General features: G+C 45.5%; 35 protein-coding genes and 1 other RNA gene (2 of these 36 cut by a window edge). 28 read left to right on the plus strand and 8 right to left on the minus strand.

What is annotated here, in order from left to right:
• From HXT25_RS03550 to HXT25_RS03560, 3 genes are all read left to right on the plus strand, one after another.
• Positions 1-533: the 3' portion of a carbohydrate ABC transporter permease gene (locus HXT25_RS03550; RefSeq protein ID WP_004112931.1), read on the plus strand. The gene continues 322 nt to the left of window position 1, outside the view; 533 of the gene's 855 nt are visible here — the last part of the coding sequence; its start codon lies off the left edge, out of view; it ends in the stop codon at positions 531-533.
• A complete protein-coding gene (locus tag HXT25_RS03555) occupies positions 530-1,363 on the plus strand; it encodes a carbohydrate ABC transporter permease (protein WP_421791110.1) in 834 nt (277 codons plus the stop codon). The genes HXT25_RS03550 and HXT25_RS03555 overlap by 4 nt, the downstream gene beginning before the upstream one ends.
• A gap of 147 nt (positions 1,364-1,510) precedes the next feature.
• Positions 1,511-2,125, plus strand: coding sequence for a DUF624 domain-containing protein (locus tag HXT25_RS03560; RefSeq protein WP_020760800.1), 615 nt, complete (start codon positions 1,511-1,513; stop codon positions 2,123-2,125).
• A 331-nt stretch (positions 2,126-2,456) separates the two neighbouring features.
• Here the strand turns inward: HXT25_RS03560 and malQ are convergent, their stop codons facing one another.
• The 6 genes from malQ to HXT25_RS03590 all read right to left on the minus strand — a co-directional run bounded on the left by malQ (position 2,457) and on the right by HXT25_RS03590 (position 14,026).
• Positions 2,457-4,709, minus strand: coding sequence for a 4-alpha-glucanotransferase (gene malQ / locus HXT25_RS03565; RefSeq protein WP_422118675.1), 2,253 nt, complete (start codon positions 4,707-4,709; stop codon positions 2,457-2,459).
• A gap of 244 nt (positions 4,710-4,953) precedes the next feature.
• Complete coding sequence (locus tag HXT25_RS03570; protein WP_004113783.1) at positions 4,954-7,767, minus strand: hypothetical protein; 2,814 nt, start codon at positions 7,765-7,767, stop codon at positions 4,954-4,956.
• A 445-nt stretch (positions 7,768-8,212) separates the two neighbouring features.
• Positions 8,213-10,204 (minus strand): type I pullulanase, encoded by a 1,992-nt coding sequence (gene pulA, locus HXT25_RS03575; protein WP_422118676.1) that lies wholly within the window; start codon positions 10,202-10,204, stop codon positions 8,213-8,215.
• Between the two features lie 113 nt (positions 10,205-10,317).
• Positions 10,318-11,238 carry a sugar ABC transporter permease gene (locus tag HXT25_RS03580; protein WP_116286192.1) on the minus strand — a complete coding sequence of 307 codons (921 nt, stop codon included), beginning with the start codon at positions 11,236-11,238 and terminating at the stop codon, positions 10,318-10,320.
• Complete coding sequence (locus HXT25_RS03585; protein ID WP_016636334.1) at positions 11,235-12,638, minus strand: carbohydrate ABC transporter permease; 1,404 nt, start codon at positions 12,636-12,638, stop codon at positions 11,235-11,237. The genes HXT25_RS03580 and HXT25_RS03585 overlap by 4 nt, the downstream gene beginning before the upstream one ends.
• Before the next feature lie 158 nt (positions 12,639-12,796).
• Positions 12,797-14,026, minus strand: coding sequence for an extracellular solute-binding protein (locus tag HXT25_RS03590; RefSeq protein WP_016636333.1), 1,230 nt, complete (start codon positions 14,024-14,026; stop codon positions 12,797-12,799).
• A gap of 597 nt (positions 14,027-14,623) precedes the next feature.
• Between HXT25_RS03590 and HXT25_RS03595 the strand changes: the two genes are divergently transcribed.
• Together HXT25_RS03595 and HXT25_RS03600 are read left to right on the plus strand one after the other, a co-directional pair.
• A complete protein-coding gene (locus HXT25_RS03595) occupies positions 14,624-16,333 on the plus strand; it encodes an alpha-amylase family glycosyl hydrolase (RefSeq protein ID WP_422118677.1) in 1,710 nt (569 codons plus the stop codon).
• A gap of 309 nt (positions 16,334-16,642) precedes the next feature.
• A complete protein-coding gene (locus HXT25_RS03600; protein ID WP_014554832.1) occupies positions 16,643-17,416 on the plus strand; it encodes a TraX family protein in 774 nt (257 codons plus the stop codon).
• Here the strand turns inward: HXT25_RS03600 and HXT25_RS03605 are convergent.
• Positions 17,400-18,416, minus strand: coding sequence for a LacI family DNA-binding transcriptional regulator (locus HXT25_RS03605; RefSeq protein WP_422118678.1), 1,017 nt, complete (start codon positions 18,414-18,416; stop codon positions 17,400-17,402). The genes HXT25_RS03600 and HXT25_RS03605 overlap by 17 nt on opposite strands.
• 258 nt (positions 18,417-18,674) lie before the next feature.
• Between HXT25_RS03605 and HXT25_RS03610 the strand changes: the two genes are divergently transcribed.
• From HXT25_RS03610 to HXT25_RS03675, 14 genes are all read left to right on the plus strand, one after another.
• Positions 18,675-20,063: an extracellular solute-binding protein gene (locus HXT25_RS03610; RefSeq protein WP_004118145.1), complete on the plus strand. Its 1,389-nt coding sequence runs from the start codon at positions 18,675-18,677 to the stop codon at positions 20,061-20,063.
• Positions 20,064-20,133: 70 nt separating this feature from the next.
• Positions 20,134-21,069 (plus strand): carbohydrate ABC transporter permease, encoded by a 936-nt coding sequence (locus tag HXT25_RS03615; RefSeq protein WP_014554831.1) that lies wholly within the window; start codon positions 20,134-20,136, stop codon positions 21,067-21,069.
• The gene (locus tag HXT25_RS03620; protein ID WP_004113800.1) at positions 21,066-21,899 is read left to right on the plus strand and encodes a carbohydrate ABC transporter permease; all 834 of its coding nucleotides are present in this window, start codon (positions 21,066-21,068) and stop codon (positions 21,897-21,899) included. The genes HXT25_RS03615 and HXT25_RS03620 overlap by 4 nt, the downstream gene beginning before the upstream one ends.
• Positions 21,900-21,914: 15 nt before the next feature.
• Positions 21,915-24,731: a TIM-barrel domain-containing protein gene (locus tag HXT25_RS03625; RefSeq protein WP_422118679.1), complete on the plus strand. Its 2,817-nt coding sequence runs from the start codon at positions 21,915-21,917 to the stop codon at positions 24,729-24,731.
• A 1,096-nt stretch (positions 24,732-25,827) separates the two neighbouring features.
• Positions 25,828-33,504 carry a peptidase gene (locus HXT25_RS03630; protein ID WP_422118680.1) on the plus strand — a complete coding sequence of 2,559 codons (7,677 nt, stop codon included), beginning with the start codon at positions 25,828-25,830 and terminating at the stop codon, positions 33,502-33,504.
• A 460-nt stretch (positions 33,505-33,964) separates the two neighbouring features.
• Positions 33,965-35,035 carry a glycine oxidase ThiO gene (gene thiO, locus HXT25_RS03635; RefSeq protein WP_004112841.1) on the plus strand — a complete coding sequence of 357 codons (1,071 nt, stop codon included), beginning with the start codon at positions 33,965-33,967 and terminating at the stop codon, positions 35,033-35,035.
• A gap of 70 nt (positions 35,036-35,105) precedes the next feature.
• A complete protein-coding gene (gene thiS / locus HXT25_RS03640) occupies positions 35,106-35,312 on the plus strand; it encodes a sulfur carrier protein ThiS (RefSeq protein WP_004112838.1) in 207 nt (68 codons plus the stop codon).
• Positions 35,313-35,398: 86 nt separating this feature from the next.
• Complete coding sequence (locus HXT25_RS03645) at positions 35,399-36,220, plus strand: thiazole synthase (RefSeq protein ID WP_422118681.1); 822 nt, start codon at positions 35,399-35,401, stop codon at positions 36,218-36,220.
• Positions 36,221-36,262: 42 nt separating this feature from the next.
• Positions 36,263-36,991: a HesA/MoeB/ThiF family protein gene (locus tag HXT25_RS03650; RefSeq protein ID WP_020760421.1), complete on the plus strand. Its 729-nt coding sequence runs from the start codon at positions 36,263-36,265 to the stop codon at positions 36,989-36,991.
• A 196-nt stretch (positions 36,992-37,187) separates the two neighbouring features.
• Entirely contained in the window at positions 37,188-39,089 is a 1,902-nt protein-coding gene (gene dnaK, locus HXT25_RS03655; RefSeq protein ID WP_119675597.1) for a molecular chaperone DnaK, read from the plus strand.
• Positions 39,089-39,859, plus strand: a complete 771-nt coding sequence (grpE, locus tag HXT25_RS03660) for a nucleotide exchange factor GrpE (RefSeq protein ID WP_415698217.1) — start codon at positions 39,089-39,091, stop codon at positions 39,857-39,859. Before dnaK ends, grpE begins: the two co-directional genes overlap by 1 nt.
• Before the next feature lie 209 nt (positions 39,860-40,068).
• Positions 40,069-41,112, plus strand: a complete 1,044-nt coding sequence (locus HXT25_RS03665) for a DnaJ C-terminal domain-containing protein (protein WP_422118682.1) — start codon at positions 40,069-40,071, stop codon at positions 41,110-41,112.
• A gap of 40 nt (positions 41,113-41,152) precedes the next feature.
• Positions 41,153-41,767 (plus strand): heat shock protein transcriptional repressor HspR, encoded by a 615-nt coding sequence (locus HXT25_RS03670; protein WP_004112824.1) that lies wholly within the window; start codon positions 41,153-41,155, stop codon positions 41,765-41,767.
• Between the two features lie 121 nt (positions 41,768-41,888).
• Complete coding sequence (locus tag HXT25_RS03675) at positions 41,889-42,602, plus strand: HAD family hydrolase (protein WP_004112821.1); 714 nt, start codon at positions 41,889-41,891, stop codon at positions 42,600-42,602.
• A gap of 632 nt (positions 42,603-43,234) precedes the next feature.
• Here the strand turns inward: HXT25_RS03675 and HXT25_RS03680 are convergent.
• Positions 43,235-45,595 (minus strand): transglycosylase domain-containing protein, encoded by a 2,361-nt coding sequence (locus HXT25_RS03680; RefSeq protein WP_422118683.1) that lies wholly within the window; start codon positions 45,593-45,595, stop codon positions 43,235-43,237.
• A gap of 134 nt (positions 45,596-45,729) precedes the next feature.
• On the opposite strand from HXT25_RS03680, the gene HXT25_RS03685 reads away from it, so the two are divergent.
• From HXT25_RS03685 to HXT25_RS03725, 9 genes are all read left to right on the plus strand, one after another.
• A complete protein-coding gene (locus HXT25_RS03685) occupies positions 45,730-46,872 on the plus strand; it encodes an inositol-3-phosphate synthase (RefSeq protein ID WP_048731013.1) in 1,143 nt (380 codons plus the stop codon).
• Between the two features lie 67 nt (positions 46,873-46,939).
• An RNA gene (ffs, locus tag HXT25_RS03690) (signal recognition particle sRNA small type) lies at positions 46,940-47,036 on the plus strand.
• 616 nt (positions 47,037-47,652) lie between these two features.
• On the plus strand, positions 47,653-48,774 hold the full coding sequence (locus HXT25_RS03695; protein WP_041160695.1) for a phosphoesterase: 1,122 nt from the start codon (positions 47,653-47,655) through the stop codon (positions 48,772-48,774).
• A gap of 170 nt (positions 48,775-48,944) precedes the next feature.
• On the plus strand, positions 48,945-51,815 hold the full coding sequence (gene topA, locus HXT25_RS03700) for a type I DNA topoisomerase (protein WP_422118684.1): 2,871 nt from the start codon (positions 48,945-48,947) through the stop codon (positions 51,813-51,815).
• Between the two features lie 21 nt (positions 51,816-51,836).
• Positions 51,837-52,547, plus strand: coding sequence for a dTMP kinase (gene tmk / locus HXT25_RS03705; RefSeq protein ID WP_116439724.1), 711 nt, complete (start codon positions 51,837-51,839; stop codon positions 52,545-52,547).
• Positions 52,548-52,573: 26 nt separating this feature from the next.
• A complete protein-coding gene (locus HXT25_RS03710) occupies positions 52,574-53,761 on the plus strand; it encodes a DNA polymerase III subunit delta' (RefSeq protein WP_422118685.1) in 1,188 nt (395 codons plus the stop codon).
• Between the two features lie 397 nt (positions 53,762-54,158).
• A complete protein-coding gene (locus tag HXT25_RS03715) occupies positions 54,159-54,710 on the plus strand; it encodes a YbhB/YbcL family Raf kinase inhibitor-like protein (RefSeq protein ID WP_020759648.1) in 552 nt (183 codons plus the stop codon).
• Between the two features lie 183 nt (positions 54,711-54,893).
• A complete protein-coding gene (locus tag HXT25_RS03720) occupies positions 54,894-56,501 on the plus strand; it encodes a C69 family dipeptidase (RefSeq protein WP_422118686.1) in 1,608 nt (535 codons plus the stop codon).
• A gap of 212 nt (positions 56,502-56,713) precedes the next feature.
• A protein-coding gene (locus HXT25_RS03725) for a formate--tetrahydrofolate ligase (protein ID WP_422118687.1) crosses the window boundary here: on the plus strand, positions 56,714-57,671 show its 5' portion. The gene runs 560 nt beyond the window's last position; the window shows 958 of its 1,518 coding nt (coding positions 1-958); its start codon is at positions 56,714-56,716; its stop codon lies beyond the right edge, outside the window.

Consider the following 57,671-nt stretch of genomic DNA (forward strand, 5'->3'; position numbering starts at 1 on the left):
TGTTCTTTATGCCAAATCTTATTGGTGGCATTGTTTTGGGCTATGTTTGGCAAGTAGTGCTTAATGGTATTTTAGGCTACTTTGGTCGTGCTATTACGTATTCTGCGACGTACGGATTCTGGGGCATGGTTCTTTTGATATGCTGGCAGCAAATCGGATATATGATGATTATTTACATTGCTGGTTTGCAGGCGCTTCCAGGAGATGTTATTGAGGCGGCAGCTGTTGATGGCGCAACACCAATGCAGACGTTGTTTAAGATTACGATTCCTCTTATGATGCCGTCCATTACAGTGTGCACATTCTTGACTGTTACAAACGGATTCAAGCTGTTCGATCAAAACTTGGCGTTGACTAATGGTGCTCCTTCCAGAAAGTCGGAGATGTTGGCATTGAACATTTTCAACACGTTCTACGGAAGAATCAATGGTGAAGGTGTTGGTCAGGCAAAGGCAGTCATATTCTTCATCATTGTGGCTGTAATTGCTTTGATTCAGAACAGGTTGACAACGTCTAAGGAGGTGGCAGCATGAACGAGAAGACTAAGCATCCTGTGCTTTGGACCACGCTTTTTGCTGTAGTGAGTTTGTTGTGGATTTTCCCAATTGCGTTAGTGTTTATGAACTCCTTTAAGTCAAAGGTGTATATTGCTAGCGAACCATTTTCACTTACTCCAAAGTCGTTTATTGGTTTTGATAATTACATTCTTGGCATTAATCGCACGAATTTGTTGATGAGCTTCTGGTGGACAATTGTTGTAACGATTGGCGCTGTGGTTCTGATTCTTTTGTGCACTTCGATGTGCGCATGGTGGATTGTGCGAGTAAACAATTGGGCTGCAAAACTGCTTTACGTATTGTTCTTGTTCAATATGATTGTGCCATTCCAGATGGTTATGTTCACTCTTTCCAACATCACTACAAAGCTTGGGTTGAACACCCCTTGGGGATTGTGGATTATCTACCTTGGTTTTGGCGCAGGTTTGGCTGTGTTTATTTTCACGGGCGTTGTGAAGGGTATTCCTCAGGAGTTGGAAGAGTCCGCAATGATTGATGGTGCTTCAGTGCCTCGCATATTCTTCCAGATTATTGTTCCAATTATGAGACCTGCAATTATATCCGTTTCTATCTTGCAAACAATGTGGATTTGGAACGACTTCCTTCTTCCTTACCTAACTTTGGATTTGAACAAGTATAAGACTGTTTCGATTGCAGTTCAATATTTGAAGGGTGGTTATGGTTCCGTTGAAATGGGTGCCATGATGGGCTGCTTGGTTCTTGCCATTCTTCCAATTATTATCTTCTACCTCATCTGCCAAAAGTATATTATCAAAGGCGTTATGGCTGGTGCGGTAAAAGGCTGAGGTCTTTTCTCCTTCGGACCTCGGTTGCATGATGATGGTGGTTGCAAAACTTTGCTTCCACCATCATTTGTGTTTAAGTGTATTTTTTAGTGTATTGTTATTTTAGATTTGTTTTAGATTGCGTTTAACTATGCGGGAGTGGTTGTAATGATTTCTTTTGGCAGCCCCGATTCAAAGTTTGCTCAAGGAATGGAATCGTTTGCAGATGCAGTATGGCTTACCATTTTAATGATTATTACTAGTATTCCGATTATAACGATTGGCGCCTCTATTACAGCTGCTCATGAAACTGCTAGAAGGATTGAACGCGGAGAAGCGCACACAACTTCAATCTATTTTAAATCTTTTAAAAATAATTTTGTTAAATCTACTATTATTTGGATAATTTTGCTTCCGATTCTTCTGGCAATTGTAGGGTCTTGGATTTTTCTGCAGCTTACGCCACTTTTAATAATAAAGTTTGCGATCAGTATTTTATGGGTTTTGGTTGCTCAATGGGTGTTTGCTCTTCAAGCAAGATTTGAAAATTCTGTTGGTAGAACTTTGATTAATTCGTTGATTTTTAGCGTATCTTACATTGCAACCACTTTTATGATGGTTTTGCTTGACTTTGTATTTTTTGCGCTTGTCTATTTATCTTTAAAGTATTTTTTGCAAGGATTACCGCTGTTGATTTTGCTTGGATGGGGGTCTTTGATTATGCTCCACACTCCGCTGCTTGAACGCGTGTTTGCAAAATACGTTAAAACAAGTGGTAAGTGATTTGTGAATTGACATTAGTAACCCGAGAATTAGATGTAACCAAGTAATCGGGTATTCGGATAACTAGGTAATCGCGGGTAACTAGGTAATCGTGTATTCTGCAGAATAATTAATGAGGCGAACACCATCATGGATGTTCGCCTCATTTGGGACATCATTACAAGGTGCTTTAAATGTGCAACTATGCGCAAATCCTAACACCATGTCGGGGAGGGAAACAAGTTACTCTTAACAGATAACCATGCCCTTTCATTATACTCTAAATAGCTTTATTTATAAAGGTTTTCACCCTTTCTTTTTTGTTATTTTTATTGTTATTTTGGCTTAAATTCTAATTATTTTTGCCGTTCATAACAGCTGCCATAGAAAGCACTCTAGGTGACTTAAACACTTCGTCGGTATGAACAACATTGCCATCTTTATCAGCAAGAGGAATACGCCAATTTGGATATTCTGTACTGGTTCCAGGCTGATTCTGCGAACGCTTTTCTCCAACTGCGTCAACAAGCGCCACTTGCAAAAGCAAAGATGGGGAAGTGCGCATAATCGCATGCATAGCCTCCACAATCTCTTGCACATGGTCTTCTACATGTTCGGCAGCATCCTTGCTAATCCATCCGCCTTCCAAAAGCATCTTCATCATGGCGTCTCGCTCGGCGCTAGCAGCCTTCTGGAAGCTTTCTACAGAATCGGTAAGCAAATGAAGCTCCTCGCGAAGCTTAACATGCTCAAAAGCAAGGTATCCAGCTGTAGGTGGCATGTCGTGAGTTGTAACAGATGCCAAAGCGTATTCGCGGTATGTAGAAGGGTTTGCAAATATAATCTGCTTTTTACCAGCCTTCTTAGCGGCTTTTTCTGCATCGTCGTTGTGAGTGAACCATTCAACAACAGTTCCAAGAATTCCATGCGAGGCAAGAACCTTAGAAACATATGCTGGAACAGTGCCCAAATCTTCGCCAATCACCAATCCGCCTGCGCGAGTTGCCTCAATGCTAAGCACAGCAAGCATAGCGTCCACGTTGTAGTACACGTAAGCACCGTTTTTAGCTCCTTGACCTTGCGGAATCCACCATAAGCGGAAAAGCCCGAGCACGTGGTCAATTCGAACCGCGCCAGCATGCAAGAACACGTTGTGAACCATGTCTCGGTATGCAATGTAACCAGTTTCGTCTAGATAATTAGGGTCAAATGGAGGCTGACCCCAATCCTGACCTTGCTGGTTGTAGAAGTCTGGAGGTGCACCAACGCTAACGCCGTTAGCAAATCGCTCTGGGCTCCACCACACATCTGCGCCATAACCGTGAACACCAACAGCCATGTCTTGCATAAGACCAATCGCCATTCCAGCGGCTTTAGCTTCGGCATGGGCAGCTGCAACCTGCTCGTCTGCAATCCACTGCAGCCAGCGGTGGAACTCCAACAAATCAGCGTGCTCGCGCTTAAGCGCGTCAATCTGAGGAGTGCCCTTGCCAGTGGTATCAAACCAAAGGTTATCTCCCCAAGGAGCGCCCCAAACCTCGAAGGCTACGCACCAAGTCGCAAAAGCGTCTAAGTCTTCTCCAGAACGCGCCTTAAAGTCTGCGAAATCCTGCTCACGCTCTTCGCTTCTAGGCTGCTCAAAAATCATCTTTAATGCTGGTAGCTTTGCGCTCCAAGCAGCGTTAATATCCATAGGATTTGGATCGTTGTTTTGCGCTTCAACCGACTCGTGCAGAGCTTCCACTTGTTCTCTCTGGCTATCGCTTAATTGCGTGTATTCTGGAATATCCTGTGGGCGAATATAAGTTACGTTTAAGAATCTGCGCGACTCAGGCAAATAAGGCGAAGGCTCTAAAGGCGCCACTGGTGCGCAGGCGTGAATTGGGTTTATAAGCATGAAGTCGGCTTTGCCAATGCTACCCGCGTCTTTAAGCAGCCTACGCAAGTCGCCATAATCGCCAACTCCCCAAGATTCATTTGATCGCACGGAGTAGAGCTGAGTCATGTAACCCCAGCGATGGCGTTCCTGAACGCTTTGCGGAAGAGGGATTCTTGCTGGAGCAGAAATCAGTGTAACCTGAGCATGCAAGGCGCATTCGTCATCTACAGTTGCTTTCAGAGTGTGGTAACCCATTGGCAAATCTTCTGGAAGTTCCAGCAATAAGTCGCCCTCTTTGCTTGTCTTAAAGTTATTAAGCGGCTTATCAGGCGTATCCTCGTATTCTGTCTCGTCTTCTAAAGTCAGTGTTACGTGGATTTTGCTTGGGTCGATTGCACTACCGCCAGTGTGCACAGGCACTATTGTTTTTGTGCCATTAAAGCATACAACTGTTGGTGGCAGAAGTTCGCTATCTCGCTTTTCTTGCACTCGTTTTAGTGAGTTTGCAATATTTTCCTCTGTATCTGCTTGCCAACCTAGTGCATCTAGCACGCCAACAAGAGCTTCATCGGTAATTTCCGTATAGTCGCCTAGTTGGTCGATGTAGAAAGTTGCAACTCCGCAGGCTTTTGCTAACTGAATTAGTGGACGATTGAGTCGTTCTGTGCTTTCTTCTACGGGCACAGGCGTGGCAGCCTTTGTTTTGGCGTTGTCTGTTGTGCTCATGATGCTCCTTTGTTAATCAGTGGCACATGTAATCTCATCGCATCGATGTTGGTTTGCAAACGATGTCGAAGAGTGCGATTTCTCAACACCTCACTGGATTGAGGCACGCTCTAGCTAACCATTATATTAAGTATTGATATCGTTTGCAATATTGGCGATTTTCGTGGCATTTAACAAAAACCGCAGAAGGTTAAATACCAACTGCGGTTTTTGTTATTTGTTATTTGCGCATATTTGCTGCTACTTACTTGCGGCGGATTCGCATAAAGTGCCATCCTGCGCCGATTGCTGCGATTCCAGCAGTGATGCTTCCTGCAACAGCTGCGATTAGCGTTGTGCTGTTGCCAGCGGCGTGCTCACCGTTGTTTGCGCCAGATGACTGAGCGCTCTTATCGCTGCTATTGTCTTCGCTCTTTGAGTCTTCGTTCTTGGACTCTTCGGATTCCTTCTGATTTTCATCTTTTGCAGAATCGTTAGATGTGTTCTTGGACTCTTCGCTCTTTGTTGTGTTTGCGGAGCTTGCTGTAGGAGCAGCAGATGCTGCAGCACGAGGCGTGCGTGCAGGAGTCTCTGCGGTTGCTGGCGACTTAGCAGTAGCATTTTCTACGAGTTCTTCTGCAGCTTTTGCGGTATGCGTGGACTCCGTTTGGTTCGCTGGAACAGCACTGTGCTTAGGTGCAGCCTGTGGCGCAGACTGTGATACAGAAGGAGCCGAAGCCTGTGGCGCACTTGGTGCAGCATTGTTCTGTGGCACAGTCTGCGGAGCGCTTGGAGCTGGAGCTGGCTGTTTTGCGCTTGGTGGCGCAGAAGGAGCCGGTTCCAGCACCTGTGGATTTGAAGCCGCTGGAGGTGCTGGTGGATTAAGCGGAGCTTGTGGCTGCACCTGTGGAGCCTCTTGTGGAGTCTCTTGTGGAGTGCTTGGAGCTGGAGCAGGAGCTGGAGCAGGAGCTGGTGTAGAAGGAGTTGGCTTCTGAACCTGTGGATTCAAAGATTCCTCAGCCTTAGATAGCATCTGATTAGATGAGTCAATCTTTGATATGCCAGAGTTCATTCTTTGAATTCGACCGCTTAAGCTTTGCTCAACTATACCAAACGCAGAATTTGATGCAGCAAATTTTGCAGTGTAGCTGTTTTTGACGCTAGGTGGAAGATCTTTGATTGTATCTTTAATCTTTTCCTTAATTTCTTCTGCTTGTTTCTTTATATCAGCTATTTTTTCGTTTGTTTTATTTACTTTAGATATAACTTCTTGTGCTTGTGCTTTAGCTTTATTGAGTCTATCTTTAGCAAGATTAACAGCCTTCTTTGCTTCTTCAAACTTAGTTTCAAATTCTTTTAGCTGATTTGATAGTCGCTCAGAATCTGCTTCTGCTGTTTTAATATTTTCTTCAGCATTATCTTTGTTTATTCTAGCGTTTTCAAGATTAGCAGTTTCTTCCTGAACTTTTTTCTCTGCTTCTTGTGCTTTGCCTATTTCTTCCTGCAACTTACTAGCAGATTTTTGAGCAGCATCAGTAAGCTCTTCTAACTTAGACTTAGCAGTGTTTAATGATTCTTCTGCTTCTTGCTTAGAACCTTCTAACTCTTCTATAGTCTTCTTATACTCAGCTATTTCGGATTCTTTATCTGAAACTTCTTTAGCTAATTTTTCAGCCTCAGCATTCTTTTCGTTAGCAGCTTTTCGAGCATCTTTTGCGTCATCAGAAACTTTTGTCAAAGAATTTTTCTCTGAGGTTAATTCTTTAATTGCAGAAGATAATTCGCTAATTTTTGCAGACTTGTCAGCTTCAGCAAGTTCTTTCTGAATCTTTTTGGCTTCTTCTGTAAGTTGTTCCGCGCGTTGCTGTTCTTGTGCAGCAGCCTTCTTTAGAACATCTGCTTCATCTTGTGCTTGATTTTTCTTTTCGGATAAATTATTTATTTTTTCTGCATTGTCAGTACTGCCGAGTCTTCCATTAGATTCGAGTTTGCGAATCTCTGCCTCATAATTATTTATTTCTGATTGCTTGCTTTCATATTCTTTTTGTTTTTGGGCAGCAGTCTTCTTTGCTTCCTCAGCATTACGATTTTTCTCTTCAAAATTCTTCTTTAGAGTATTAATTTTTTCAGAATTGTTTTTGTTTTCTTCTTCTGCTGTATTTAAATCTTTTTGTAATTGTTCAAGTTTTGGATTGAGACTGTTAATTTTAGAGTCAGCTTCATTTCCAGCTGATTCCTTTTGCTTTGCTTCTTTTTCAAGCTTTTCAGCTTCTGCCTTAGTGGATTCAGAGTTTTGCTTGGCTTCATTTAAGGCAGATTCAAGTTCAGACTTTTTAGACTGCTCTTGTTCTAGAGCCTTTGAAGTCTCATCGAAATCTTCTTCCTCGTCTTTAACGACTTCATCTTGTTTGTCTTTTTTCTCTGAATTTATTTTATTTACTTGTTCGGCATTTTGCTTAGCAGCATCAGCCTCTGCATTAATTCTTTTGGCGTCTTCTACGGCTTTAGTCTTAGATTCAATCTCTTTTTCGGCAATAGACTTCTTCTGTTTTGCTTCTTCTATATCTTTTTCAGCTTTTTTAATGCCTTCTTCAGCATTTTTCTTATTTTCTATAGTTTCAGTAACTTTTTTATTTGCAGCTTCTGCCTGAGCTTTAGCGTTTTCTATTTCTTGCTCTACTGCGTTAGTGTCATTATTTGTTTCACCAGAAGCTGTGCTTGCTTCAGATGTTTTTTTTGTAAGTTCTTTAACCTGTTCATCTGCTTGAGACTTAGCTTTCTGCTGAGCCTCAGTTAGCGAGTCGTCGCCAGCTTTTGGTGCGGACACAGGTTTGCCAGCGTCGCCAGTAACAGGCGAGTTAACGGTTTGTGGTTTAAAATCTTCTGGACCGTAAGACACAACATTGCTAACAGCATCAAAACCAGTGTCGGATATGGTCTTAACCTGTGCTGCTGGATGATTGGACGTATCTGTTGTAGTCGCGTCGGCTGCGTTGGCAGCGTTTGCAATGCTTATGCTTCCAATAAGAGCCAAAGAGCTTGCGCCCAAAGAGATAGCGGCTGCAATCTTAGCGTTCATATTTACCTCATTCTTCAAATCATTTAGGTTTGGGTGTGGGGGTATTTGTTTAATTATCAAGTTGTAAGATCAAAGCGCTGGCATACAATCCGTGTCTGTATTGCGTCTCTGTCTTGTTTCTAGACTTTCTACTCTTCTCTACTCTGCATATTTCTCCACTTTGCATATACACAATAGGGGTATAAAGTATAAAAGTTATTCTAACAGAATCACAGGAATAATTCGCTCACTTTGGCAAGTTATAAGGAACAATTAAGGAAATTACAAGGATTCGCCTTGAAATATTAGTATCCGACTCAGTATTCGAAAATATTGGGTTATTCCCCAAAATATTAATATTCAATCATAAGCCAAAAAATAATCCCGACTTTGTTCCCAAATCACAGGAATAAGAGAACAAAATCGGGATAAATTGCGAGCCGAGCGCGCTCAAGAACTCAAGCAATCAAGCGCACTTGCGACTCAACACAACGAATGTACGCGGCGGCACATGAACCGCACGCTGAGAGCCATTATCATCGCACAGCATAGAAACGCAGCTGCCAGAGTCGTGCCCCGTCCACTTAGCAAAATACTCAGTGGAATCCAACACGCAGCGCCACCGGCTTGCAGATTTAGCAGGCAAATCAATTGTTGCAGACGCATCATTCATAGGGTTCACACACACAATCAAGTCGCTTCCAATCTGCTCCGCAAGAACAGTATTATCAGACGCAGTAAGGTGAGTGCGCTGAGCATCATAAAACTCAGCATTCTTAGCGCGAAGTTTTATAAGCGCACTATACCATTCTACAAGCGGTTGGAATCGCTCAGCTCTAGACCAATCAAGCTGGTTCATAAGAACGCCGCGATTATAAGAATTATCACAACCATGCTTAGTGCGACCAAACTCCTCGCCGCCAAGCATAAACGGCATACCAGCAGAACACAAAATCAATCCAGCACTGAGAATATTAGCACTGAAGATGTCTGCAACGCTGTTTGGATCGCTTGCGTCAAAATCGCAGCTAGACGCGTTATCGCGCATAGAAATACACAGCTTATCCCACAAAGTCAAATCGTCGTGAGCAGAAACATACTGCACAATCTGACCAACACTCTTGCCAGCACAAGGCATACCACGCCAGCCATTAAACGCGTTACGAACAGGATCCGCCGTCCAGAACTCATTGCCGTTTACATAGCCGCGGTCGCGATGATCCATAACGTTGCCCTTAAGCGTGTCTCTAGACTCGTCGCTAAACCAGCCGATTCTAGAATCAAGGAAGCCGCGCCCAGCTTTATCTCCCATAGGGCAATCATCGGCTACAGCTGCAGCAGCCGCACCCCACGGCTCGCCATACATAAGAATATCTTTGCCGCCATCAAGCTTATCTAGTTCGGCACGAATCATGTTCAAAGTTTGCGCATCCGCTAAGCCCATAAGGTCAAACCTAAAACCATCCACATGGTAGCAGCGCGCCCAATGCAAAATAGACTCAATCATAAAACGTCTAAACATTGGGTGGTTGGAAGCCATTTCGTTTCCGCAGCCCGATCCGTTTGCAAATCCGCCGTCATCCTTGCGCCTGCAAAAATAGCCAGGAGCAACGCTTTCAAACGCGTTCGACGCTGCTTCAAACATGTGATTATAAACAACATCCATCACTACGCGCATGCCATTCTTGTGCAAAGCGCCAATCATTGCCTTGCATTCGCGGATTCTTGCCGTTCCGTCGTACGGGTTGCTGGAGTATGTGCCTTCTGGCACGTTGTATGCGTGAGGGTCGTAGCCCCAATTGTAAAGCGAATCAACGCTTTTGCCATCTTTGCGAGCAGACGAAATCGCAACCTCATCCACAGTCGCAAAATCGTAGATTGGCATTAGTTGAACGTGAGTTACGCCAAGTTTTTTAAGATAGTCGATTCCAGTAGGGAAGTTGATATCCGCATCTAAAGTCGTATGCGAATCTGTAAAAGCAAGATACTGACCGCGGTGTTCTGGCTTAAATCCGCCATTTTTATTGCTGCTAAAGTCTTCAACGTGCATCTCCCACACAACAGTTGCATGGCGCACAAATTCTGGCGATTTGTCTTTGTGCCAGCCTGCAGGAGCAACGCGGTTCTCGTCAATAACAAGGCTGCGCTCGCCATTTACGCCGCTAGCAATGCCCCATGGGTCGCTTGTGCGATTCACTTTTCCATCTGCAAAAGTAACAAGAAAGTCGTAGTAAACGCCATCTAGCCTTTGCAATATTGACGTTCTCCATGCTCCGTCGCGCAATGGCTTCAAATCGCGTGTTTTGAAAGGTTCACTGTTGTTTCCTGTTTCAAAAAGTCGCAGTGTTACGCACGATGCTGTTGGCGCCCAAAGCGTAAAAGTGGTCGATTTTTCGTTAAGCGAGAATCCGAGCTGCCCCGAATAAACTGGCCATTGTGTTGAAGGTGTGAACGTCATGAATATATCCTTTTGTATTTTATTAAATTATTTAGCATAAAATACGAAGGCCGAAACGCTTTTAACGCTCGGCCCCCATATTTCACCAAACTTTACAATTAATGCAGAGCTTACTATCCCTTAACAGAGCCAGACATCGACTCTTCGTAGAATCGTTGCATAACAATGAACAGGATTGCGATTGGAATGGAAACGCACACAGCTCCAGCGGAGAATCGTGCGAACCAGTGATTAATGTATTCTCTCTGCAACATTTGGTACAAGCCCAAAGCCACAGTGTAATTATCTTGAGTACGAGCAATCGTCTTAACAAGAACGAAGTCAAGCCATGGACCCAAGAAGCTAACAATAGCCTGGAACACAATCATAGGCTTGCATATTGGAAGAATAATCTTATAGAATACTTGCCAAGTTGTGCAGCCATCCAAGTAGGCGGCCTCGTCCAAAGACTTTGGAATCGTATCCATATAACCCTTCATAACGTAGAAGCCCATGCCGCTACCAGCAGAGTAGACGATAATCAGGGAAATAAGAACAACGGAGCCATTCGTTAAGCCAAAAGCCTTCAAAATGAAGTAGATAGCAATAACTGCCATGATGCCTGGGAACATGCCAAGAATCAAAGCAATGTTCATAAATGTCTTACGACCGCGGAAGCGTAATCGAGACATGCAGAACGCTACTACAAGCACGAAGAACAGAGAGATAATGCACACGAAAATAGACACAATCAAAGTGTTTAAGAACATGCGTGGGAAGTCAAGAACTTCTCGCTCAGTAAACAGCTGAATGTAATTATTAAACGTGTACTTAGTTGGGAAGAACGTTGTCTGGTATGGAGCGGTGTTTTGGTTAAAGCTTTCCAAGAACACCCATACGATTGGCGCGAGCCAAATAATAGACATAATAATCAGGAAGATATGAGTGACGATATCTCCGATTATGCGGCGCACGCGCTGATCACGCCAGAATGGAACGCTGCGTGTACTATGCACAGTTTGTTCGCTTTGCATAAGATCCTTCTTATTACTCACCGGAATCCCTCCTCATTCTTGTAGGAGCCAGAGTTGCGGTATGTTATCAAAGCAACAATCGCAAGCACAATGAATGTCATAATGCCGATTACCGCGCCCATGCTGTAGTTATCTTTATCAACCGTAAGCTTGTACAGCCATGTGATGAGCAAATCAGTCTTACCTGCCGAAGAGCCGATTGGTGTTGGCTCGCCACCAGACAAGAGGTAAATAACATTGAAGTTGTTAACATTGCCAGTGAACGTTGTAATTAAGTATGGAGTCATAACAAAGAAGATGTATGGCATAGTAACGTTCATAAAGCGCTGCCACCAGCTTGCACCGTCAAGTTCTGCTGCTTCGTAAAGTTCTGCTGGAACATTTTGCAAAATACCAGTGATTTGCATGATTGTGTAAGGAATACCAACCCAAAGGTTGATGAGAATAACGGTAACCCTTGCCCAAGTTGCATCCTGGAAGAATGGCAGTGGAGAATGAATCCATCCAGAAGAGATGAGAAGACGGTTAATAGCGCCATCTCTTTGCAGCATGCTGTGCATAACGAGCAAAGACACAAACTGTGGAACTGCGATTGTAAGCGAGAAGCAGATGCGCCACAAGCTCTTAAGGCGAGTGGTGCGCCTGTTAATAATCATTGCCATAAACATGCCGAAGAAGAAGTTCAAGAATGTAGCGAAGAAGGCCCAAACAAGGGTCCAAATCAAAACATCGAAGAAGATTCCAGCATTAATGGTTCCAGTTGTGTTTCCAAGAATCTTAACAAAGTTGTTTAAGCCAACCCAGTGGAAAAGAAGTGTGTGGTCACGGTCGTAGTTTGTAAACGCCATTGAAATCATGAATGCTAATGGCAATACCGTAAACAGAACAATTCCAGCGGTTGGAAGAGTCATAAAACCAACGTGCGCGTGGCGGTCGAGCAAAGATTCAACATCTTTAACAAAGGTGATAGGCTTTTCTCCGCGCTTTACAAAGGATTGAGCCTTGTATGCGCTGCGCAAAGACAAAGTAGCCAAATAAACTAAAACAATAATTGCTGCAATGCTCATAACGCCATACAGCAAAATCTCAACAGAATTATCTCCAGCAACGTAGTGCCAGAAGCCGTTAATCTTTACTCTGCCTTGCTTTCTAGTGCCGAGAGTACCGAATTTTGGTAAATATTCCGCGCCAGTTGTGGCCAAGAAGGCAAGAACTCCAGCCTCGCATAGAAGAAATACGAGACCTTTCACGTACTGTTTGCGAACGAAGTTACCAAAACCGAAGATAATTATCGAAACCCAAGACAGTGCGTCTGCGTGCTTTGCAGCCTCCTGTAGTGAGTATTGCGAAGGAGCCACAAATTCATCGGCAGAAGGTGCCTTCTTTCGCTTCCCTCGCTTGGTGGATGTCGTGCCAGTCATGACATGCCTTTCCGTAAAATTGTGGGGCTTATACAAGCAAAGAACGCCCCGCCCCGATTTACTGTTCTTAGGGGAGCGGGGCGTCCTTGCCGTGTTTTTCTAAATTTAAATTCTTGTAAAAGAAAATAATATTTAGAAAATAGTTTGTAAGTTAATACTTACTTCTTAAGAGCTTCCTCAAAGCCCTTCTGGAAGTCTGCAATCTTTGCAGCGGCGTTGCCGTCGTTGACTTCCTTGTTGGCCAATGCAGTACCGAAGGTCTTCATTGGATCCCAGAAGGCACCCATTTCTGGAACGGTTGGTTGCAAGACAGAAGTCTTAGCAATGGTGTTCATCTGAGCAACAGCGGCTGGGTTATCCTTAACGAGATCGCTCAAAGCCTTAGCAACTGGGATGTCGCCGTGAAGCTTGTACATCTGCTCCTGGGATTCTTTAGAACCGAGGAATGCAGCGAACTTAGCGGCCATCTCTGGAGCCTTGGAGTTAGGGTTGTAAGCAACAGCCTTAGAGCCAGCGAAGGACTTCATCTGGTGCTCGCCGTCTTCGGACTTAAACTTTGGAAGTTGAGCAGCAGCGTAGTTGTCGCCCAAAGCCTTCTTTACGTCGCCAGCATCCCAAGAGCCAGAGAAGTAAGCGTCAACAGTGTGGTTCTTAATGCCAGACAAGCCAGCGCCATCGCCATCCATTACAAAGTTCTTGTTCTGAATGAGCTTTGCAACATACTTAGTGATTTCGGCAGCCTTGTCACCAATCTTGATGCCAGCCTTGCCGTCGTTGCTCTTCTCACCGAAGAGGGTCATGTTGCCATCAAGGTAGAAGCCTGGAAGGTACCAAGCGTTGCTAATATCGAAAGCAACCTTGCCCTTTTCGAGCATCTTATCGAGGGACTTAACGTCTTCGTCGGAGAACTTGGACTTATCGTAGTACATGAACCAAGTGTTGCCCATGTATGGAACGCCATAAAGCTTGCCATCTTGAGCGGTTACAGACTGGATGATGGTCTCATCGTTGTCTTCCTTAACCTGCTTTGCAGCGTCATCGCTCAACTCGCCAATTGCGTTTGCCTTTACCAAGTCGCCGAGCTGATCGTTAGGGAACAGATAAACATCGGCAGCGGCCTTAGCATCTTGCTTAACTGTCTTAGCAGCATCTGGTGGTGCAACAACAGCATTCTTAAAAGTAACTTCTGGGTGATCCTTCTGGAAGGCTTTCTCCATAGCCTGAATCCAGCCGCCAGCCTTCTGATCTTCGGAAGAAGACCATACGGTGAGCTTTACTGGGTTCGACTTGCTGCTGGAGCCAGCATTGGTGCTAGAACCGCATGCAGCAAATCCAAACATAGTGGCGATTGCGAGGCCTGCGCCCAGCACTTTCTTCATATTCGTCATCCTTGACCTCCTATATCATGCCAGCTTGGCATGTTCTTTGGTGGCATAGTAACAAATTTCATGTGGCGCAACTTTGACGTTTTGCTGCGTTTTTGCAGCGTCACATTTATTGTTGAAATCTGTTTATAAGCAATGTGTAGTATACACGTATATATTGTAGTTGGCAAATCATGTTGCGCGCTATTAGAAAAATTTCCGTCAAAGTCGGTTATTCTTGATAAGAAGTTGTATTTTATTCTGTAAATCAGTAAATTTATCGGAATTTTATTATTGATTGCTAAATGAGAATCGACGATTTTGAGCTCAGTCAAAGCGGAAAGTTTTCCCGATTTTGTTGTTCAACATGCTGTTTAGAGCTACAAAGTGCGGAAGGTTTTTCCGTGTTTTGTTGCTCAAAATGGCAAAATCAACAACAAAAAGCGGAAATATCGTTTGCGTTTGTTTACGTTTTGGGTTAAATGGGAAACAAAAGCAAGAATGTTAATAGTAAAATAGAACCAGATAAGTCAAGTCAAAATAAAAAAGATAAAATAAGTAAAAAGATAAGTCAAAATAAAAGATAAGTCACGCCAACAAAACCAACAAAACGGGGGAAATATGCAAAACGAACATGCGCAATGGCTGCGCGACGCCGTATTCTACGAAATCTACCCACAAAGCTTCTACGATTCAAACGGCGACGGAATCGGCGATATTCCAGGCATAATCGAAAAACTCGACTACGTAAAATCACTTGGCTGCAACGCAATCTGGTTAAATCCTTGCTACGATTCGCCATTTAAGGATGCAGGCTACGACGTGCGCGACTACAAAAAAGTGGCAGCACGCTACGGCACAAACGAGGACTTGCAACGTCTTTTTAGCGAAGCGCACAATCGCGGAATGCACATTCTGCTAGACCTTGTTCCAGGGCACACAAGCGAAGAGCACGAGTGGTTTAAGCAAAGCTCGCGCGCGCAAGAAAACGAGTTTAGCAAGCGATATATTTGGACAGACAGCGCGTTTAGTGGCTATTCCATGCCGTTTATTGGCGGAGAAAGCGAGCGAGATGCCACGTATATTCTTAACTTTTTCAAATGCCAGCCAGCGCTAAATTACGGTTTTGCGCATAGGGATCGCGCGTGGCAATCCGCGCCAGATTCTAATGAGGCTGCGCAAACGCGTGCCGCGATGGTTGATGTTATGCGATTCTGGCTTGCGCTCGGTGCGGACGGATTCCGCGTAGACATGGCGGATTCGCTTGTAAAAAACGACGACAACAATGGCGAAGGAAGCCTTGGCAAAGACAACACGATTCGCGCATGGCAAGAAATGCTGGGCACTGTAAAGGCCGAGTATCCGCAGGCTGCTTTCGTTTCGGAGTGGGGCAGGCCGCGTCAGGCGCTGGCTGCTGGATTCGACATGGACTTCTATTTGAATTGGCGCTGGGATGGGAATCCTAACGGTTACGCGCGCTTGGCTCGCGATGTGGATAATGCGCTAGATAGCAATCCCGAGCACGACCACAGCTACTTTAATGCGCGCGGCGGTGGCAGTATTTGCCCATTTTTAGACGATTATTGCCCACAGTATGAGGCCACTTGCAACGAGGGCTACTTTAGCTTTATAACGTGCAATCATGATACTCCGCGCCTGGCTCCGCGATTAAGCGAGCGCGAAAGGCGGATTGCGTTTGGCATGATTCTTACAATGCCAGGTGTGCCGTTTGTGTATTACGGCGACGAAATCGGCATGAAATACCGCGATATTCCTACAAAAGAGGGCGGTTATGCGCGCACGGGCACGCGTACGCCAATGCAGTGGGATGATTCTAAGAATTTTGGATTCTCCACTGCCGCAAAGTCGAAGTTGTACTTGCCTGTTGAGGTGCGCGAGGATGGAAGAACTTGCGCAAACTCGCGCAAGCAGGCCGTGCAAAGTGGCGAAATTCCAACGGTTTTGGGTCAGGAGCAGGATGGCGATTCGCTGCTTAACTGGGTGCGCGCGCTGATTGCTTTGCGTCATGAGTGCGCGGCATTGCACGCGGATGCCACTTGGCGAGTGTTGCACGCTCCTGTGGATGGTCGCAGTTTTGCGTACGAGCGATGTGCGGCTGAGTCGAATGTGTCGGATGGCGAATCCTCTACAGATAGATGCATTGTGGTTATGAATCCTGGGTTAAACGAGGAGACGATTGCGCTTAGCGCGCTTGCAGGGCTTACGCCAGAGGCGATTTTGCAGCCGCGGATTTCGGTTGGAGCGGTTGCTTGCGATTCTTCCGCGCTTAAACTCGGCGCGCAGTCCTTCGCTGCGTTCCGACTTGCATGAGCGCTTAAAGGGTAGCGCGCGAATGCAATTCGGAGCGCTGAGCTTGCTTAAGGTTGAAAGCACGGTGTGCTTTCAACGCAAGCGAAGACGTGAGCGCGCTGTAACGCGCGAACGGTTTTTCCGCACTTTGTAGCTCAACACGCCGATTAGAGCTACAAACGCGGGAAACCGTGCACTACATAGATAATGCAGAGATTTAAGTTAGGGTTTGATACAATTGCAATGATGTCAACGCTGTTGTCAATAACGTTGCAATGACGGCAAAAGCTTATACGCACTCAACGCACGCATGCGAGCAAGAGGTGAATTATGGACGCGCTAAAACCAAAGATCCGCGCAGACAAGAACATAAAAATGGGTATTACGCTCAAAAAGTTCAAGCTGCTCGGCGCTGTAATGATAATGCTCAGCGCATTTGGCACAACCGTGATTCCGCACCTTTTTGGCGGCCTTTCCAACTCCAACATGTGGAGCCTCACGGCTGCCGTAGTGTGCGAAGTTATAAGCTGGTCGGCTCTGCCGTGGTATGCGTGGCTGCTCGTTCGCGGATATCAAAACACGCATAACCTCAACCTTTACACGCTCCGCCTTCTTGTGCTTGCGCTTATTTGCGAAGTGCCGTACGACTTTACAACCTTTGGCTGCGCTTTCGATATGCGCTCGCAAAATCCAGTGTTTGGGCTTGTTATTGCGCTTTTTGTGCTTTCGGGAATCGACATGGTTCGCGCGCGTTTTAAAGGCGCTCAAAAAGTTGCGTCAATCGCAGTAATCCTGGTTGCAGGAATATTGTGGAATCTTTTCGGCAAAGTCGGCTTTAGGCAGAATATTTTTTGGGGCGGAGCTTTACTTTTAGGATTTGTTTTGATTTTTAGATTCCTAGAAAACCACGAGATTCGCATGGAACTGATTGCTGGCGCTTTCGGAGCAATGTCTCTTTTGGCGCCAGGCGTTGGCGTGGCTGTGCTGCACTATCGCAGCCCGTATGGCGATGGACCTAAGCAAACTAAGCAATTCCGCTGGCTTATGTATGCGTGGTATCCGCTTATGCTTGTAATCGCAAGCTTGTTCACGATTCTGCTTTAGGTGCAGCCGTAGAATTTCTTATAATAAGTTGCACTGGAGCTGTAAGATGTCTTCGCGCTACAGCTTTACCTTCTATAAGAGATATCGCAATGTTCCCAGCTTGTTCTGCCATTGTTTTAGGATTTTGGCGGATTGTGGTTAGTCCAGCCTCTTTTGCATAAGTGCCATTGTCGAATCCTATAATCGATAAATCTTCAGGCACGCGAATTCCTAATTTTTGTAATCTAAACAAGAACGGCATTGCTGTTGAATCCTGGTGGAAGCATATTGCAGTAGGGGGATTTTCTTGTGTAAAAAGCTCAGAAAGAGTGGCATCTATAGGGTCATCTTTTATGTCTATTGGCAGTACTTTCCCTTGTATTCCATAAATATTGTTGCACACGTTTTCAAAGCTTGTTATTCTTCTTGACGAGCTAAAGCGGAAAGATGAACAAAAATGCTCATACACGTATAAAAGACGCTTATGCCCTAATGTTGCTAAGTGTCGAATCGCAAGTTTTATACCCAGAGCATCGTCGATTCCGATTGATGCAGAAAGCACTTTAGAAGCTGTGCAGTTTATTCCAACAATTGGTACGTTTATGCGTTGTAATTGTTCGGCCTCATTGCTGCTTATGTCAAATGACGATACGATTATTGCGTCTGTGTTTGCGCGTAAGGGCAGTTCTTTAAAGAAGTTTTTTCTTTGTTCAACTCCCTCTAAAAGGTGTATTACAAGGTCGTAGCCATTTTTGTTCAGTACGCTATTTAATCCTTCTATAATTGCTGAGCTAAACCATTCGATTTTACTGCTTCCAATTAGTAGTGTTATGCGATACGATTTGCCTGTTTTAAGCTCTCCAGCGGTTCTAGAAACAGTGAAATCCATTTGTTCGGCTGCGCGCATGACTTTGGCGCGTGTAGATGCGGAGACTTTTTCTGGATGTGCGAATGTTCTGGAGACGGTTGCAATCGATACTCCTGCCAGTGTTGCTACATCGCAAATACTAGTTTTTGACAAGTCGCACCTCTTTTAAGTGTTTTAGCTGCAGAGTTTTTAACTGCATCTCTTTTAATCACCCTGCTTCTAGTTATCATAAATGAAAAGGTTTACATTTTTAGACACGCCGCCTAAAAAGTATTTATTCGTGCAAAACTAGCTTAGTATTAAGGATTCAAAATGAAAACCTTTACATTTACATTTTTAATGTTTGACCGAGTCAAACTTAAAGCAATATTATAAAATTACCCATCAATTTCACGAGGAAGTGGAGTAACAATGAAGATTAGAAAAATATGCATATCCTGTATAGCAGTTTTGGGCATGATTTCTACGCTTGCCGCATGTGGGAATAATGGTGCAGCAGGAGTAACAGATACAAAGAAAGACAAAGGCCTAGCTGTTATGGGTCAAGCTTTAAAGTATGACCCAAATCATTTAGTAAATCAAGGAAAGCCAATCCAGCTTGAGTATTGGAGCTGGGGAGACGCGTCCACTGATCCAATTTACGACATGATTAAGGATTATCAAAAGATTTATCCAAATGTAAAGTTTAAGACTAAGAACGTTGCTTGGGATGATTACTGGACAAAGCTTCCACTTGCTCTAAAGGGAACAAAGGGCCCAGCTTTGTTCAATATTCACAACTCCAAAGATGAGCTTATTCGCCCATACGCTGCCGATTACAAGATTGACAAGGCTGCTATGGAATCGGATTACGCAACGGCTAGTGCGCATGAAGATGCTAAAGGTAATGTAAAGTACATTGATTCCGTAATCAATACGGGAAACATCTACTACAACAAGAAGCTTTGGAAGGAAGCTGGCTTAACTGAGGCAGATATTCCTGCTACTTGGGATGAGTTGCGCGAAGTGGCGAAGAAACTCACTAAGTGGAACGGTTCCAAGATGGAACAGGCTGGATTTAACGTGAACGGCGATGCTTATGCTGCAATCAATCAAGGATTGAACTATCAGCGTGGTGAACTTGCTTTTGATGAAAGTGGCAAGAAGCCTAATTTTGACAACAAAGTCACGCGTGAAAACATGAAGTTCTTGAAGAATTTGTACGACAAAGACAAGGTCATTTCTACCGACTTTGGCACGGATTACACGCAAAGCTTTGGAAACGGACAATCTGGAATGGTTTATGCCTGGGGATGGCTCGAAGGTGTGCTAAAAGAAAAGTACCCAAATATTGAATATGGAGTCTTCCCAACTCCAACATTCACAAAAGAAAAGCCATTTGCGTACGATCGCTACAATGGAGAATCCACTCCAGGAATTAACGCTCACCAGTCAAAAGATCAGCAAGAGGTTGCTCAAGACTTTATTAAGTTCATTCTCGCTAACGATGCGTTTATTCGCTCGGCAGTAAAGCATTTGAACTCGTTCCCAGCAAAGAAGTCTTTGCAAAACGATCCTGAGATTCTAAAGGCTCCAGTAATGGCTGCGATTCAGCCGCGTGCAGATCGCCTAATCTGGCCAGGAATCACGCCTTCTACCGTGGAAACAAGTAGCAAGGCTGCTTTCCAGAACGTTATGCAAAATGGTGAGTCTATTGATGATGCAATCAAAGAGGCTCAAGCAACAATGGTTAAAGATATGAAGAATTCTAAGTTTACGTCTGCAGAAAGTAAGTATGAGTTCTTCAAAGAGCACAAGTAAAAACAAAGCAGACTAGTTAGATAGTTGTAAATCGTAATCACTGTGCTCAGTAGGTAAGGCAAGGAAAATCATGAAACAAGTTAATCAGGATTCTCATTTGAGCAAAATGAGAAAACATAATGGTGGTATGTCAAAAATAAGCACTGCTCTTTCTCGAACCTTCTCCTTTCGGAATATAGCAGTAGTGTTTCTGATTGTTTATTTTGTGATTTTTCTTGCCTATCCAATATATAAGGCTTTTGCAGGCAGCTTCCATGAATGGAATCCGCTTGTTGGAACATACAATTGGGTTGGGCTGGATAATTTTAAGCAGATTTTAGTAGATAAGTTATTCTGGAAGTCCATTGCAAACACCGCAATCTTTACGTTTGTATCTGTTGTATTCCGCGTTATTCTTGGCATTGGTTTTGCAATGTTGTTAAGCTCCAAGCTTGTTAAGTGCAAAGATACTCTGCGAGGTCTTTTCTACATGCCAACAATTACGCCGTTGGTGGCAGTGAGCTTTGTGTGGATGTGGATGTTTGACCCGCAGTTTGGCATGATCGATAGGATTACAGGCTTAAATATCAACTGGTTGCACAGTTCCACTTGGGCTATGCCAGCAATCATAATAATGACAATTTGGAAAGACTTTGGCTACGCAACGGTATTATATTTGGCTGGATTAATGAATCTGCCAAAAGATGTTTACGAAGCGGCAGAAATAGACGGCGCTAATAGCGTGCAAAAATTCTTTAGAATAACAGTTCCATTGCTAAAGCCAACAACACTTTTTATAGTAATCACATCTATGATTGGCTATATTCAAGCGTATGTTCAGATTCTTGTTATGACCAATGGCGGCCCAGGAACATCAACGTACACAATCAGCTACCTAATTTTTGATCAAGCGTTCCAAAAGTATAACTTTGGAATTGCATCTGCAATGAGCGTCATTCTGTTTATAATCACTGGAATCCTAACATTCATAATGTTTAAAGCGTCTAAGGATAGTGAGTTAGTATGAAAAAACAAAATCTTAAAAAGAGCATTATTGGATGGTTTCTAACAATATTCCTATTCTTATTGTCTTTCTTAACAATCGTGCCATTTATTTGGATGTTTGTATCTTCCTTTGCTCCAAACAGCGACATTGTGCGCATAGATGGTGGGCTGTTCCCAAAGCCAAGCACATTTGGGAATTACGTTGGGATTCAAGAGAAATTCGACTTTTTGAGGCTATTCTTTAACTCATTGTTTATATCGGTAGTTAAAACGGTAATAGCCATTTACACGAGTGCCGTTCTTGGATACGTATTTGCAAAAATGAGATTCCGTGGCAGAAATCTGCTTTTTGGAATAGTAATAAGCACGATGATGGTACCGTGGGCAGTAACAATCATTCCGCAATACGACATGATGACTAGCTTTGGTTGGCAAGACACGTATCGTGCACTTATAGTTCCAGGCTTAATAAGCGCATTTGGAATCTTCTTATTCCGACAATCAATAAGCGGAATATCCGACGAATTGATTGAAGCAGCAAAACTAGATGGAGCTTCGGATTCTAGAATATTCCACAGAATAATTCTGCCAATGAGCCACAATACTATTGCTGCGCTCGCAATCTTTACGTTCTTGTGGAATTGGGAAGACTATTTGTGGCCATTCCTTATGATTACAGACGAGAAAAAGCAGCTTCTTGCAGTTGGATTGAAGACGTTTAGCGGAAGATTTGGAACTGACTACGGCGGTTTGTTTGCTGCGGCATCGCTTGCTATTATTCCTGTAGTAGTAGTGTACTTGGTGTTCCAGAAGCAGTTTATTGCTGGAATTTCAACCGGCAGCGGTAAGTAGAAAAGGGCGGGTCGAATGACTTTACAAGATGCGCGTGAAGCGCGTGGAACACAGGATGTGCAAGACGCACACATTTTTTACGATTACGCTAAAAATCCGCTGTCTAAAGCCAAAGAGTCGCAGGTTATAAGCGGCAAAAATTGGCGAATCACGTTAATCACGGATTCGCTTGTGCGCCTTGAGTGGAGTGAAAACGGCGAATTTGTAGACGCGCCTACGCAAACAGTTGTAAGACGAAACTTCGAGGCTGGCACGCAGATTGCCGCGGAAAAATCGCAAGCAACCGAAGATGAAGCATCGCGCGCTTTTAATCCAAAATCTTTTAATCCAAAATATAGTGTAAAAAACTTGGAAAATGGCTGGATAGAAGTCGAAACCGAAAAACTACTGATCACGTACAACCAGCAGCCGTTTAGCAAAGAGGGCTTGAGCATTGTTGTGCGCGGAGTGCCAGGCTCGCAATTCAACACGTGGCATTACGGCGACGAGTGCCACGGCAATTTGCTCGGCACAGCGCGAACAGTGGACGAGGCGGATGGAGCCGTTAAGCTTGGAACGGGCGTAATATCTCGCGACGGGTGGGCAGTGTTAGACGATTCGCGCTCGGCAAAAATCGCGTATGCGGCTGCTGTTGATGGAAAAGAAAACCCATACGGGGCATGGGTGGAGCCGCGTGAAAAGGCGGATGGCAGTGTGTCTGGGGAAAACTCTGCCGAATCATCTAAATCAAACTCTAAAGACCTATACTTCTTTGGCTACGGTCACAACTATATAGGCGCAATTCGCGACTTTTACAAGCTTACGGGCGCGCAGCCGCTTCTTCCGCGATTTGCGCTAAGCAACTGGTGGAGCAGATACTACAGGTACAGCCAAGACGAATATTTGCAGCTGATGAGCCGATTTAAGCGCGAAGGAATACCGTTCTCCACGGCAGTAATCGACATGGATTGGCACGTGACGGATGTGGACCCAAAGTATGGTTCGGGATGGACTGGCTACACGTGGAACCGCGATTTATTCCCAGATCATCGCGCGTTTTTGCGCAGACTTGCCAGCGAAGGGCTTTCTGCAACGCTTAATTTGCACCCGAGAGACGGCGTGCGCGCGTTTGAAGAAGACTATGCGCAAGTTGCGCGCGATATGGGAATTGACCCTGCAAGCGGCAAGGCAGTTGAGTTTGACCTTACAAATCCGCGCTTTTTGCGAGCATACCTAAACATGCATCGGCGCATGGAGAACGAGGGCGTTGGGTTCTGGTGGATTGACTGGCAGCAGGGCGGAGTTACAAAGCAGGCTGGCTTGGATCCGCTTTGGATGCTTAACCACGTGCACTACCAGGATTCGGGGCGCGGAGGCGCGTGGCCGATAACGTTCTCGCGCTACGCGGGGCCTGGCTCGCACCGCTACCCAGTGGGATTCTCGGGAGATAGCGTAACAACGTGGAATTCGCTTGCCTTCCAAACTTACTTTACTTCTACGGCGTCTAACATTGGCTACGGCTGGTGGAGCCACGATATTGGCGGACACATGCTTGGCGTGCGATGCGATGAGCTGGAGGCGCGCTGGTATGCGTTTGGCGCGTTTAGCCCGATTAATCGCCTTCACTCCAGCTGCTCGCCGTTTGCAGGCAAGGAGCCGTGGAACTTCCCTCGTGAAACTCGTGACGCGATGGTTAAAATGCTGCGACTTCGCGCGCAAATGCTGCCTTATTTATATACGATGAACTATCGCGCGGCGGTTTGCGGAAGGCCGATTGTAGAGCCAATGTATTGGCAATCGCCAGAAACACCTGCAGCGTACGAGATGCCGAATGAGTACCGTTTTGGCAGCCAGCTTGTGGTTGCGCCAATCGTTAGCAAGGGGTGCGAGCAAGTTGAGCGCGGTTGCACTGCCGTTTGGCTTCCAGAAGGAGATTGGTACGATTTCTTTGACGGAAGGCGATACGTTTCGCGCGGCGGTGCTGGGCGCAGATTTGAGGTTTGGCGAGGAATCGACCGCGTGCCGGCGTTTGCGCGCTCTGGGGCTATTGTGCCAATGCAAGTTTTGCCAAGCGAAGCGGATTGCGCAAGTAGAGAGCAGGCGGCGGAGCTTGTTAATAGCATTGAAAATCCGCGATCTTTGCGCGTTCTTGCATTCCCAGGGGATTGCGGCGAGTTTGTGATGCGCGAAGATAACGGACGATTTGAAGACGCGCGCGCTGGGAAAACTGCCGATACGCGCATGGAGCTTATTTGGCGAGATGGGAATGGATCCACACAGTTTGTGATTGATGCAGCAAAAGGATGCGCTAGTGCTGTTTCTTCGCTGCCTTCCAAGCGCGATTGGAGCGTGGTGTTTAGAGGTGTTGCTTGCCCAGACTTTTCGCGCGTTCGCGTTTTTGTTGGGGAAAATCAGCTTGAATCTAAGGCTGTAGAAGTTTCATATGAAGGCGAAGAGGGCGACTTAAGTCTTATTGTTTCTGTGCGCAACGTGCCTGTTGGCGATTGCGTGCGCGTGATTGTGGATGGCGGACTGTGCATTGCGCAAGACCCTAAGGTTGGCGATTGCTACAGGTTGCTTTTACAAGCGCAAATGCCGTACCGGGGCAAGGAGATTTCTTTTGACGCGATTCGCCAAGCTGGTGGTAGCGCGAGTGCTATAAGCGAGCTTTGCGCGCTTGAGTACACTAGCGAGAGCGAGCTTGAGCGCCATCAGCAAAGCGTTGACTTGACTAACGCACATGCGCCGCAGCACCCAGAGGTTGCTAAGTGGGCGCAATGGAAGTGCACGCTGCCTGACTCGGTTAAGCGCGCGCTTGAGGAGATTTTAATTCGCAGCGCTGAGCTTGCTTAAGGTTGAAAGCACAGTGTGCTTTCAACGCAAGCGAAGACGTTAGCGCGCTTAGACCTCGCTAACGACGACTGCCTTCGTGCTTAGATCGCGCAAGTGATTTTCCTATTTACTGTTGTGCGAGGTTTGAGTATTTCTGCCGCGCGGATTATCCGCGCTATTCCTCACGACTATTAGTAGCCGTTCGGCTGATTTGGCACGTAAAGTCCACTGGACTTTACGCTTGAGCCAAATCACGCTTTGAAGGAGCTTGAAATGCGTTATGCAATTTCAAGCTCAGTCAAAGCGCTCATGCAAGTCCCGTCGCTACGCTCCTCTTTTATTGCTCGTATAGAAATACATCAAACCTTCTGAATATCTAAAACTTTTTCGTATCTTTCATCACCGAGATTCTCGATTTTTCTTGCTCTCTCGGCGAATCACCATCTAGCGACGCTGAGGCTCGCTTCGATAGCTGCGAAAAATCTCGAATCTCTACCTTGCTTGCGCGACGACCTGCCTTTTCGCTTAGAGCGTAGCGCGAAAAGGCAATTCGGAGCGCTGAGCCGCTCAAACGTAAAGTCCAGTGGACTTTACGTGCGGCGAAGACGTGAGCGCGGCTAATCCGCGCGAGCGATATTCCTTGTTTGGTGTTGCGCGAGGGCTGGGTGTTTCTACGTTCGCGAGGGGTATTCCTGAATTTGTTTATCGAAACGCCAAATATGGGAACAAACGCGGGATAAAAGAGAAAAACCCACTGCAGAGGGTCTAAAAATGTGATTTGTATCATATACAAATGTTTAGATGAGTGAGCTAAAAATGGCGGTTGACTCGCCAGAATCGCAAGAATTTTTGAAAAAAATATCTCGCAAAAACCCTTAAAATAAAAGGCTTGGGGGGGGGGGGTATCTCTCCCCAAAAGCTATAAACATTTGTTAGTTGTCTTCAAAATTTTTTATTAAATGTTATAATGACTTCTCAAAGGATGGTTACATCATTATAGATGTACGCTATAAGACTTTGTAAAACTATTGTTAAAAACTATAGGGCTTTGAGAGTCACGGTCGGTGCGCAAAGCAATATCAAGTAAATTTAATTAATCCCACGGAAAGAGGAGAACATGACTACAAAATCTGCTAAACACGCCAACAAGACATTTGGTTCTGCAAAAGATACGGCTGCAAAGGCTGTTGATACGCACAAAGTGGCCGCTCTTTCTGCTGGAGCTGCTGGCGTAATTGCCGGCGCGGCTATTGCTTTTGGCGCAACTCCTGCAATGGCGGCGGAGACTCCTGCTTCTGCGCCTGTTAATACGAATGATCCTGCAAAAGAACAGAGTGTAATTGCTAATAAGAAGAAGGCTGAGGGTGCTGAGGCTTCTAAGGTTGAGGCTTCTAATAAAAATAGTGTAGATGCTAAGCCTGTTGTGGAGGCTCCTCAGCAGACTAAGGTAGAGGCGCCTACTGATAGTAAGGAATCCGCAGATGCTAAGCAGAGTGTAGAACCTACGGTAACAACTGCTGCTCCTATTGCATCGACTGAATCAACTGAAGAGAATAAGACTGGTAAGACTGAGAGCACTAAGGGCGAGAACGCGAAGGCTGATGGTAAGTCTGTAGATGATAAAGGTGTAAAACAGGATACTGCAGAAAATAGCACTCCTGCAGGAAATGTCGCAAAGAGTCGTAAAAAGCGTGATTTGAGTGCTGAAAATCATAATCAGGGTGAACCTGTTGTTGGCACAGATCGCGAAGCTAATCCAGAACCTTCCGTTTCGAATCAAATAAATATTTCAGAAGATACAAAAAATAGCGTCCCGAATATGTATGCATGGGGATCGTCTAATAATACGTATATTAAAAGCGGACAAAGTAACACTGTTACTTTCAACTTTGCAAAGCCAAAAGATGGATACAATATTAGCAGTATTGCCATTTTCCCTGCTCAAAACAATAGTATGACCACCGATAAAGGTAGAAAGGCTGCTGAATACTATTCTGGAAATCCGGGGCTGCATCAATCTTATTCTGGTGAATATACGTTTACCCCGAATACTGACGGCTCTGCAAAGCTTGAAATGACACCTCTTTTTAGAGATGGCAATCTTAACAGCGGTGTAGCATACGCTGCAAACCGTTGCATTTATGTGTACGGTAGAAAAGATGGTGGAGACGAAGTCTTGCTGTACAAGACTAATATTGCACGTGCAGCAACACTTATTCCACCTAAAACAGCTGGGTCAATTGTGCTGAAGTATAACGAAGAACTTACTGCACAACAAATTCGTGAGAAGCTTCAAAAAGCCATTGATGCTCCTACCGAAGCAACTGGTAATAAATCAATTCGTGAGCAAATTAACACCGCAAGTACATCTAAGGGCGTGGGTACGCGTGGAGATAATGGTGCATTTGTTCAGACTCCAGATACCGCTGAAAATAAGGTAATTATTAACGATCAGCGTGTGTACAATCCAAATGATGTTACTAGCTTTAATACAAAAACGCCTAAACCTGGTACTACTGAAACAACGTATATAACTACGGTACGAACACTTAAAACTCATCTCATAACCGACACAGGTTATACTTCTGATGATTTACCACTTACTGTTGCGCGCTATGATGATCGCATTGAAAAGCCAATTGTTGACGACCTGTCCAAGGTTTCCGATGATGTAAAAACCGAAATTAAACGCAAGCTTGCGCATCTTAATCACGTAAGCCAAGATCAGGTGACCATTAACGACCAGGGTGAAGTCACTATCAACTTTGCTGGCGTGGATGCTGCGGACGCTCCTAAGATTGCACTCAGCGACCTTGTGTTGAAGAAGATTGCAGAGAAGGATGTCGTCGTTCCGGCTGGCGAGAAAGCAGTCTTTGTTGCTAACCCACTTGGCTACTCAAACGCTGAACTTGATCGAATCAAGACAGCTATTTACGAAGCTAATAAAGACAATAAAGAGCTTGGTCTTACCAGCAAAGATCAGATTACACTTGAGTATCTTAAGGGCGATCTTACTGCATCTGGTGACTCTAATAAGGGAATCTCTAATGGTCAGGCGGAAAACAAGATTACCGTTAAAATCAAGACTGACAAGTCAGTTGCTGAGTTTACGTCTAATGTAAAAGAGAGCAAGCTTACAAAGCTTCCAAATATTCGTACAGATTACACCGTTTCGTGGGACAAGACTAAGATTGATGGTCGCGATACCGACGAAGGTATTTCTTGGAGTAATGATCAGAAGACCACTATCATCTACCGTTACGATCCAACTAAAGCGCAAGAGTTTGATACAACAAAGATTCTTGGCTTGCTGAAGGCTAAACCAAAGGATAGTAGTTCTGGTTTGCGCGACCTTACTGGCGGCGAGCAGCTTTCCTATGAAGGTACAGGGAATAACGCGCGCAAGTCGCACATGAACTATGCGCTTAATAAAGATGGCGAGCCAACAACTGAACTCACGCTTGGCAATATGGGTGGCGCTTATTGGTCTGGGAATCAGAAAGTTTCTAATTCTGACGTAAACCTCGGTGATAATTTATCAATAGCTGGTTCGTATTCATGGGATCCAGAAGCTGGTTCTGTAACGGTAGCTGGCAAAAAGGACAAGATTTTCAAGGCACGTCTGTTTGTTGAGCCGTATGCAATGACGTACTATAAGCATGTTTATATGGAGAAAGATCGTCACCCAGGCAATACGGCAAAGGCAATTAACGTTATCTTTGTGCCGCAGACGAATCATAAGAAGAGTGATTTGAAGAAGTCGGTTGAGGATCACAAGACTACTAAGGTTGAGGGCAAGGATGTTCCAACCGAGTCGAAGTACTACAACGCTTCTGATAAGAAGAAAGAGGCGTATGATGAGGCGTTGAAGCAGGCTAATGAGGCTTTGAAGCTTGCTGGTGATACGGAAGATTCCAAGCTGCCTGAGAATCTAAAAGCGCTCATCGATAACGCAACGATTAATCTTAACAAGGCACGCGCCGAGCTTGATGGTGATCCAACTAATAAAGACGACTTGAAGACCTCGATTGAAGCAAATGGCAAGGCTGCTGAGGGTCAAAATCCTGCAACTGGTACGCAAGCAACAAACCAGTTTAAGAACGTAAGCGATCCTGATTTTAAGACAGCTGATGGCAATGCCGATACCAAGAAGAATGCTGATGCTAAGAAAGCAAAAGAAGATTATGATAAAGCACTGGCTGAAGCCAATAAGGTAAAGGAAGATGACAACGCCACGCAAAAGGCTGTTGACGATGCCAAGGCTAAGCTTGACGCTGCGCGTAAGGAGCTTGATAAGTACAGCACCAACAAGGATGAGTTGAATAATGCCATCGCACAGCATGGTAAGGTAAACACGGGCGACACGACTAAGCAAGGTGACGAAAAGCTCAAGACTGCCGACCCAAGCTACCAGAACTCTACCAAAGAAGAGCGCAAAGCATACGACGATGCTGTAACGCAGGCGAACAAGATTGTAGCCGATCCAAACGCTTCCCAGAAGGAAGTAAACGAGGCTATCAAGAAGCTTAAGGAAGCTAAGGCTAAGCTCGATGCCAAAGCTACGGATAAGTCTAAGCTTGCAGCTGAGGAAAAACAGAGCTTCGATAATCCCAATCCAAACGATGAGACCAAGCAAAGCGTGTTCTATAAGAACGCTCTTAACAAGAGAGACAACGGTGCAAACGATCAAGAAAAGCAAGCTGCTAAAGATGCTATTGATAACTACAATAATGCGTTAAGAGACGCTCGCGCTATTCTTAACAACAAAAAAGCAACACAGGCGCAAGTTGACGAAGCTAAGAAGAAGCTTGAAGAAGCAGAAAACGCTCTGCATGAGAATTATAAGTCCGATGATAACGACCTTACGAAGGCAATCGCAAACAATGTGAGTGGTTACCTTATGCCAGCGTACTTCAATGCGTTTGATCAGGCTCAAAAGGATGGTGCAGACTCTCAGGCCGCTAAGGACTTCAAGACCTACAATGACGCCTATCAGAAAGCTAAGGAATTAAGCAAGAAGCTTAAGGAAACTGAAGAGTCCAAGAAGCCGAAGCAAACAGAGATTGATGCTGCCAAGACTGCGCTTGAAGATGCTCGTAAGGTAATCGATAAGTATGCAACCGACACCAGCAAGATTTCGGCAGCGCTGCTTCACAGCTTAGCCATTACTAATAGCCCGGCATATAAAAACGCGTCCGCTGGTGCTGAAGGTTCTGACGAAGCTAAGGCAAAGGCAGCATACGACGCCGCGTTTAAGGAGTTGCAAAAAGCCTTTAATGACCAAATGGACAAGGACAAGGGTGACGACGGCAACGAAATCTCAGAGTCTGTTATTCCAGATAAGAACATTGATATGACCAACAAAGATGCGCTTAAGAAGTTGCAAGCGCACGCTAAGGGTCAGCCTCTGAATAGGGATGTGACAAGGCTTCTTGAAGATCTTAACAAAGCTGTTGAAGGTCTGGATAAGTTTAAGACCAAGACCGACGACTTGATTAAGTCGATTAACGAGGACGCAACCACGCATCCAAGCCCTGCGTTTAAGAACGCGTCAGTTCACAATTATTTGGGTACTGATGGTAATGCGGATTCTGCTAAGAACACTGCTGCGCGTAAGGTTGCCGGTGATTATGGTCAAGCTCTTAATGAAGCTAAGGATTTGTTGAACAATCCTAACGCTACGCAGAAGGACATCAACGACGCTAAGGATAAACTTGATAAGGCGCGTAAGGCTCTTGACGCCTACAACACCGACACCACCAAGCTTAAGGAAAGCGTAAAGAAGCATGGCGATACAGAGGGTACTGCGCCTACAGAAGGCACACAAACTTCTGATGCGTATCGCAATGCGTCTGATCCTCACTTCTTAAATGCTGATGGCAAGCCTGATACGGATAAGAACAAGAAGGCAGCAGAAGCTAAAAAGGCATATGACAAGGCATTAGTTGAGGCGCATGATTTGCTCAAGAAAGCAGATCCTGAGAACAAAACACCTTTGGATGCTCAGCCAACACAGCAGCAGATTAACGATGCTTTGACGAAGCTCGATGATGCTCGTACTGAGATTGAGAAGTATACGACTGATACAACTGCTTTGAACACAGAAGCTGAGAAGTCACAGGCAGACACCGAAGGCGCTAGTGCAACCGGTAAGTTCGAGGACTCGCCAGAGTTCAAGAACGCTACTTACAAGCAAGGTGTTAAGCCAGATACTGATCCTGATGTTAAGCAGGCAAAGTCTGATCTTGAAACCTATAAGAAGGCTTTGAAGAATGCACGTGAGTTACTTGCCAAGAAGGATTCGGCTACACTCAGCGACCGTCCAACGCAGAAGCAGATTGATGACGCACTCGATGCCTTGAAGCAGGCTAAGCAAGCTATTACCGACGGCTACAAGACCAATGTGACCGCGCTTAAGGATGCGAAGGAATTTGCGAATGGTGACTTTAAGAAAACGCCTGAATACAAGAATGCTTTTGCTCTTAAAGATGATCAGAATGCCAAACAAGACAAGAAGACCGAGGCTCAGAACGCTGTTAATGCTCTCGATGAGAACACTAACGACGGTGCTCTGAAGAAAGCTAAAGATATTCTCGATAAGTTCGATGAGAAAGGCAATCCAAATACGGGAGGCAGAATCCCAACTCAGGCGGAAGTCGATGCAGCGCTTAAGACTTTGCAAGAAGCCATGAAGACTGTTGCCGAGTGCTACAAGACTGATGTCAAGCCGCTTTCTAACGAAGTTGGCGATAAGGATACGCAAGGTAATCCTGTAACTCCTCCATTCGAGGCGTCTGTTGCGTACAAGAACGCACTTGAAAAGGCGAAGACAGAAGATCATGCGACAACGGATCCTAACTCCGCTACTAAGAAGCTGGAAGCTTACAACGAAAAACTCAAGGCTGCACAGGAACTCATCAACAAGGTGAATAACCCTGATCCAAATGCAAAGCCAGAAGATCGTCCAACCCAAGCGCAGGTAGATAAGGCATTGCAAGACCTTAAAGATGCAAAGACAGCTATCGACAATGCTTTCAAGACCAACGCATCTTCCCTTAAGAAGGAAGCCGACGATAAAGACGAGACCGGACAGGAACATAATCCGAAGTTTGAACAAACAACGGAGTACCTCAACGCTCTTGCTAAGAAGACTGGTGACGAAGATATTCCTGATGTAAAGGCATACAAGGATGCACTGAAGAAGGCTCAAAATCTTCTGAAGAAGTTTAACGACGATGGTTCTGCGCCAAAGCAGGGTGAAAAGGATATCCCAACTCAGCAAGAAGTTGACGAGGCTCTTAATAATCTGAAAGAAATTAAGGATAAGATTCTTGCTAACTACAAGACCAATCCGCATGACTTGCAAGAAGAATTCGACAAGTCTAAGGACGGCGACGACGACACCAGAACCGACGTGTTCGAGAACACTCCAGAGTTCAAGAACGCTGATGCTAAGAAGGGTGAAGACGGCAAGTCGGATAATTCCGACATGAAGGCATACAAGGATGCCCTAGAGAAAGCTAAGAATCTTCTCGATGCTTTTGATCGTACAACAGGTAAAGTAAAAGACCAGTTGCCTAAGGGCATGACTAAGGCTCCAACTCAGAAAGAGCTTGACGACGCCCTAGATGCATTGCAAGCCGCTAAGAAGAAGATTACTGATGGCTACAAGACTGATCCTTCTAAGTTGAAGTCTGAGGCGGATGCTAATGGTGACTTCACCAAGACTCCTGAGTATCAGAATGCTCAAGCTAAGGGTGATGACGCATCTAAGCAAGCTCTTGAAGACTACAAGAAGGCTCTCGAAGACGCTAACAAGGTTCTTGGTGACAAGGACGCAACTCAGGCGCAGGTTGATGATGCTTTGAAGAAGCTTCAGGACGCTAAGTCTAAGCTTTCGGATGGTTATAAGACTGATAAGTCTGATTTGACTGTTGAGGCTGATAAGGATTCTGATTTCACCAAGACTCCTGAATATCAGAATGCTGCAGGAAGCCCAGAGGCTGATGCTTACAAGCAGGCTCTTGAGGATGCTAACAAGGTTCTCGGTGACAAGAATGCTACTCAGGCGCAGGTTGATGATGCTTTGAAGAAGCTTCAGGACGCTAAGAAGAAGCTTGCTGATTCTCATAAGACCGATAAGTCTGATTTGAACACTGAGGCTGACAATGATCCTGATTTCCGTAAGTCGATTCCGTTCATTATTGGTAAGGCTGCTGATTTGGCGGAGTATCAGCAGGCGTTGAATGATGCGAATAGTGTGCTTAATGATCCTAATGCTACACAAGCTCAGGTTGATCAGGCTCTTCGTAGGCTTCGTGATGCTAAGCAAAAGTTGATTGATGCTTATAACAGGCTTGTTAATACTGGTGTTGGTGTTAACGATGTGAATAATACTAGTGTTAATAATGTTGTTGATAAGGGTGCTTTGCAGGCTGAGGTTGATGCGGCTCTTGGTGATGTTTCGGCTAATGCTAATGGTGTAGTGGCTGATTCTAACTTGGTGAGTGAGTTTAATGCGGCTTTGAATTATGCTCGTTTAGTATTAGCGGATTCTAATGCTACTCAGGGGCAGGTTGATTCTGCTTTGGCTCGTTTGCGTGCTGCGCGTGCAGCTTTGCGTGAGGGTATGATCGCAGCGCGTAATTCTGCTGGAATGAATTTCAAGCGTGGTGACGTGAGTGGTGTTAATACTGGCGCTAGTTCCTCGGTGTTTGCTGCTTTGGCTGCGGTGTTTGCTGGGCTCGGAGTGGCTGGTGCTGCGTCTAAGCGTAGGAAGCATTCGGCTCGTTAGTTTAATCTGTAGCAGTGTGTGATGCTGCTACGATTGGAGTAATGTGAATTAATGGCTTGGAGATAATCTCTTCAAGCCATTAATTGTTTTCTTCTTTTCCACATTTTGTTTGGTGTTGTAAAGAAGAAAACGAAAAATAACATTTCGAAGAACATACCAGTGAATTTAGTAATTTTTCACAAAAGTGTTAAAATTCCTAACTGTGACTTATGCAAAGCAAAATTGCAAATCACCCGTATGGGGACGTTTGCAGGATTGCACTATCGCGAATAATCGCCAGTAGTTGTGATTGCAAAAGTCAAAAAGAGAAAATAGTCTAAAAAATAATCTAAAAAACAGTCTAAAAGGTCTAAAATTAACCAAAATAGACGAAACACGGGAGCTTGTTCTATACAGGCTGAGAGGGCGAAAGCCGACCGTAAACCTGATGCGGGTAATGCCGCCGTAGGGAAGGAGTATTATGCGAAATATTCGTATTATTGGTGCAGGTATCATTGGTCTAGCAACAGCTTGGAGACTTACAGAAGCTGGCGTAAAAGTTAGCATAATTGATCCAGATCCAGTCTCTGGCGCTTCTCATCATGCTGCCGGCATGTTAGCTCCTACCGCAGAAATGCAATATCAGCAGGATGCTTTGTATCCGCTCATGTTTGAGTCTGCAACTATGTATAAGGAATTGGTTGATTCGGTTGCAAAATACACCGATAAGCCAACTGGCTACTTAGAGTGCGGATCTTACGTAATTGGCGGTGATGCTGCAGATAACGAGCATGTAAACGAGTTGCTAAACTTGCAGCACCGTTACGGACGTAGAGCTGAGCATATTTCTGTGAGTAAGCTTCGTGAAATTGAGCCTGCTCTTTCGCCGACGATTGCAGGCGCTGTAAGCGTTCCGGATGATCATCAGATTAATCCTCGTCAGTTTACTGCAGCAATGATTGATGCACTTGAAAAGCGTGGTGTTGTTATTGAGCGTCGCGCAAGCACTCCAGACGATTTGGGTCCAGACACGGTTTTGGCATCTGGTTTGGGTGCTAAGGAAATGCTTCCTCAGCTTAAGCTTCGCGCTGTGTGGGGCGATATGATTCGTATGACTATTCCAGAGCCTTTGCGCCCAATTTTGAGCTCTGTGGTTCGTGGATTTGTGCATGATCGCCCAGTGTATTTGGTGCCTCGCGCTAAGGAAACAGGCGAGCTTGTGCTTGGCGCTACTTCTCGCGAAGACGACCGCGATATTCCAAAGGTTGGCGGTGTGCTCGACTTGCTCCGCGATGCAGCAAGCGTACTTCCTGGCATTCAGGAATGCTCGATTACTGAGGTTACCGCTGGCGGTCGCCCAGGAACTCCAGACGATTTACCATTCATTGGCATTGATCCTAAGACGCACACCACAATTTCTACTGGTTACTTCCGTCACGGCATTTTGCTCACAGCTTTGGGTTCTTCTTTGACTACAAAGCTTGTGCTTGAGCAAGAGTTGACTGATAAGGAAAAGGGCTTCTTGGAGAGCTGCAATCCTGCTCGCTTCTAGTGAAGAAAGTTCCTAGTTACGCAAGTTTCTAGTGACGCAAGTTTTAATAGACGCTAACAAAGGTTGAATTATGCAAATCGTCGTCAATGGTGAAACCGCTCAAGTGAAAGATAACTTGACTATTGCCCAACTTGTTGCACAACTCTACGGATCTGACTCTGGTTTTGGCATAGCGGTCGCGATTGGCGACGATGTGCTTAAGCGCGCCCAATGGGAATCAACCATCATCTGCGATGGGGATAAAATCGAAATTCTCAGCGCGGTTCAGGGCGGATGATCCTAAATAGCAGGCTGATTCACAATAGCGGTTGATTTCAAATAATTTGAGTATAGTTTCAAAAAAATTTATATAAAAGGCTTAAAATGACGGAAAATATAGAAAATAATGCAGAAGAAAATGTCGATACTTGGCAGCTTTGCGGTAAGACCTTACAGTCAAGGCTTTTACTTGGCACTGGCGGCATGACAAGCATTGACATTATGGAAAAGTCACTTGTTGCTTCAGGCGCGGAAGTAGCAACTGTTGCTTTGCGCCGTCACGCAAAAACTGGCGTGGATATTTACGGTATGTTGCAACGCCATAACATTAACGTTTTGCCAAATACTGCTGGTTGCAAAACTGCTCATGATGCTGTTCTTACAGCAAAAATGGCTCGTGAATCACTTGGAACTGATTGGATTAAGCTCGAAGTGATTGCAGACGACGATACTTTGCTCCCAGACACTCGCGAAGTTTTGCTTGCTGCAGAAAAGCTAGTTGAAGAAGGATTTAGCGTGCTCTGCTACACGAATGACGATCCGATTGTGGCTCGTCGCCTTGTGTCGCTTGGTGTGAAGGCTGTTATGCCAGGGGGTGCTCCAATTGGAACTGGACTTGGTATTTTGAATCCTCGAAACATTGAGCTGATTGTTCAAGAAAGCAAAGAATCTGGCGTTCCTGTGATTTTGGATGCTGGCGTTGGAACTGCTTCCGATGTTGTTAAAGCTTTCGAAATTGGTTGCTCGGGCGTGCTTCTTGCAAGCGCTGTAACTCGCTGCCCAGATCCTGTAAAGATGGGTCGTGCAATGGCTGCTGCTGTAACTGCTGGTAAGCTTGCTCACGATGCTGGCCGTATTCCTAAGCGTGAGCATGCGCTCGCTTCTTCGCCTGTTGAAGGTCGCGCTTGGGCTGACGCAGTACTGTAAATTCTGTAAATTTTGTACTGTAATTGATTCAGCATATTCAGTATGACGATTAATAAGATTTATGACAACCTGCAGGAGCTTGAGGCGGAACGCACTTGCCGCCACTTGCTCCTGCCAGGCTTTACGCATGAACATCAGCAGTTACTTCGCGATGCGAAAATCTGCATGGTTGGGGCAGGTGGACTTGGTTCGCCGTGCTTGCTTTCGCTTGCTGCTGCAGGAGTTGGTGAAATCACTATTTGCGACGACGATGTTGTAGAGCTTTCTAATTTGCAAAGGCAGACTTTATACACTGTTGATCAGTGTGGCAAGTCGAAAGCGCAACTTGCAGCTAAGCGCTTGCAGGCATTATCTCCAGGTTTAAAAATCAACCTTGTAAATAGATTTAATGAAGACAACGCAAAACAACTTGTAGAAAATCACGACTTAATAATTGATGGTTGTGATAATTTTGCTACGCGCTTTTTGATTGCGGATGCTGCTTGTAGTGCTGGCACGCCAGAAGTTTATGGCTCAGTTCTTTATTATGAAGGTCAAGTAAGCGTTTTTGTGCCAGGAAAAGGACCTGCTTTGCGCGACTTGTATACTTGCCCTCCGCCTAAAGAAAAAGTGCCAAAATCGGCTGTATTAGGCGCAACTGCAGCTATTGTTGGCGCAATGATGGCAACTGAAGCAATCAAGATTATAACTGGTATAGGAAAGCCGCTTATTGGGGTTTTGGCTCGATATAACGCCATTGATAACTCGCTTCGACATTTTAGATTTGCGTGAACTTTGCGTAATGCAAAAGTTGAGTGTGGGAGTATTAAGTTTTTGCGAATCGCGTGCGAAAATGCTTGACTTTAATAACTTGAGTGTGTTAGACTCAAGTTTTGTAAAAAGAAAAAGCGGTTAGTCGCAAGGCTGGCTGCCAAGAATTTGAGTACATAGATTAAAAGGTACATAGATAAGATAGCTAGGAGATATTATGGGACGCGCAGTAGGTATTGATTTAGGAACAACGAACTCCTGCATTGCAACGCTTGAAGGCGGCAGTCCAACAGTTATTGTTAACGCAGAAGGTGCGCGTACAACACCATCCGTGGTGGCATTCAGCAAGTCGGGCGAAATCTTGGTTGGTGAAGTCGCTAAGCGTCAGGCAGTTACAAACGTTGATCGCACGATTAGCTCTGTAAAGCGCCATATGGGTACGGATTGGTCTGTTGAGATTGATGGCAAGAAGTGGACTCCACAAGAGATTTCCGCACAGGTTTTAATGAAGTTGAAGCGCGATGCTGAAGCCTACCTTGGTGAGCCAGTAACCGATGCTGTTATTACATGCCCAGCTTACTTCAACGATGCACAGCGTCAGGCAACTAAGGATGCAGGTAAGATTGCAGGCTTGAACGTGCTGCGTATTATTAACGAACCAACTGCTGCAGCTTTGGCTTACGGCCTCGAAAAAGGCAAGGAAGACGAGCGCATTTTGGTATTCGATTTGGGTGGCGGTACTTTCGATGTGTCGCTTCTTGAGATTGGTAAGGATGACGACGGCTTCTCTACAATCCAGGTGCAGGCAACTAATGGCGATAACCACTTGGGTGGCGATGACTGGGATCAGAAGATTATCGACTGGCTTGTTGGCGAAGTTAAGAACAAGTACGGCGTTGATTTGAGCAAGGATAAGATTGCTTTGCAGCGCTTGAAGGAAGCTGCTGAGCAGGCAAAGAAGGAGCTTAGCTCTTCTTCTTCTGCTTCAATTTCTATGCAGTACTTGGCAATGACTCAAGACGGAACTCCAGTGCATTTGGATGAGACTTTGACTCGCGCTCACTTTGAGGAGATGACTTCCGACTTGCTCGGTCGCTGCCGTACGCCATTTAACAACGTGCTTTCCGATGCTGGCATCTCCGTAAGCCAGATTGATCACGTGGTGCTTGTTGGTGGTTCAACTCGTATGCCAGCCGTCAAGGAGCTTGTAAAGGAGCTTACGGGCGGTAAGGAAGCGAATCAGTCCGTGAACCCAGATGAGGTTGTGGCTGTTGGTGCAGCCGTGCAATCGGGCGTTATTAAGGGAGACCGAAAAGACGTTCTGCTTATTGATGTAACTCCACTTTCCTTGGGCATTGAAACCAAGGGTGGAATTATGACGAAGCTTATTGAGCGTAATACCGCAATTCCAACTAAGCGCTCTGAAGTGTTCTCTACTGCAGAAGACAATCAGCCATCCGTGTTGATTCAGGTTTATCAGGGTGAACGTGAGTTTGCTCGCGATAACAAGCCTCTTGGTACTTTTGAGTTGACTGGTATTGCTCCAGCTCCTCGTGGCGTTCCACAAATCGAAGTGACTTTCGACATTGATGCTAATGGCATTGTGCACGTTTCCGCTAAGGATAAGGGCACTGGCAAGGAACAGTCCATGACGATTACTGGCGGTTCTGGTTTGCCAAAGGACGAGATTGACCGCATGGTTAAGGAAGCTGAAGCTCACGAAGCTGAAGATAAGAAGCGTAAGGAAGAAGCTGATACTCGTAACCAGGCAGAATCTTTCGCTTACCAGACTGAAAAGCTTGTGAACGATAATAAGGATAAGCTTTCTGACGAAATCTCCAAGGAAGTTACCGAAAAGGTTAATGCTTTGAAGGAAGCTTTGAAGGGCGATGATATTGAGAAGATTAAGTCTGCTCAGAGCGAGCTTATGACTTCTGCTCAAAAGATTGGTCAGCAGCTTTACGCTCAGCAGGGTGCTGCTGGTGCTGCAGGTGCACAGGCTGGCGCTGCTGGTGCTGCATCTGATGCAAATGCAGGCGCTGGATCTTCTGCAAAGGATGACGACGTGGTTGACGCCGAAGTGGTGGACGACGACAAGGACGATAAGGACAACAAGTAATGTCCGAGTTTAACGCCAACGACTACTTGAGCGGATTGGAAGATGTGCCTTCGGATGCTGGCGATTTGGAAGAATCGTCAAATCCAGCTGATTCTGCTAGTGCAGCCTCGTCTAGTGAGCATGTGGATGCATCACAAAACGAAGCACAAGACGCAGCTGCTCATGAGGCAAAGCATGCGGCGACGCAAGATACGCCAACACAAGATGTGGACGCTAATGCAAGTGCCGATGCGGAAAAGTCGCCAGCAACCGACGATGAAGCCAACGCTAGTAAGTCGAAAGAAAATAATGATTCTTCAGACACGCAAAGCAACGAAGAAGAAGATTCTTTAACACCGCTTGGCAAAGCTAAAAAAGAGGCGGCGGAGTATTTGGAAGCGTTGCAACGCGAGCGAGCAGAGTTCATAAACTTCCGCAACCGTGCTTCTAAAGAGCAAGATCGATTCCGTCAACATGGAATTATCGATGTTTTAACAGCTTTGCTACCTGCTTTAGATGATATTGATCGTATTCGTGAACATAGTGATATGGACGATTCATTTAAAGCCGTTGCTGCAAAGTTAGACAAAGCATTTGAGAAATTCGGCGTTGAAAAGTTCGGCGAAAAGGGCGAAGAATTTGACCCGACTAAGCACGATGCGATTCTGCATAAGCCAGATCCAGATGCTACAAAAGACACAGTAGATGTTGTTGTAGAAGCAGGATACAGGATCGGAGATCGAGTGATTCGCGCAGCTAGAGTAGTTGTTGCGTCGCCAGCAAGCTCGTGAAACACGCTGTGAAACATTCGTATGGTTTGTATGTAACGCAATAAAACGCAGTTACCGACTAGCGAAGAATCCCATAAAAACTTACTCGTGCTGGTTTAAAACGTTTAAAACACTGTTTAAAAACGCAAAACCAACACGAGTAGGTTTGTATTTAAGGTTTATATATAAATGTTATGCCAATGTGCTCGAAACATAAGAAGGAGGCACAAATGGCTGAAAATGAATGGTTAGCCAAAGATTTCTACAAAGTGCTCGGTGTCTCCAAAGATGCCGACGAAGACACAATCACAAAAGCATACAGAAAACTAGCTAGAAAATATCATCCTGATTTAAACAAAACAAAAGAAGCGGAAGAAAAATTCAAAGACGTGTCCGAAGCGTATGACGTTTTGAAAGATAAGCAAACACGTCAGCGTTACGATGCGATACGCCAATTTGGAGCGGGCGGAGCAAGATTCGCTGGAGGCTCTGGAGCAGGCGGATTCGACGCAAGTGGATTCAGCGATATATTCTCATCGATGTTCGGAGGCTCAAATGGGTCTCGCGTGCGATTCTCCACAAGCGGAGCTGGACCAGACATGGGAAACATATTCTCCATGTTCACGGGAGGTGCAGGAGCGCAATCTTCGCAAGGATTTGGAGGAAGTGGCTTTAATGGTGGCGCAGAATATGGTCAATATGGTCAATATGGTCAATCTGCTCCACAAAATTCGCCTGAACGCGGTGAAGACATTACAACTTCAATCAAACTGACATTTAAACAAGCGTTCAAAGGTGCTACGGTTTCGCTTCGATCGGGCGGAGAGTCGTTCAAAACTCATATTCCAGCAGGAGTAAAAGATGGGCAAAAAATCCGCTTAAAGTCCAAGGGCAAGCCAGGGAAGTTTGGTGGAGAAGCTGGAGATATGTACTTACAGGTTCAGGTAGAAAAAACTGATAATTTTTCTCTACGCGGCTGTGATTTAGTGGCAAATCTTCCGCTTACACTAGATGAGGCTGTTCGCGGAGCAAAAGTCACGCTTAAAAACCTATATGGTAAGCCAGTAGTGTTTAAAGTGCCAGCTGGAACATCTAGCGGTAGCGAAGTACGTGTAGAAGGCGAAGGCGTGCCAGGTAAAAATGGAGCCTTTGTAGGAATCGTACAAATACAAATACCAAAGCGATCTGGCATGATGATAAAGCGTGCTGCAAAAGAATTCAACAAGGCATGCGGAGAATCATATGAGCAAGAAGTGCACGATTTGCGCGCATAGCAACAAATCGCTTAGTGTGTGCGTGTAGAAAGGAAAAGTCATGGTTAGGTTGGAGCGCCAAACTAAAGCATTGTACGAAATGTGTGCAGTGGCGTTAGTGCGTGGAAGCGCAACTCTTGACGGCGCAGATGAAGTCGGCTTTAAAATCGACATGCCGATTTTTACAGTAAGCCACGTAGCCAACCTAACCGACACTCATCCACAAACACTAAGACAGTACGACAGGCTGCGCTTGATTATGCCACAGCGTACAGAAGGTGGAGCTAGAAGATACTCTCTTAGAGACATAGATAGGCTTGTGCAAACACAAAAACTAAGCCAAGAGGATGGAGTAAATCTTGCTGGAATAATGCGTATTTTGGCTTTGCAAGAAGAAAATCGCCAGCTTAAAAGACAAGTAAGACACTTGATTGAAGAAGCCAATTGCGCTGAACGAAATATTTTTACTGCGACTGTAGATGGGAATATTGTAGAAGTTCAAAGGTCACAAAGCGCAAAGGATTGGCGACGCGACATTCGTGTTCAGCAGCGAGCATTGCCATCATCGTATAATAAACATTCTCACTCGCAAAACGATGCTCAATACAACAATTGTGATTATGATGATTTAAACGACGATAAGTCTGTTGTTTTGTGGCGAGCATTCAGAATATAGCAATGTAGCAGTCTAACATTAGTTTAGATATTATTAAATACTAATCAAATGTTTAAATATAAAATGTAAATATAAAATTGATAAATATCGCATACGTAAAGCGACAAAACAAAGGGTATTGATGGCAATAAACACAACAGCAGCGCAAAACACCACAAATCACAAGCTTTCCGCAGTCTTTTGGGATATGGACGGCACGTTAATTGATTCGGAACCGTATTGGCATGATGCTGAAATCCAAATCGCAAAAGAACATGGTGGCGAATGGAACGAAGAATTAGCTTGGCAGTATTCTGGTGGATCTTTAAAAGATGTTGCTGAAGCCATGATTGCTCGCGGAACAAAAATGGGCGTTGAAGAAATCGGCAACGCGATGGTGGACTATGTAGCGCAAAAAGAGCAGATAGAGGTTCCATGGGTACCAGACGTTCTGAATCTTTTGCAAAAATTAGCGGATGCAGGAATCCCTTCGATTCTAGTGAGCAATTCACCAAGGCGACTTGTTGAAAACATTGTGAACCATGCGCCAAAAGGTGCGTTTGCAGGATACATTTGCGGAGACGATGGATATGCTACAAAGCCAAGCTCCGAGCCATATTTAGCAGCAGGGAAACTGCTTGGTATTAGTGCGCAAAACATGAAGTATTGCATCGCTATTGAGGATTCGTTTGCAGGGTTAAAGTCGGCTGCAGCTTCGGGGGCGACGACTCTTGCACAAACAGCGTACTCGAATCTAGACGTAAGTAACGGACCGCAATTCGCTGATATACATGGATACGAAGATGTTACGCCTCAAACGCTTGAGCGCTACATTATTGCTCGAATTGCGCAGTAACATACAAACGCACTACATGGCAGGTCGTCGTTCGCGCGTTACAGCGCGCTCACGTCTTCGCTTGCGTTGAAAGCACACTGTGCTTTCAACTTTGAGCAAGCTCAGCGAATCGAAGTGCATTCGCGCGCTACGCTTTAAGCGCTCATGCAAGTCGATTCGCAGTCCTCCGATGGTGACTCGCCGAGAGAGCAAGAAAAATCGAGAATCTCGGTGATTAAGCTATACGCAATTGTTCAAGTACGTAAGAGGGCTGGGTGATTCTTGGTCGAACAGTATAAGAGCGGTAGCCGATACTAAATAATCCAATGAATCACCCTACAAACAAACTTCAACCCAAAAAACAAAATTAAAGCCAAATCGGAACAACCGCAACAACAGACTACACGCAATAGGCGGAGCGTTGTGCGAATCGACGACTTCGAGCTGCATAGCGCGCGAGAAGTCACCTCGATTCGCTGAGCCGCTTAAATGTAAAGTCCAGTGGACTTTACATGCGGCGAAGGAGTGAGCGCGGCTAATCCGTGCGAGCGTAGAAACACCCAGCCCTCGCGCAACAGTAAACAGTAAATATGAAATGTCGTTCGCGCGGTCTAAGCGCGCGAACGCACTACGAGATTACAGAATCACGTAGATTAATCGCCGCCAGCAGCGCCTTCTTGAGTCTCTGATCCAGAGTATCCATATGGCGATCCTGCCGAGCTAGATGCTCCAGACGAATTGCGTTCAGACTGACCAGATTGACCAGACTCTCCCGAACCAAGCCCAGATCCATAAGATCCTTCGGACCCGCGTGAAGAGTCGCCAGCAGCCGCGCCTGCAGAATCTGAAGGCTTATTTTCTGTCCTATCTACTTTATCCTTATTTTCCTTATAAGGCTCTTTATTGTCAGAAGCTCTATCCGAGTAGTCGTATTCCGAAGTACGCCTATTGCCTCCAAGTCCCCACTTGCCATCTTCGCCACCAATTTTGCCGTTATCCTTAGCTTCTGGGAATTTCTCGGTAGGCATTCCAGTGAGCGCGTGACGCATATACTTTGTAAACAAGTGCGCAGAATACCCAACACCGCCTGGATAACCGCGGAAAGACGGAACAGGCTGAGGATTTCCCTGCGCATTCGGATACCATATAGCAAACACGGTTACAACACTAGGAGTAAAACCAACAAAGCTGCATGCAGTCTCATCGTTTGCGGTACCAGACTTTCCGGCTATAGGTTTGCCAACACCCCTAGCTTCCGTAGAAGTACCATATTGAACAACGCCTTGCAGAGCTTTAGTGGTAAGAGCCATGTCTGCTGGAGAAAACACTTGTCGTCCAGATGTTGGAGCCCTATAAAATTCTTTTCCATCTGGATTCTTAACGCTAGCAACAATATGAATATCTGGTCTACGCCCCTGATTTGCTATCGTAGAATAGGCTCGCGCAATTTCGCTCACATGCACAGGGTCGTTACCCAACACTGTGAACGGATTTTCGCCATTAATCCTCTTAGGATCCAAGCCAGCCGTAACAGCAGTATGAGCCACAGCCCTACGCCCAAGCTTTTGCTGCAAAGACATAAACGGCGTGTTCACGGAGTTTGCTGTTGCTTTATAAAGGTTGATTGTTCCCCAATTAGTGTTTGCATAGTTGTTAACAGGCTTATCTATGCCTTCAAACTTTAGGTTAGAATTTCCATTAAACAGCGTATTAAGACTTGTTCCAGCCTGAATAGCACCGATTAAAGCGAATGGCTTCATGGTACTTCCAGGCTCATAAAGGGCTTGAGTAGCATTATTAAGCGGTTTAGAAAGATAGTCATCTCCAGCATAAACAGATATGATTGACCCGTCTTTAGGATTTACACTCATTCCACCTACTTGCAACCCAGCTGGAGCGATTCCGCGACCACCCATAGCAGGGCTTGCCACACTAAACATTAAATCCTGCTTAGCTTTGTCGATTGTTGTAACAATACGATATCCGCCAGTATCAAGGTCTTCCTTTGTAAAAGCTCCGCTTTGAGTAAGCTCGCTGCGAACCATGTTAAGCAAATAACCTTGAGGTCCTGAATAAACGTTTTGCTTAGTCTGATTAATGGTTTGTGGCATTTTAGCGCTTTTATATTCTGCGTCAGTAATGTACTTGTCTTCACGCATAATCCTAAGAACGCGCTTGAATCGCATATTCGCTTCTTTAGGCATAATTGCAGGATCCCAGCTGCTTGGTGCAGGGATTATTCCAGCCAGCATTGCTGCTTGAGATAGTGTAAGATCCTTTGCTTCTACACCAAAGTACGCTTTTGCTGCCGCTTGTATTCCATACGCTCCGCGACCAAGATAAATAGTGTTCATATAGTTACATAGCACAGTATTTTTATCTTGTGTTTGCGCGATTTTTAGAGCTAGAATCGCCTCGTGAAGCTTGCCTAAATACGTTTTTGTTTCACCAAGATAGTAGCGTTCTGCATACTGTTGTGTGATTGTGGACCCGCCCCAGCGTCCTTTAGAAGTTATGTTGTGAATTATTGCGCGTCCAATTCCTTTAAAATCAATTCCACCGTCTTTGTAGAACGATCTGTTTTCGCTTGCGACTATCGCGTTGCCAACATATGGTTTTAGCGCAGAGCAACTTATGATTTCTCGATTTTGTTCCGCAAAACTACCGATTTCTGTTTTTCCATCTGCGTAGTACACCTTGGTTTTGTCTGCCATCGCAATCTTATCTGGCTGCGGAATGTCGGTGTTTACATACATAACCGCAAATACGAGTGTGCCAAGGATTATTGGTGTAAAAATTATGATTAATGCCCAAAATAGGATTGGATGTTTTGTTCGCCACGTGTCGCGGATTCTTTTGTGTTTTCTTCTTTGACGCCTCTGCCTTGTTGCGCTTGGTCTGGCTGTTCCAGTTCTGGCGTTTGCGCGTCGTTTTTCCTCTGCAGAAGTCGCGCTTCTTACAGTGCGTCCTGTATTAGAAGAGTGCGAATTTTGTCCATTACTATTTGCAACCATATAATCCAAGTTAGCGCTTGGCGAGGAATTTTAATCATATGTAATATCATGTGTAATATTTGTAAAAGCTAGTATTATAAAAGTGTGTTAGTGCAGCATGATTATATGCTGCTGTTTTTGGGCAAGGAGTTTATATGAGTATCCGCGTTGCCATTGCCGGTGTTGGCAATTGTGCTTCGTCGTTGGTTCAAGGCGTTGAATACTACAAAAATGCCAATGATGGCGATAAAATTCCAGGATTAATGCATGCTGTTTTTGGGCAATATCGTGTGCGAGATATTGAGTTTGTAGCAGCTTTTGATGTTGACGCTTTAAAAGTGGGTCATGATTTAAGCGAGGCGATTTATGCTTCGCAAAACAACACGATTCGCTTTGCAGATGTGCCTAATCTTGGTGTTAAAGTGCAGCGTGGACCTACTTACGATGGTTTGGGCGACTACTATAAGCAGATGATTGACGAATCTGAAGAAGAACCTGTGGATGTTGCCGCGGTTTTGCGCGATTTGCATGTAGACGTGCTTGTGTCTTACTTGCCAGTAGGCTCCGAGCAGGCAGACAAGGCTTATGCGATTGCAGCTATGGAAGCTGGATGCGCGTTTGTAAACTGCCTTCCTGTTTTTATTGCTTCCGACCCAGTTTGGGCGCAAAAGTTCCGTGACGCAGGCGTTCCGATTATTGGCGACGATATTAAAAGTCAGGTTGGAGCTACGATTACGCACCGCGTTATGGCGCGACTTTTTGAAGATAGAGGAGTGCGTTTGGATCGCACTTACCAGCTGAATGTTGGCGGAAACATGGACTTTATGAACATGTTGCAGCGCTCTAGGCTTGAGTCGAAGAAGATTTCTAAGACGCGCGCGGTTACTTCGATTGTTCCGCACAATATGGATGATCACAACGTGCACATTGGTCCTTCGGATTATGTTGCTTGGCTTGACGACCGCAAGTTTGCGTTTGTGCGCTTAGAGGGCACCACTTTTGGCGATGTTCCGCTTAGCTTAGAGTACAAGCTCGAAGTGTGGGATTCGCCTAATTCTGCAGGCATTGTTATAGACGCTGTGCGTGCGGCGAAGATTGCGTTGGATCGCAAGCTTTCGGGTCCGATTTTGGCTCCTAGCTCCTACTTTATGAAGTCGCCAGCTGTTCAGCATGAAGATAGCGAGGCGCGCGAACTCGTTGAGCGCTATATTGCTGGAGATGTTGAGGCAGATGAGTCGCAGCTTAATGCAGATGTTGAGGCTGCAAAAGAGCATGGTAAAAGCGTGTGGCGCGCCTAGCAATGCGCCTAATGGTGCGGAAGCTTCCGACTTGCGCTCGACTTGTAGCCAAAATCGTGTAATATAGGTAGAGCCTCCGCGTGGCACTACGTCACCCAATCCCCCCAGGGCAGGAATGCAGCAAGGGTAAGTGGCCTCTGGTGGGTGCGCGGGGGTTTTCTTATATAAAGTTTGTTAGATTTGTCTCGCTCGTGAGACATTTGTAACGTTTTTTGACTGATTTTCGTTAGATTTGTCTCGCTCGTGATGCAAATATAACGCAAGCGATATTACCCATTTGTTGTTGCGCGAGGGCTGGGTGTTTCTTGTCTCACAACGCTCCGCCTCTTGTGTGTTTCTTGTTGTTGCGGTTGTTCCGTTTTGTCTTTGATTTTGTTTTTTGGTTGAAGTTTGTTTTGTAGTGGTTGATCATTGGACTATTTGGTATCGGCTGCCGCTCTTATATTGTTCGACCAAGAATCACCCAGCCCTCTTACATGCTTGAACAATTGCGTAGTTTTCATCACCGAGATTCTCGATTTTTCTTGCTCTCTCGGCGAGTCACCATCGGAGGACTGCGGATCGACTTGCATGAGCGCTTAAAGCGTAGCGCGCGAATGCACTTCGATTCGCTGAGCTTGCTCAAAGTTGAAAGCACAGTGTGCTTTCAACGCAAGCGAAGACGTGAGCGCGCTGTAACGCGCGAGCGATACATCTCTTTCGCTGCGAAAAATCTCGAATCTCCACCACATTTGGCGTAATCTACATAACCCTGTAGCGAGTGGAGTGTTGTTTGATAAAATGCTTGGTATGAGTCTATTTGAAGGCAGCAAGATTAGCGATGGCAGCGACGACAGTGATAATAGCCAAATTAGCGGCATTGGTGAAAATATCAAAAATAGTCAAAATTCTCAAAGCAGCGAGGCTAATCAAGATATTTCTAAGCTCGATCCGCTGATGAATCGTCCTAGAATATCAACAATAGCTTTGTGTGCGCTGTGTGCTGTTCTTTTTGCATCTTTTGCATCAATCATGTGGATTCTAGCCGTTAGAACCGCAATAGGTCAGTCGTATGAAGAAATGGTGATTAGTACTTTTGGATATAGTGCCATTCCGTCGTGGCTGTCTGTTGTACTAACTCCGCTTAGAAGTTCCATACTCGTTATAGTCTTATCTGCCTTGATTTGCGCTGCGGCAGCAATAATATCAATCATAAGAAAACGCTGGTGGCTGATTGCGCAATGCGCTGTAATACTAGTTTTATCTCTAGCTGCAGAGCCTCTAAAACGTGTGCTTCCGCGTCCGATCCTAGTAAATGTAGCAACGCTTGCAAAAAATTCCGCTCCGTCTGGTCACATGCTACTAATGGCGGCTGCGTGCGCGCTGCTTGTTTGCGCTGTAAGTCGCGCTTTTAGAGCATGGATTGCACTTGGCTCAGCAATAATCACATTTCTGCTTGCCATAGCTCTTTTGGGAGGCAGATGGCACAGACCGGCAGACGTTATGATATCCGTACTCATAGTTGGTGCTGTAACATCAACAGTGTTGATTTTTACAAGATCATCTGGAATGGACGTGCCAGGTTCAAGAAGATCATCTATAAGCGTGCAAATCGTTGGAAGCGCAATGATAACAATGGGAATAATCTGCCTAACTTACTGTTCGTACATGATTTACCAGATTATGCCAGGAATAGATTTAGGTGCAAAATGGGCTATAGGGGTATCGCACTCTTGCGCATATTGGGCTGTAGCAGGAGTGTGTAGCTTGACTTTCGGCGTTTTGATGGTTCTTAGACAATCCAGTGCAGCTCCTTTAAGTAGGCTAGGATTAGTTGGTGCTCCGCCTACTCCTCCTTCAAAAAGCGAAGTTCCAAAACGTCAAGATGAGGACGATTTATTGTTAAGATTATCGTCTAATTGAATAAAAAATAAGTAAAGTGGTATATATAGGAGTATATGCTGATATTTCGCAAAGTTTGATTTTGTTGATTTTGTTGAATATGAAACGCGTATTGCGTTAGAGTTTGCGTGGATTGAGTAGTAAAAGCGCGGAATATGCATACAAAATGCATCTGTACGAAAGGAGAGCGTATGACAGAGCAGAACAAGCTTGTCATTGTGGAGTCTCCCACTAAAGCGCGTAAAATAGGCGGATATCTTGGAAACGGATACACTGTTATGGCATCCGTGGGTCATATTCGTGATTTAGCACAGCCAAGTCAGGTGCCAGCTGCTAAAAAGGCAGAATTTGGCAAGTTTGGCGTAGATGTAAACAATGGTTTTGAGCCATACTATGTTGTTGGCGCGGATAAAAAGAAAACAGTTTCGGATTTAAAGGCTGCGCTCGCAAAGTCGGGCGAATTGTTCCTCGCAACTGATGAGGACCGCGAAGGAGAAGCGATTGCGTGGCATCTTGTGCAAGCACTTAAGCCAAAAGTGCCAGTAAAGCGCATGGTGTTTCACGAGATTACAAAAGATGCGATTCAAGCTTCGCTTGCTAACACGCGAAACGTTGACGACCATATGGTTGATGCGCAAGAAACACGCCGCGTGTTGGATAGATTGTACGGCTACGAGCTTTCGCCAGTTTTGTGGCGTAAAGTGGGACCGGGTCTTTCTGCTGGGCGAGTGCAATCTGTTGCAACGCGTTTGATTGTTGAGCGCGAGCGCGAGCGAATGGCGTTTAAAAAGGCGAGCTATTGGGATGTTTGTGCGGATTTGAGCGCAAATGGCGTTGATTTCCAAGCGAGAATGACGGCTCTAAATGGAGAGCGTTTGGCTGCCTCTAAAGATTTTAATTCGCTTGGCGAGCTTCAAAAAACTAAGGGCGAATCTGCTTTAGCGCACTATTTGAATGAGGCAGATGCTTGTGCGATTGCACAGAGTCTTGGCGCGGATGATTTTGTTGTGAGCTCAATGGACACTAAGCCGTATCGCCGCCGCCCATTGCCTCCGTTTACAACTTCTACTCTTCAACAGACTGCTGGAAACCGCTTGTCTATGAGCTCTCGCCAAGCTATGCGCGCGGCTCAATCTTTGTACGAAAACGGTTACATAACCTACATGCGTACTGATTCTGTAACGCTTTCTAAAGAGGCGATTTTTGCGGCGCGAGATTGCGTTAAGTCTAGTTTCGGAGACGAGTATTTAGCGGATTCTCCAAAACAGTATGCTACGACTTCTGCAGGCGCTCAGGAAGCGCACGAGTGTATTCGTCCTGCTGGATCTACGTTTAGAAATCCTGCGGATTTGGCTGGCGCTCTCCCTGCCGATCAGCTTAAACTTTACACGCTTATTTGGCAGCGCACTCTTGCATCTCAAATGGCGGATGCTACTGGTTTTACAGCTACAGTTAAGCTAGATGCTTCGGCTGGCAGCTTTGGAACTGCTAATTTCCAAGCTTCTGGAACCGTGATTGAATTTGCTGGATTTATGAAGGTGTTTGGCGGATTTAGCGAAGATGAGCAGTCTAAGGCTTTGCCTCCTATGGCTAATGGCGATGTTCTTAAAGCTTTGCGAGTTAGCGCGGATGGTCATGAAACTCAGCCGCCAGCTCGCTACACGGAAGCATCTTTAGTTAAAACGCTGGAAGCTAAGGAGATTGGTAGGCCGTCTACTTACGCTAGCATTATTTCCACTATTATTGACCGCGGATACGTGTATGAGCGTGGGCGCGCGTTGATTCCAAGCTGGCTTGCTTTTGCGGTTATTAAGCTTTTGGAAACTAATTTCCCAACTTACGTTGACTACGCGTTTACGGCAGACATGGAAAATGGTTTGGACCGCATAGCACATGGCGAGGAAGCTGGTAAAGATTGGCTTTACCAGTTTTACTTTGGAGATAACGGGGCGGTTGCTAGCGACTTTGCAATGCATGAAGGTTTGCAAAAACAAGTTGATCAGCTTGGCGAGATTGACGCTCGAGAAATCAACACGATTGATATTGGCGGCGGATTGCACGTGCGCGTAGGCAGATACGGCCCGTATTTGGAAGATACGAAGAATCTAGACGAAGATGGCAATGCGCGCAGAGCTTCGATTCCAAGTACTTTGGCTCCAGACGAGTTGACTGAGCAAGTTGCACGAGATTTGATTGAGAACAACTCCGACGGTCCGCGCGTTTTGGGTACAGATCCGCAAACTGGAGGCAGTGTAGAAGTTAGGAACGGGCGTTTTGGAGCTTACGTTGCTCTTGTTGAAGCTTCGGATGAGGATGAGTCGCAAGCAGCCGACGATTCTGCTAAAACTGGCTCAAAGTCTTCTGCAAAATCTAAAAAGTCTGCTAAAGCTAAGCCAAAAATGGCGTCTTTGTTTAAAACAATGGACCCTGCGACAATAACTTTGCAAGATGCTTTGCGACTTTTGAATTTGCCTCGATTGGTTGGCATTGTGGAAGAAGTTGATGAGCAAGGCGAAGTGAAGCGCGCGAAGATTGAGGCGAATAATGGTCGATACGGACCTTATTTGACTAAAACTTACGAGCGCACGGTTGCTAGCGATTCGGCATCGTCTGGTAATTCGGCTGTGGACGACAAGCCAGATAATCGTTCGCTTGCAAGCGAAGACGCGATTTTTAGTGTGACTTTAGACGAAGCCAAGGAGCTTTTTGCTCAGCCGAAGTATGCAAAGCGCACGCGTGGAGCTGCAAAACCGCCGCTTAGGGAGCTTGGAGAAGATCCAGAGAGCGGAAAGCCAGTGGTGATTAAAGATGGCTTCTACGGAGCTTATATTACAGACGGCGTTACGAATCGAACGCTGCCAAAGCAGTACACGCCTGAGTCGATTGAGCCGCAGGTGGCGTTTGAGCTTTTGGCGCAAAAACGCGCGGCTGGACCTGTAAAGCGCAAGAGAACTGCTGCAAAGAAGACGGCAACAAAGAAGACGGCTGCTAAGAAGACGGCCGCTAAAAAGCCTGCTGCAAAAAAGAGCACAGCAAAAAAGTCCACGTCTAAAGGCGAGTAAACCTGGTAGAGGTATGCAAAAATGGCTATAGGTCTTAAAAACAGCGGGCTTAGCGGTTTAAACAAAGGTCTTAAGGGTCTTTTTATATCTTTTGAAGGAATAGACGGCGTTGGGAAAACCACGCAAGTTGAGGCTTTGCGTGATTTTTTGCAAGCACGCGGATTTGAGGTTGTTGTTACGAGAGAGCCTGGCGGAACACCGTTGGGCGAACAGTTGCGCAACATTCTTCTACACGGCGGAGCGATTTCTGCGCGCACCGAGGCGCTTCTGTTTGCTGCGGATCGCGCTCAACATGCTGCGCAAATCATCATCCCAGCCTTGCGGCGCGGTGCGGTGGTTATAACGGACCGTTACATTGACTCATCGCTAGCGTATCAGTCTGGGGGGCGTGAACTCACTATGCAAGATGTGCGCGATTTAAGCGAGTGGGCATCTAATTGCCTTTGGCCAAATCGCACGTATTTGCTAGATATGAGCGAGAAAGATGCTGCTGTGCGATTGCATGGGCAGGCGGATCGCATGGAAAGTGCAGGGCTTGATTTTGCGCGCCGCACGCGTGAAGCGTTCTTAGATCTTGCTAAACAAAATGCGCAAAGATTTTGCGTTTTAGACGCCACTTTGCCAGCTTGCGACTTATCTAAGTTGATTGCTAAAGACATGTGCGAGTTGATGGATAATGCTGGAATAGGTGACAAAAAATCGCCAGAAGCCCCAGAAAATCAAGGATTTTAGGATTTTAGGACTATAGGATTTTAGCAATGGACGTTTGGGAATCGGTAGTTGGTCAAGCGCAAGTTGTTGAACGCCTTAAAAAAGTAGCGCAAGGCGATTCAAGCAAAATCGCGCAATCATGGCTTATTTGCGGATCTGCTGGATTCGGGTGTGCAAAAGTGGCAAGAGCGTTTGCAGCGGCATTGCAATCGAGTGGAAAAGTCGCAAGCAACCGCGCCGCCGAAAACTCCGCCACTCAAATAAACACTCAAATAAACACAGATAAAATCGCAAGTGAAGTATTAGCTGGAACAAGCCCAGACGTAAACATTTTAAGCACGGACAAAGTTACAGTAAGCATTGACGAAGTGCGCGAACTCGTATCAATATCCGAGCAAATGCCAAGTGTTGCACCGTGGCGAATCATAATAATCGAAGACGTTGGGCGCATGCTTGAGCGCACAACAAACGTTTTGCTAAAAGAAATCGAAGAGCCAGCACCTCGCACAATATGGATTCTTTGCGCGGCAAGCGCGGCAGATGTTTTGCCAACAATTCGTTCTAGGTCTCAAATAGTGAATTTGGCTCAACCAAGCGACCAAGATGTGCAAGAATACGTGCAACAAAGCGCACACATTGATGCAAAAACGGCGGCAAGCGTGGCTCGCATAGCTCAAGGAAACGTTGATTTAGCAATGCTTTACGCTACAAGCGAGAGTGCTAGAAGCAGAAGAGAAGAGCTTGTTGCAGGCGTTTTGCGTCTTAGCAGCGCAATAGATGCTATTATGCTTGCACAAACGCTAATCGAAGATGCTAAAAGCCAGGCAGAAGACGAAGTGCAAAAGTCTGTTGAAGCTGAGCAAAGCGAGTTTTTGCGCATAAATGGCATTAAGCCAACAGATAAAATCCCACCTAAAATTCGTAGCGCATACAATGCGATTGGCAAAAAAGACGATGTTAAGCGCAAAGTCACTCGCGTAAGCAGAGACGTTTTAAACCGCGCAATAGATGCGATTTGCAGCGTGTACAGAGATGTGCTTGTTGTGCTAAACAATGCGCAATCGCAAACACCACTTGTGAATCAAGAATTTAAAGCAGAAATTATGCAGCTTTCTAAAAAGAATACAGCAGAGCGCGCGCTTAAATGCCTGGACGCGCTTGCGGTTGCTAAAAAGCGGCTTGCTGGCAATGGAAACGCAACGCTTGTTTTTGAAGCACTTTTATGTGCGCTTTGACTGAGATTGAAATTGCATAACGCATTTCAAGCTCCTTCAAAGCGTGATTTGGCTTAAGGCATAAAGTCCAGTGGACTTTATGCGCCAAATCAGCCGAACGGCTACTAATAGCCGTGAGGAATAGCGTAGCGCGCGAACGTCTTCGCTTGCGTTGAAAGCACACAGTGCTTTCAACCTTAAGCAAGCTCAGCGCTCCGAATTACCTTTTCGCGCTACGCTCTAAGCGAAAAGGTAGGTCGTGTCGTTCGCGCAGATTAGCTGCGCTCACGTCTTCGCAGCGCAGAAGCAGTGCTTCTGCCTTGAGCGGCTCAGCGCTCCGAATTACCTTTTCGCGCTACGCTCTAAGCGAAAAGGTAGGTCGTCGCGTATAGTCACAGCGGTAGTAGATACTTAAATTATGAATATTTCTGCAGATTTCACCACTATTCCAGACAACTTTGCAAAAGCTGCGCCGGAAGAAAACAAGATTAACGGCGTTCCAGTCGTATCTTTTCCATTTTATGTAGACAAGTTGCCGGATTTTGTGCACTACTTGCATTGGCGATTTGTAGACGACGACGCTATACCAGTGTGCGGATTTCAGTGGATTCATTGGGTTGTGGCAAATGTTCCAGTGGAAGCGCTTATGTTTGACTTTAATGACTCGCGCGCTTTGCAAATTCCGCAAGACTTTTCGCGCACAATGCCAACTATGATTCCAGAAGTTGTACAAGGGCGAAACTCGCAAGCTAGCCGATTTGTGGGTTGCACAGACCCTGCAATTACAATGCGCTACAATGGCCCGCAGCCGCCAGACAAGGATCACGACTACATGCTAGAAGTGTTCGGCACGCAAAAGCCTCTTCCAAATCTTAAAGAAGGCTTCTATCTTAACGAAATGATGAATGAAATCAGGCATTACGATTCGTATGTAGACGTTAACGGATTATATTTGCGAGGAAAAGCTTAGAATTTAGGATTTAGGCTTTATATGACTTCGTGCGGATTAGTCGCAAGCAGCTTACGACTATATATGCGTGCGTAAAATAGTCAAAAATAAGCAAAACCAATCAAACTAATCTAAACAAACAAAATAATCAAAAATAATCAAATAACCAAAATAATCAAAAATTAGAAAAATGAGGATGCAAATATGGCATGCACAACAATTTTAGTAGGACGCAAAGCGAGCTACGACGGATCCACGCTTATCGCGCGTAACGAAGACTCAGCAAATGGCGAGTTTAATCCAAAGCGTTTAGTGGTAGTAAAGCCGCAAGACCAGCCTCGCGTTTATAAGTCTGTGCTTAGCCACGTAACAGTAGAGCTTCCAGATAATCCAATGCAATACACAAGCGTTCCAAACGCAGACTTGCGCGAAGGAATTTGGGGAGAAGCTGGCGTTAACGAAGCAAACGTGGCAATGAGCGCAACCGAAACGCTTACATCCAACGAGCGCGTGCTGGGCGCAGACCCAATGGTGGAGCTTCAAAAAGCGCAAGGTAAGGAAGGCGACGCTGATTATAAGCCAGAAGTTCCAGGCGGAATTGGCGAAGAAGACTTCTTAACGCTTGTTTTGCCTTATATTCGTAGCGCTCGCGAAGGAGTTGAGCGTTTGGGTGCTCTGCTAGAAAAGTACGGCACTTACGAGATGAACGGCGTTGCATTCTCGGATGTAAACGAGATTTGGTGGATGGAAACTGTTGGCGGACACCACTGGATTGCTAAGCGCGTGCCAGACGAGGCGTATGTTGTTATGCCAAACCAGCTTGGAATCGACGAGTTCGATTTGGAAGACGCTTTGGGAGACCAAGAAGAGCACATGTGCTCGGCTGATTTGCTTGAGTTTATTGAAGAAAACCACTTAGATTTGTCGGTTGAAAACGCTTCGCCATTTAATCCTCGTGATGCTTTTGGCTCTCATTCAGATGCCGACCACGTGTACAACACTCCTCGCGCGTGGTTTATGGAGCGTTTCTTGAATCCTTATGACGAAGTGTGGGATGGTAAAGACGCTGATCACAAGCCAGATAGCAACGATATTCCGTGGGCGCGTCAGCCTGAGCGCAAAGTGACGGTTGAAGACGTTAAGTACGTGCTTAGCTCGCACTATCAGGGCACTGAGTACGATCCTTACGGCAAGCTTGGCGATGAGCATACTCGTCATCTTTTCCGTCCAATCGGCATCAATCGTCAAAGTCAGCTGGCTGTTATGCAAATCCGCCCTTACGTGCCAGAAGCGTTCCGCACAATTCAGTGGATGGCGTACGGCTCTAACCCATTTAATGCGCTTGTGCCGTTCTATCCAAATGTAAACGAAACTCCAAAGTATTTGGAAGATACGACTACTCGCGTAACAAGCGAAAACTTCTATTGGGAGAATCGCATTATTGCAGCTCTTGCGGATGCTGCATTTAACGACACTGCAAACGCGATTGAGCGTTACCAGGAAGTTGTCGGTTCCCTTGGTCACGCAATGGTTAAGTCTACGGATGCTGCCGTGGCAAAGATTCTTGGCGTTTCTTTGAGAGGTTACGAGCCAGAACGTGAAGGTGATGAAGGCGAAGATTACGATGATTTAGTTCGCGATCCTGAAGCAATTATTGCAGAGCTTCGTAACGACAAAGTGCGTGAAGCTTTGGCTGAAGCGAACGACGATATGGCAGCAAAGTTGAAGAAAGAAACCGATTCTTTGCTTGACACAGTGCTGTACATTACTAGCATGCGTATGAAGAATGGTTTTAATCGTTCCGATCACTGATCGCAAGCTGTTATAGACATTAGTGATAACGCGCATAGTTTTAATGTAATATTGCTATACCACGCCCATGCAATCGTATAGTATAAAAATTGTTCATTTACATTAGCTATGCGCGTTTACTATTGAGCGTTTATTGGGCATCTGTTATTGAACGTTTGTTATTGAACACCATTGGGCATCTACTAGGCTTTTTGCTTATGAAAGTGGGGAATATGAGCATTCTTGATTCGTTTACTACGCAATTTGGATTAGTTAAAAAAATAGACGCCTTCGGATTTATGGATTATTTAAAGAAGAATCCAAGTGAGCAAAAAAAGCACGGTAAAGTGCTACTCGTTACAGCTGATACTCCTCTTAAGGCTTCTAGAGGAGAAGGTAAAACAACTACCACTATTGCGCTGGTAGACGCGTTGCGCGAACGCGGGGTAGATGCGGCGGCTGTTTTGCGCCAGCCAAGCATGGGCATTACTGCAGCGGGTTCAAAAGGCGGCGCTAGCGGCGGCGGAAAGTCCTCACTTTCGCACCCTGAGCTAATCGATTGGGGATTGTGCGGAGAAATGGCTGCCATTGAATGTGCGCAGAATTTGCTTGTTTCTTTTGCAGAAAAAGCGATTGACGAGGGCATTTTAGACACGATTTTAGTGCCGCGTGTAAGCGAAGTACCTTCAAGATCTTTGCGTAGTATTGCTGTTGACTTTGGCAAGAGCACGGTTGCGGAGCGCGTTGTGTTAACGCCAACTTGTGAGCTTATGCAAATCGTAGTGCTTTCGAGAAACATGGAAGAAATCGCAAATCGCGTTGCTGCCATGATTGCTGGCACAAAAGATGGGAATCCTGTTAAATTTGGCGATTTTGTTGACTTGTGGCGAATCACAAATATTCTTGCCGATGCTGTAAAGCCTGCAAAAACTGAGACGATTAATGGATCTCCGATTTACGTTCATTGCGGGCCATTTGCCAACGTATCTCTTGGTATTCCAAGCCTTGTAAGCGTTGAAATGGCTTGTGCGTTGCACGATGTTGTTGTTGTGGAAGCAGGCTATGGCACGGATGCTGGTGCGCAAAAGTGGCTAGATATTGCTGCTCGCGAATTTGGCGCAAAGTGGCCTGCTGCTGCGGTTGTTGTTACTCGTGCAACTACTTGGCGAGATGACGAAACGCTTGCATGGC

Source organism: Gardnerella sp. DNF00476 (genome assembly GCF_049262735.1).
Taxonomy (GTDB): domain Bacteria; phylum Actinomycetota; class Actinomycetes; order Actinomycetales; family Bifidobacteriaceae; genus Bifidobacterium; species Bifidobacterium vaginale.

Excerpts from the sequence above, each read along its gene's own strand:
- HXT25_RS03555 (WP_421791110.1), top strand. The coding sequence starts at position 530 with ATGAACGAGAAGACTAAGCATCCTGTGCTTTGGACCACGCTTTTTGCT.
- HXT25_RS03560 (WP_020760800.1), top strand. The coding sequence starts at position 1,511 with ATGATTTCTTTTGGCAGCCCCGATTCAAAGTTTGCTCAAGGAATGGAA.
- malQ (WP_422118675.1), bottom strand. The coding sequence starts at position 4,709 with ATGAGCACAACAGACAACGCCAAAACAAAGGCTGCCACGCCTGTGCCC.
- HXT25_RS03570 (WP_004113783.1), bottom strand. The coding sequence starts at position 7,767 with ATGAACGCTAAGATTGCAGCCGCTATCTCTTTGGGCGCAAGCTCTTTG.
- pulA (WP_422118676.1), bottom strand. The coding sequence starts at position 10,204 with ATGACGTTCACACCTTCAACACAATGGCCAGTTTATTCGGGGCAGCTC.
- HXT25_RS03585 (WP_016636334.1), bottom strand. The coding sequence starts at position 12,638 with ATGACTGGCACGACATCCACCAAGCGAGGGAAGCGAAAGAAGGCACCT.
- HXT25_RS03590 (WP_016636333.1), bottom strand. The coding sequence starts at position 14,026 with ATGACGAATATGAAGAAAGTGCTGGGCGCAGGCCTCGCAATCGCCACT.
- HXT25_RS03595 (WP_422118677.1), top strand. The coding sequence starts at position 14,624 with ATGCAAAACGAACATGCGCAATGGCTGCGCGACGCCGTATTCTACGAA.
- HXT25_RS03600 (WP_014554832.1), top strand. The coding sequence starts at position 16,643 with ATGGACGCGCTAAAACCAAAGATCCGCGCAGACAAGAACATAAAAATG.
- HXT25_RS03610 (WP_004118145.1), top strand. The coding sequence starts at position 18,675 with ATGAAGATTAGAAAAATATGCATATCCTGTATAGCAGTTTTGGGCATG.
- HXT25_RS03615 (WP_014554831.1), top strand. The coding sequence starts at position 20,134 with ATGAAACAAGTTAATCAGGATTCTCATTTGAGCAAAATGAGAAAACAT.
- HXT25_RS03620 (WP_004113800.1), top strand. The coding sequence starts at position 21,066 with ATGAAAAAACAAAATCTTAAAAAGAGCATTATTGGATGGTTTCTAACA.
- HXT25_RS03625 (WP_422118679.1), top strand. The coding sequence starts at position 21,915 with ATGACTTTACAAGATGCGCGTGAAGCGCGTGGAACACAGGATGTGCAA.
- HXT25_RS03630 (WP_422118680.1), top strand. The coding sequence starts at position 25,828 with ATGACTACAAAATCTGCTAAACACGCCAACAAGACATTTGGTTCTGCA.
- thiO (WP_004112841.1), top strand. The coding sequence starts at position 33,965 with ATGCGAAATATTCGTATTATTGGTGCAGGTATCATTGGTCTAGCAACA.
- thiS (WP_004112838.1), top strand. The coding sequence starts at position 35,106 with ATGCAAATCGTCGTCAATGGTGAAACCGCTCAAGTGAAAGATAACTTG.
- HXT25_RS03645 (WP_422118681.1), top strand. The coding sequence starts at position 35,399 with ATGACGGAAAATATAGAAAATAATGCAGAAGAAAATGTCGATACTTGG.
- HXT25_RS03650 (WP_020760421.1), top strand. The coding sequence starts at position 36,263 with ATGACGATTAATAAGATTTATGACAACCTGCAGGAGCTTGAGGCGGAA.
- dnaK (WP_119675597.1), top strand. The coding sequence starts at position 37,188 with ATGGGACGCGCAGTAGGTATTGATTTAGGAACAACGAACTCCTGCATT.
- grpE (WP_415698217.1), top strand. The coding sequence starts at position 39,089 with ATGTCCGAGTTTAACGCCAACGACTACTTGAGCGGATTGGAAGATGTG.
- HXT25_RS03665 (WP_422118682.1), top strand. The coding sequence starts at position 40,069 with ATGGCTGAAAATGAATGGTTAGCCAAAGATTTCTACAAAGTGCTCGGT.
- HXT25_RS03670 (WP_004112824.1), top strand. The coding sequence starts at position 41,153 with ATGGTTAGGTTGGAGCGCCAAACTAAAGCATTGTACGAAATGTGTGCA.
- HXT25_RS03675 (WP_004112821.1), top strand. The coding sequence starts at position 41,889 with ATGGCAATAAACACAACAGCAGCGCAAAACACCACAAATCACAAGCTT.
- HXT25_RS03680 (WP_422118683.1), bottom strand. The coding sequence starts at position 45,595 with ATGGTTGCAAATAGTAATGGACAAAATTCGCACTCTTCTAATACAGGA.
- HXT25_RS03685 (WP_048731013.1), top strand. The coding sequence starts at position 45,730 with ATGAGTATCCGCGTTGCCATTGCCGGTGTTGGCAATTGTGCTTCGTCG.
- HXT25_RS03695 (WP_041160695.1), top strand. The coding sequence starts at position 47,653 with ATGCTTGGTATGAGTCTATTTGAAGGCAGCAAGATTAGCGATGGCAGC.
- topA (WP_422118684.1), top strand. The coding sequence starts at position 48,945 with ATGACAGAGCAGAACAAGCTTGTCATTGTGGAGTCTCCCACTAAAGCG.
- tmk (WP_116439724.1), top strand. The coding sequence starts at position 51,837 with ATGGCTATAGGTCTTAAAAACAGCGGGCTTAGCGGTTTAAACAAAGGT.
- HXT25_RS03710 (WP_422118685.1), top strand. The coding sequence starts at position 52,574 with ATGGACGTTTGGGAATCGGTAGTTGGTCAAGCGCAAGTTGTTGAACGC.
- HXT25_RS03715 (WP_020759648.1), top strand. The coding sequence starts at position 54,159 with ATGAATATTTCTGCAGATTTCACCACTATTCCAGACAACTTTGCAAAA.
- HXT25_RS03720 (WP_422118686.1), top strand. The coding sequence starts at position 54,894 with ATGGCATGCACAACAATTTTAGTAGGACGCAAAGCGAGCTACGACGGA.